The following is a 57,671-nucleotide window of genomic DNA, read 5'->3' on the forward strand; positions in this document are numbered from 1 at the left end:
CCGCGATGGCGCTGAGCACCCTCGCGGTCGGTCTCGACACGACCGTGCTCAGCGTCGCGCTGCCGACTCTTGCCCGTGACCTCGACGCCTCCACCGGTGACCTGCAGTGGTTCACCACCGCCTACCTGCTCGTACTGGCGGCCGCCCTGCTGCCGGCGGGTCTGCTCGGCGACCGGCTCGGCCGCAAACGCCTGCTGATCGGGGCCCTCGTGGTGTTCGGGGCGGCCTCGGTCGCGTGCGCCTATGCGCAGAGCTCGGGCCAGCTGATCGCCGCGCGAACGGTCCTCGGGCTCGGCGCCGCGGTCATCATGCCGCTGTCCGGGGCGGTGCTGACCACGCTCTTCGACGAGCGGGAACGGCCTCGCGCCATGTCGATCTGGGTGACCGCGAGCGCGCTCGGCCTCCCGCTCGGGCCGCTGCTGGGCGGCTGGCTGCTCGACAACTTCTGGTGGGGCTCGGTCTTCCTGATCAACGTGCCGGTCGTGGTCGCCGGGGTGGTCGCTCTGGCGCTCTGGCTGCCCTCGTCACGCGGCGAGTCCAGGCGGGTCGACGTGCCGGGCATCGCGCTGTCGACCGGCGGCCTGGTCGCCATGACGTACGGGATCATCGAGGCGGGGGAACGGGGCTGGTCCGACCCGCGGTCCCTGCTCACCATCGCCGCCGGCCTGGTCCTGCTGGTCGTCTTCGTGCTCTGGCAGCGCCGTGCCTCGTCGCCGCTGATCGACCTGGCGTTGTTCGGCAACCGGGCCTTCACCGGCGGCGCGGTGTTCGCCACGGTGGCCAGCTTCGCGATGCTCGGGCTGCTGTTCTCACTGCCCCAGCTGTTCGCGGCCGTCGGGGGCCACGACGCGTTCGGTTCCGGTCTGCGCCTGCTGCCGGTGATCGGCGGCCTCGTCGTGGGCGCGCGGGCGGGGGAGAGGCTGGCCGCCACCCTGGGCGTGCGGTGGGTGCTCGCCGGCGGGCTCGCGCTGATCGCCTTGTCTTCGCTGCTGGGAGCGCAGACCTCCGCGACCACCGGGTACGTGTGCATCGCCGTGTGGATCACCCTGACCGGGCTGGGCCTGGGGCTGACCATGCCACCGGCCCTGAACGCGGCCATCGGCACGCTGACCCCGGCACGCGCCGGAATCGGCAACGCGCTGCTGCAGGCGTTGCGACAGGTGGGCGGCGCCGTGGGGGTGGCCGTGCTGGGGACGGTGCTCAACTCGGCGTACCGCTCGCAGGTCGACGTCACGGGTCTGCCGGACGCGGCCGGGTCGGCGGTGCGCGAGAGCGTCACGTCGGGCGCGGCGGTCGCGGAGGCCACCGGTGATGTCGCGCTCGGCACGTCCGTCCGAGAGGCTTTCGCGTACGGGATGGACCGGTCCTTGCTCGTGGCCGGAGCGCTGGCGTTGATCGGTGCGGTGCTGGCGCTCGTGATGATGCCCGCGCGGCCCGCGCCGTCGCGGTCGGCGCCTTTGGCAGAATCGATGGCATGACCCGAGACGTTCCCGCCGCCGCTCGTCCGGCCGTCTCGGGTTTGCGGGAACGCAAGAAGGCCAAGACACGGGCGGCCATCCGGGACGCGGCGATGGGGCTGTTCGCCGCACAGGGCTACGCGGCGACGACCGTCGAGCAGATCGCCGAGGCGGCCGAGGTGTCGCCGAGCACCTTCTTCCGCTACTTCCCGACCAAGGAGGACGTGGTCGTGACCGACGACTACGACCCCCTGATCGTGGAGGCCATCCGGGCCCAGCCGCCCGAGGTGCCGGTGGCCGACGCCGTGCTGCTGGGCATGCGGCAGGTGTTCGAGCAGCTGACCGAGGCGGAGTGGGAGAGCGAGCGGCGCCGGCAGCAGCTCTTCCGCACCGTCCCCGAGCTGGTGGCCCGCCAGCTGCAGGCGACGGTGACCGCTGTCGACATGCTCGCCGACGTGATCGCCGAGCGTCAGGGCGTGGCGCGCGACGACCTCGGAGCGCGGGCGCTGGCGGGTGCTCTGGTGGGGATCTCGCTGACGTTTCTGCCTCCCGGGCGTTCCGGGCCGTACGACGCCGCCGATTTCGACCGGGTGCGAGCGGCCCTCGTCGAATTGCGGGCTCAGCTCGACCCGCTCACCCCCTGAGGCGGCCGTTCGCCTCACCTCGACCCGCTGGACCCTGCGGCCGCTCACCGTCTTGCTCGGTGGAGGCCCGTCAGGGTGGCGCGGGCCTCGCGCTCGGCGGTCAGGACGCGCTCGGGAGCTCGGGGCGCGGTCACCAGGCCGGCCGGCTCGCGCGGCTCGGCGGCGGCGCCCGCGTCATGGCCGTGCGGACCGCTCAGCTCGGTCCCGGCGTGGGCTTGGCCATGGGTTGAAAGCCACTGGCGCTGGGTAGTCCCGGGCGCATGACGTCCATAGCGGCCGAGGCCATCACCGAAGCGGGAACCGGTCAGCTGGTGCTGGCAGCCGTGCTGGGTATCGCGGTTGTGGTTGTGCTCATCGCCTGGGCCAAATGGCATCCGTTCCTGTCGCTGATCCTCGGTTCGGCGGTGCTCGGCCTCGTCGCCGGGGCGTCACCGGGGGACACGATCGACTCGTTCACGGCAGGGCTCGGCAGCACCGTCGGCAGCGTCGGGCTGCTGATCGCGCTGGGCTCGATGATCGGGGCGCTGCTGGCCGAGTCGGGCGGGGCCGACGGGATCGTGAACCGCATCGTCAACAGCGTCACCGGGTCGGCGCTGCCGTGGGCCATGGCGGGTGTCGCGGCGCTGATCGGGCTGCCGCTGTTCTTCGAGGTCGGCGTCGTGCTGCTGGTGCCGATCGTGCTGCTGGTGGCCCGGCGCACCGACATCGGGCTGCTGCGCATCGGCATCCCGGCGCTCGCCGGGCTCTCCGTCCTGCACGGGCTGGTTCCGCCGCACCCGGGGCCGCTGGTCGCCATCGCCAACCTGAACGCCGACCTCGGGCTGACCCTGATGTTCGGCCTGATCTGCGCGATCCCGACCGTGATCGTCGCGGGCCCGATCTTCGGAAACTGGATCGCCAAGCGGGTTCCGCTGCCGGTGCCGGCGCTGTCCCTGGGCGGCGGCGGCTCGGCTGACCGCCCCGAGGACGGCCCGGCGGGTGGGCAGAACTTCGTCGACCGTGACGACGTCGCGAACCCGTCCAGTGGCGGGCCGGACGTCCTCGTCGACGAGCAGCTTCCGCGCACGCGCCGCAACCCCGGCTTCTGGCCCGCCGTGCTGACCGTCATGGTGCCGATCGTGCTGATGCTGGCCCGGGCCATCGGCGAACTCGCCCTGCCCGAGGGCAACAGCCTCCGCGGCGCCCTCGAAATCATCGGTGAGCCGGTCGTCGCTCTGCTCGCCGGCGTGCTGCTGGCCATGTGGAGCCTCGGCAAACGGGCCGGCTTCGACCGTCAGCAGACCTCGGCCGTGATCGGCGGCTCGCTTCCGCCGATCGCCGGCATCCTGCTGATCGTGGCCGCGGGCGGCGGTTTCAAGCAGGTGCTGGTCGACGCGGGCGTAGGCAACGTGGTCGCCGACGCCGCCCGCGACGCCAACATCAACGCGCTGCTGCTCGGCTTCCTGGTCGCGGTCGGCATCCGACTCGCCACGGGTTCGGCCACCGTAGCCACCATCACCGCGGCGGGGATCGTCTCGCCGCTCGCAGCCACCCTCGACAAGCCGGACGTGGCCCTGCTGGCCTTGGCCATCGGCGCCGGTTCGCTGTTCTTCTCACACGTCAACGACGCCGGGTTCTGGCTGGTCAAGGAGTACTTCGGGATGACCGTGGGGCAGACCATCAAGACCTGGTCGGTCATGGAGACCATCATCTCGATCGTCGGCTTCGCCTGCGTCATGCTGCTGAGCCTGATCGTTTAGGGCGCGGTCCCATCCGCGCCACGGGAACACCGTTGCGCCGACAGCCCGCGTGTACGCCGCGTCGTCCCTCCGGGCTGGGCATGAAGAAGCTTGACGAGGCGGGACGCCGCACTTGCCCGGAGTGCCAGGCGGGGCCAGCGGGGTGGCGAAGATCGTTGCGACGACCGATGCCGGCCCGGCGCGACAAGCCAGAGCGCTTCCTCGGCCGACAAGTCGCCCGTGTGTGCAGGCTGCGGCGCGGACACGATCCACCTAGGTTCCTAGGATGCCTCGGCGGGCGGGCAGGGCGGGGTTCGGCAGGGCGGTGTTCACTCGCAGTGGGTGTCGAGCTCTTTGCCCACCGTTTGGAAGTCGCCGTTGATGTAGGTCGTGGGGGTGGAAGCGCCTGTTGCGAGACTGGTGCTGATGTCGCTCAAGGCTTCGCGCAAGCCGGGCTGGGTTATGTGCGACCGCTGGGCGTCCACCTCGGCTGCCATGCTGGTCAAGGTGCGCTTCATCGCGGCCTCGTTCCCCGCGTCGGTGGCCAGTTTCAGGGCGCCCTCGGTGAGGATCTTGTAGGTGGCGGAGCAGGCGTGTTTCGGCATGCCGGCGGAGCCGGACGGCGCCGGGGCGATGCTGATGGGCGGCGGGAGAGCCGATGGGGCGATGTCGATCTCGCAGCCGGCGAGGAGCACCGCGGGTAAAAGCAGGGCGGTGGGTAGCACGGCGGGCCGGAGCAGAGTGGTGGGGAGCACGCCGGGCCGGAGCAGGGCGGTGGGGAACACGCCGGGCCGGGGCAGGGCGGTAGGCGGCGCGGCTGGCCGGGGCGGGGCGGTGGTCAGCGCGGCTGGCCGGGGCAGGGCGGTAGGCAGCGCGGCCGGCCGGGGCGGGGCGGCGAGTCGGCGGTAACGCATCCCCGACATAGTAGTCACCGTCGATGCGTTCACCAGCGGAGGAAAGGGCGCAACCCCGCGCCGGGAGCGTAGTTAACGAGCTATGTGCCTGACTTCCGAAAAAGTGCGTTCCGCCGGAGCCTGACTGTCGCCGCGGCCGCGGTCATGATCACGGCCGGGGGTGTTGCGATCGCCGAGGTGGTCACGTCCGAGCCGGCGACGTCGCCCTCGTTCAACGGGCCGGTGTACGCGGTGGCCTACCGCGGGTCGACCGTCTACGTCGGCGGGAACTTCACCAGCGCGATCGTCGGCGGCCGGACCGTCGCGCGTAGCCGGCTGGCCGCGCTCGACGCCCGTACGGGAACACTGCTCGACTGGCAGCCCACCGCCGACGCGAACGTACGCGCCCTGGCCGTTGCCGGTGATGTCGTCTACGCGGCCGGCGACTTCGACACCGTGAACGGCGCGGCCCGCGACGCGGTGGCCGGGATCGGCGCCACCGACGGCCGGTTGACCCCGATGCGACACACCGTGCTCGGCCAGCCCAACGCGCTCGCGACCGGCAACGGGCGGCTCTACCTCGGCGGGCGGATCACCGGCGTCGACGGGTCGCCGCGCGCCAACCTGGCCGCGTTCAACCTGGCCACGGGCGCGCTCGACCCTTGGGCGCCGACCACCGACGACGTGGTCAACTCGGTCGCCGTCACGCCTCGACGGGTGTACGTCGGCGGGCGCTTCCACAAGACCAACGGCAAGAGCTCAACGCTGCGGCTGTCCGCTGTGGACCCGGTCACCGGCGCGCTCGACACGGCCTTCGTGCCCAAGCCGGTGTCACAGGTTTTCGCGGTCACGGCCGACGCGGCGGGTGTCTACGTCGCGCTCGGCGGGCAGGGCGGGCGCGCGGTGGCCTACACGCCGGGCGGGGCGACGCGCTGGACGCGGGTGTTCGACGGCGACGCGCAGGCCATCGCCGTGCTCGACGGGACGACGTACGTGGGCGGGCACTTCGACAAGGCCTGCACGACCACCAACAACGGCGCCAAGGGCGTGTGCACCGACGGCTCGGTGCCGCGCGGCAAGCTGGCCGCGATCGACGCCCAGGGCAACCTGCTCGACTGGGCGCCGCAGGCCAACGGCGTGGTCGGCACCCGGCAGATCGCGACCAGCCCGCAGCTCGGCTCGATCAGCGCGGTCGGCGACTTCACCATGGTCAGCGCGGTGCCGCGCAAGCGGTACGTGGCGTTCTCCGGCGTGACGCCGCGGGCGGAGAGCACGCCGGACACCGGGCCGGTGACGCCGGGAGAGGGCAGCGCCCCGGTGACGCCGGGGAAGGGCAGCGCGCCGGTGACGCCGGGGGTGGGCAGCGGGTCCGGCACCGGGCCGGTGGCGTCGTACAACTTCGACTCGACGATCGCCGACGGCACCTTCGACGACGGCTCCGGCCACGGTCACCTGCTGCGCGCGATCACCCGCGACGGCGGGAAGGTCGCGATGGAGCCGCACGGATCGGGGCAGGCACTGACCTTCCCGCCGCGCTGCACTCGCGAGACCTGCCCCAAGCTGGTGTTGCAGGCCGAGGCGACCAGCGATCTCAACCCACAGGACAGGCCCATCGCGTACGGGGTGAGACTGCGACTCGCCACGGCGCCGGCCGGAGCCACGGGTCCCGACGGGCAGAACGTGCTGCAGAAGGGCTACGCGGCCGAGGGCGGGCAGTACAAGCTGCAGGTGGACGGTGTCACGGGCAAACCCAGCTGCGCCATGACGGACAGGAGCGGCGGGACGACGTACGTGGTCCGCAGCCGTACCTCGATCGCCGATGACAAGTGGCATGCGGTCGAGTGCCGCCGGACCGGCCCGACCCTGGCGCTCGTGGTCGACGAGCAGGTGCAGGCCACCGCGGCCGTTCCCGAGACGCTCACGGTCGACAGCGGCCGGCCGTTCAGCCTCGGCGGCAAGGGCGTGGGCCGGGACAACGACCAGTTCCACGGCGCCCTCGACGACGTGTGGGTGACCATCGGGTAAGTCCTCATGGGAACGGGCCGTCGACGCTGGTCGGCGGCCCGTTTTGTATTGGCTGAGTGACGGATTGTGCATGATCACAGTGGAGAGTTGAATTCCCCACATGCGACAATCCGGCCCTAATGGAGTGATGACCTCGCCGTGCGGGTACTGGTAGCGTTGCCCGCCGTCGTCTACGCAGCGTGAGGAGTGACGAATGGCCAGCTGGATCTTGGTGCCCTGCCTGGTGAAGCTGCGCTCCGAGTTCAACACGATCGCGCCGAACCGCGACAGGTCCAGCGATGGTTCGGTGGGGGACACGGCACACCAGTCCAGCCAGTCGGACCACAATCCCGACGAGACCGGCAACGTGCCGATCCGCGACGCCGACAAGAAGAACGAAGTGCACGCGATCGACGTCGACGCCGACCTGCGGACCCCGGGCCTGACCATGGAGAAGGTGGTGCAGTTCCTGATCGCCCGCTCCAAGTCGGGCGCCGAGAAGCGGTTGCGCTACATCATCTACAACCGGCGGATCTGGTCGGCGAGCAACGGATGGCGCCAGCAGTCGTACACCGGTGCGAACCCGCACGACAAGCACGCGCACTTCTCGTCGTCGTACGAGACGAACCGCGAAGCCTCAGTGGCTTCCTGGCATTTGGAGGACATCCCCGTGGCACTCACGGCCGATGACAAGAAGTGGATCTCCGCGGAGATCGCCAAGCAGGTGAAGGCGCAGATCGACGACATCTGGTCCTTCAACGTCGGCAAAGCCACCAATACGCCGACGCAGCGGGCCGACGGCGCGATCGTGACCACGAACCTGCGTACGGGCGCGATCGCCAACGACCAGATGCCCAAGCTGTTCGACGCGATCGAGCAGCTCACGGCCGACGTTGCCGAGCTCAAGGCCCAGGTGACGGCGAAGTCCTAAGGGCCCGGCGTGGCGCCGGCCTCGGTCTCCGGGTCGCCACCCTCGGGCGGCGCCGACGTGGTGTCGTCGTCCGGCGGGTCCTCCCCGTCGGGTGGCGGCGGGGACACCGACGTCGAAGTGGACTCGCCGGGATCGGCCGTCTCCGTGGCGGAGGCTGACGGGCTGTCCGGCGGAGGCGCGGGACGCGTCGTCGAGGTCGGCCGTTGCGTCTGGCCGCGAGTGCGTGTGCCGGTCGGCTCGGGCGCGTCACCGGTCCCCACCGACTCCTGCGCCGACTGCGAGGGCGAAACCACCCCGGGGGTGCGGCCGTCGCCCCGGTTCGGCAGCCACACCGCCAGGGCCGCGATCGCCGCGACCAGCACCAGCGCCGCGGCGCCGGCGACGGCGAGCACCAGCGTGCGGCGTCGCGCGTCCTCACCCCGTACGGGCTCGGGAAGGGTCTGGGTTGTCGCGGCGTAACGCGGGGCCGCCAGGATTGCGGTTGTGTCACCGCCCGAGACCGCCCGGTCGGCCGCCGCCGCCATCGCCTCCCCGTCGGCGAAACGGTCCTCAGGGTTCTTGGCCATCGCCCGCATGACCAGGGCGCGCACCGCGGGCGGAACGTCCTCGGGCAGGTCGGGCGGCGGCTCACTCAGGTGCTGCATCGCGATGGCGATCGGGTTGTCGCCCAGGAACGGCGGCTGCCCGGCCAGGCAGTGAAAGGCGACCACACCCAGCGCGTACAGGTCGGCGGGCGGCCCGGTCGTCGCCTTCGACACCTGCTCGGGCGCGATGTACATCGCCGTGCCGACCACCTCGCGCGCGCCGGTCAGCGTCGACGAATCGGCCGAGCGTGCCACGCCGAAGTCGACCAGCACGACCGTGCCGTCCGCCTTGATGATCAGGTTGCTGGGCTTGACGTCGCGGTGCACGATGCCGGCCCGGTGCGCGGCCTCGAGGGCCCGTGCCGCCTGGGCCACCACCGACATGGTCTCGGCCGGGGTGAGCCGGCCCCGCTCGGCGATCCGCTCGCTCAGCGGCTCGCCGTCGATACGGGCCATGACGATGTACGCGTCCGTGCCGCCCTCGGTCTCGCCGAAGTCGTACACGTCGGCCACGCCCGGGTGGTGCAGCGCGGCCATCGACCGGGCCTCGTGCCGGAACCTTTCCTGGAAACCGGGGTCGCCGGCCCGGTCGGCGTGCAAGGTCTTCACGGCGACGTCGCGCCCCAGGACGGTGTCGGTGGCCCGCCAGACCTCACCCATGCCGCCGGCCGCGATCCGGTCGTCCAACCGGTACCGCCCACCGAGAATCTCACCTGGAGATGGCATGGAACTCCTCTACCCGAACACCGCTGTGACCATACGCTCCAACGACGACGGTCAACGTCCGGGAACGGGCGCGGAACCGAGATCGCCCGTGCGATGGATCGTCTGCCACTTCAGCCGCCGGCCGGTGACCGCGGCGATCGCCGAGTGCAGCAGCACAAGGTACATCACCTGGCGATAGACGACCTGTTGCAGGGGCAGCGTCCAGAGCGGGCGCAACGGCTCCCGGTCGAGCCGGAACGCGAGCACGGCGGTCAGCGCCTGCACGACGAGCATCGCGAGCCAGCCGATGATCGTGACCTCGCGGTCGAGAAACAGCAGCCCGTACACGGCCATCAGGTCGATCAGCGGCGCCAGCAACGGAAGCAGCACGCTGAACAGGACGATGAACGGCAGCCCGCGCCGCCCGAACCGGCCCGACGCGCCCCGGTCGGTCACGGCCTCGCGGTGCTTCCACATCGACTGCATCGTGCCGTAACTCCACCGGTACCGCTGCCGCCACAGCTGCTTTACCGTCGCCGGCGCCTCGGTGTACGCGCGTGCCTCCTCCTCATAGACGACCCGCCACCCCGCGCGGTGGATCGCGATCGTCAGGTCGGTGTCCTCGGCCAGCGTGCCGGTGCTGAGCCCGCCCACCTCGGTCAGCGCGGCCCGGCGGAACGCGCCCAGCGCCCCCGGGATCGTCGGGATGCAGCCGAACGTGTCGTACAGCCGCCGGTCCAGGTTGAACCCGATCACGTACTCGATGTGCTGCCACTTGCCGATCAGCCCGCGCCGGTTGCCGACCTTGACGTTGCCGGCCACCGCGCCCACCCGCGGATCGGCGAATGGCTGCACCAGCCGCCGGATCGCGCCGGGCTCGACCACGGTGTCGGCGTCCACCATCACGATCAGCTCGGTGCGCGAGAGCGCGACCCCGGCGTTGAGCGCGTTCGCCTTGCCGCCGTTGGGAATCCGCACCACCCGCACATTCCGCAGACCGAGTTCCCGTACGGCGTCACCGGTGCCGTCGGTCGAGCCGTCGTCGACGACCAGCACCTCGGCGCCCTCGTACGCGCTCGAGGCCAGCGATCGCACGGCGGGCCCGATGGTCGTCCTCTCGTTGTAGGCGGGCACCACGATCGTCACCGGCGCGGTCACCGGCAACCCCCACGACCAGTCCGGCCCTCGGCGGTGACGAGAGTGCCGCCACGCGAAGGCGAACAGGATGAAGGTCCGTACGACGATCAGCCCGCCCGCGGTGATCAGCAGCACCCACAGCACGTCCAGGACGGCGTCCGACACCCGTACGCTCCAGACGAGCGCCCGCCCTCGCCAGACCACCTCGGAACCGGCCGCCGGGTTGGCCTGCCCGCCGATCGCCGCGCTGACCGTGCTGAACCGGAAACCCCGCTGCTGCAACCGGGGGATCAGCCGATCGAGGGCCGCCACGGTCTGCGAACGGTCACCGCCGGCGTCGTGCAGCAGCACGATCTGCCCGGCGGTGCCCTTCGGCGTCAGGTTGCGCACGATCGCGTCCGCACCCGGGCGCTTCCAGTCCTCGCTGTCCATCGTGTCGAGCACGGTCAGATAACCCTGCGCGCCGACCGACCGCACGGTTTCCCAGTCCCGGTCGGTCAGCGCGTCCGCGAACGACGAGTAGGGCGGCCGCATCAACCGGGTCGAGCCGCCGGTCGCGTGGGCGATGGCCAGCTGGGTCTGCGAGTTCTCCATCTCGCGCCGCCACCCGGGCAGCCCGGCCAGGTCGGGGTGGGTGAACGTGTGCCCGCCCAGCTCGTGGCCCTCCCGCGCGATCCGTTCGGCGATCCCCGGATGCCGGGCCACCTGCGAGCCGACGACGAAGAATGTGGCCTGTGCCTGGTGCTTGGCCAGCACATCAAGGATCTTCGGCGTCCACTGCGGATCCGGCCCGTCGTCGAACGTGAGCGCGATCGTCTTCTCCGGAATCCCGTACGTGCTGATCTTCTCACCGGTCAGGTCGATCACCGGCCCGCCCTCGCGCACCTGCTGCGGAACCCTGGCGGCGCCCGTTGTGCTCGGCGCGGCGCCGTCCGGGCTGAACCCCGCGTCGGTGTAGACCTCGACCAGGATCACGGTTGCCAGCAGCAGCAACAGCGTCAGCGTCAGCGCCCCCGTCGCCACCCTGCGCCGCTGAATCCGGCGCCGCCGCTGCACCGGAGGCAACAGCGCGGTCGACTCCCCATCCGGCGGCGGCGGTGGCGTCGAACGATAAACCGTCACTTCCCGCAAACCTGCCCACTCGCACACGGCCCGGGCGGCGGCTTCGCGTCACCGACGAGCTGACTTACCCAGACCGCGATCAAGGCCACGATCAAGAGCATTCCCACCCCGTACGCCGTACGCCTGAGCCACCGCCGCCGCCCACCCGTCGGATCGACGAACACCGGTGGCGGGTCACCCGCACCCACGCGGAACATCTCGGTCTTGGCGTTACCGGGCAGCGGCGCCTTCCCGACCGCACGGCCGACCCGAGCACGCCCCTTGGACGGGTGCCCCACTCGCGCTCTCCCCTGCGTCGGGCGCCCCGGAGGCTGCCCTTCCTCCGGAGCCCGGCCGATGCTCGGTTCCTCAGGCACATCATCGACGCTAAGAGATGCCGGCCGGTTGCGCATTTCCACAGGCGTCTTGCCCGGGCATGCATCGGCTGCCCCGATCGCTCGCCGGCACTACGAGCGGGGACAGGCTTACCTGCCAGCGCTCTCGGACGATGCCTACGGCGGCAGCATGCGGGACCCGTTCGCCGAGGGCGTGTGAGGGGTCGCCGGGGTCGCCGGCCTGTCGTCCCGCTCAAGGACTTGCGACCGCCCGCGGGGGACGGGGCTGGTGACGGCCGTACGCCGGGCCTTGGTGGCGACCCGGCGTACGGGGAAGGGTTTCAGGCGTGGTTGCGGCGGGGGAGGCGGAGGGCCGCCAGCGCGCCCACGCCGACGACTGCGGCGCCGACGATGACGGCGGGGCGGGTGCCGTCCACGAAGGACTGAAGGGTTGTGTAGCCGCCGTATGAGCTGAAGATGGAGGCCAGGGCGGCCACGCCGGCGGCGACGCCCACCTCGCGGACGGTGTTGTTGACGCCGGAGGCCACGCCGCGGTCCTTGTCGGTGACGCTGGCCAGGGCGACCGTGCTGATGGGGGCGAAGGTCAGGCCCATGCCGATGCCGGCCAGGATGAAGGCCACGACCAGGCTGCCGTACGTGACGGTGGTGCTGACGCCCAGGCCGAGCCAGAGGATGCCCGCCGCCAGGAAGAGCTGGCCGGTGAAGATCAGGGCGCGCTGGCCGATGCGGTCGCCGAAGAGGCCGGCGAGGGGGGCGACGATCATCGGGGCGGCCGTCCAGGGCAGGGTTCGCAGGCCGGCGTCCAGAGGGCTCAGACCCTGCACCACCTGGAAGAACTGGGCCAGCAGGAACACCGAGCCGAAGGCGCCGGCCGAGAAGGTCAGGGTCACCGTGTTGACCAGGCTGAAGCCAGGGGAACGGAACAGGCGCAGCGGCAGCATCGGCGACGGGTTGCGGGACTGCCAGATCACGAACGCGGCGAGCAGGGCGGCGCCGGCGATCAGCATGGTGAGGATGCGTGGCGAGGTCCAGCCGCGTTCGGGGCCGTCGACGACACCCCAGATCACGAGCAGCATGCCGGAGGCGGAGAGCAGCAGGCCGAGCGGGTCGAGACGGCGGGCGCCGCCGCGGGACTCGCCGAGCACGGTCAGGGCCAGCACGACGGCCACGACACCGATGGGGACGTTCAGCCAGAAGATCCAGTGCCAGTCCAGGCCTTCGACGACCGCGCCGCCGACGACCGGGCCGACTGCCACGCCGAGGCCGCTGATGCCGCCCCAGATGCCCACTGCGGCCGTACGCAATCTGTCCGGCACCGCCTCGGCGAGCAGGGTGAGGGCCAGTGGCGCCACCGCCGCTCCGCCGAGGCCCTGAACTGCCCGCGCCGCGGTGAGCTGCCACGCCTCGCCGGCCAGGGCGGCGGCAGCCGAGGCGAGCGTGAAGACGACCAGTCCGGCGATGAACATGCGGCGGCGGCCGAGGCGGTCACCGAGGGCGGCGGCGGTGAGCAGGAAAGCCGCGAACGGCAGCGTGTACGCGTTCACGAACCACTGCAGGTCGGCCAGCGACGCGTTGAGGTCGGTGCGGATGACCGGCAGTGCCGTGCTCACGACCAGGTTGTCCAGCGTGACCATGAAGGTCGGGATGCCGACGGCGGCGAGCACGGCGGCCAGCGGGCGGCGGCGCTGCTGTCGCGGCGCGGGCGCCTCGAGTACGGCGGTCATGGTGTCCCCCAGAAAGTTGTTATCGACTGATAACTTCAAGAGGCACGTTAGTTATTGACTGATAACATGTCAACCGTGACCCGAACCCGCCTCACCGCCGAGGAACGCCAGGAGCAGCTGATCGCGGCCGCCGTCACGGCGTTCAGTCAGAACGGCTACGCCGGCACGACGACCGATCAGGTGGCCCGCCTGGCCGGCGTGTCCCAGCCGTACGTGATCCGCCTGTTCCGCACGAAGCAGGAGCTCTTCCTGGCCGCCGTGCTGCACGCGGGCGACCGCATCGAGGCCACCTGGCGCGCCGCGGCCGAGCGCGAGCCCACCCTCGAGAGTTTGGGTCACGCGTACAAGGACCTGCTCGAACATCCCGAACTGACCAGCATGCTGCTGCACGGGTTCGCGGCGGCGCACGACCCGGCCATCGGCGACCCCGTACGTGGGTGCTTCGGCCGGCTCTACGAGGTCGTCCGCGAGCTCACCGGGGCCACCGATGAGGAGGCGAGCGACTTCTTCGCCTTCGGCATGCTGCTGACCTGCATGGGCGCGATGCGGCTGGTCGGGCCGGACGCGGTGCCGCCGCAACCCTGGGCCGTGGGCCTGCTGTCCACCTTCGAGGAGCACTGACCTACATGTTGTGCCGGGTGTAGGCGGGTTCCCGCCAGCCCAGCATCGCCTCCGTCATGCGCACGGCATCGACCGTCGCCGGCACGTCGTGGACCCGCACGATCCGGGCGCCGCGCAGGATGCAGAAGACCACGGTCGCCAGCGTGCCGGCCAGCCGCTCGTCCTGCGCTGCGTCGAGGGTCTCACCGATGAAGTCCTTGTTGCTCACGGCGGCCAGCAGCGGATAGCCGATCGCCGCGATCTCGTCGAGCCGGCGGGTCAGCTCCAGGGTGTGGAGCGTGTTCTTGTTCAGGTCGTGACCGGGATCGATGATGATCTGGTCGGGCCGCACGCCCCGGTCGAGCGCCACCGCGACCCGGTCCTGCAGGAAAGCACGGATCTCGGCGGTGACGTCGGTGTACTGCGGGCTCGGCCACAGCGTGCGCGGCGCGGCCAGGCTGTGGCAGATCACCAGTTGCGCGTCGGTGCCGGCCACGGCGTCGGCCATCGCCGGGTCGCGCAGCCCCGAGGTGTCGTTGACCACCCCGGCCCCGGCCTTGATCACCTCGGTCGCGACCTCGGGCCGGAAGGTGTCGACCGAGACCACGCAGCGGGACTTGGCAGCCTCCACGACAGGCAGCACCCGGTCGAGCTCCTCGGCCGCCGAGACCTCGGGGCCGGGCGCGAACGGCACCCCGCCCACATCGATCCAGTCGGCGCCCGCCCCGGCCGCGGCGTCGACCGCGGCCAGCGCCTTTTCGAGCGCGTACGTGCTGCCCCGATCGTGAAAGGAATCCGGCGTGCGGTTGACGATGGCCATCACCGCGACCCGCCGGGAAAAGTCGAACGGGCGGCCGCCGATGACCCGTACTCCGGTCTTGTCACTCACGACGGTGCAGGGTAACAGGCCGGCCGGGCGTGATTTTCGAGCGGTGCACGAAATAGCGAAGGGCAATACGAATACCCGCATTCGGCCGGGTCATGCGAGGCCCTTTTCGCATTGTTCGGGTCATGGAATGAGGAATGACGGACTCCGGGTGCGGGTAGTTGATGCAGCGTAGGCACACGACGAATCCTTTCTGGAGGAATCCCCATGAGTGACGTGCCCTCGGGCGCTCGTCGACCGGACGACGCCTATACCGTCGACGTGCCGACCACGGCCGACCACCCCACCCAGGCATACGCCACCTCGCTGCCCGGCTCCGGCCCGACGGCCGGCTCCGGCACGGCCGGCGGCGCCAAGGAGAAGGCCAAGGAGGTCGCCTCCCAGACGGGACAGGCCGCCGGTCAGGCAGCGAGCGACGTCAAGGACACGGCCAAGGAGCAGGCGGCGCGCGTCGGTCAGGAGGCCAAGGCGCAGGCGTCCAACCTCGCCTCGGACGTGCGCAACCGCGTCAGCGACCAGGCCAAGACCCAGAACAACCGGCTGGTGAGCCAGATCCGCGACACCGCCGACCAGCTCGACGAGATGCGCGGCGACCGCGGCGACTCGCCCGCGGCGGCCGTCGTCTCGCGGGTGGCCGAGGGGGGCCGCCAGTTCGCGGACTACCTCGACCGCAACGGCCCCGACGGTGTGCTGCGCGAGGTGCAGGACTTCGCCCGCCGCCGTCCCGGCGCCTTCCTGGCCACCGCGCTCGCGGCCGGCTTCGTCGTGGGCCGGCTCGGCAAGGTCGTGGCCAAGGCCGACCCGGACGCCGGCGCCACCAAGCCTGGCAGCGACACCTTCGTGTCGGGCCAGGGCGACTACACCTCGCCGGTCACCACGCAGACCACGGTGACCACTCCGCCCACGGTGCCGGCCTACGCGCCCAGCACGGACGAGTACGCCACCGGCCCCGGTTACGCCAGCACGACGGAGTACACCTCGACCGGCACCGGCACCCCCACCGTCCGTGAGGAGTACGTGGTCGAGAGCCCGGAGCGGCTCCGATGACCGCGCCGAACCAGCACCGCGTCGCCGACGAAGAGGTCGCCGAGACCCCGGTCGGCGAGATGATCGGCAACATCAGCAACGACCTGTCGCAGCTGTTCCGGCAGGAGGTCGAGCTGGCCAAGGCCGAGCTCAAGCAGGAGGCCGCGAAGGCCGGCAAGGCCGGAGGCATGCTCGGCGGCGCCGCGTTCGCCGCCTACCTGGCCGTCGTCCTGCTCAGCTTCGCCCTGGTGTTCGCGCTCGACGCCGTGATGCCCGCGGGCTGGGCGGCGCTCATCGTCGCGGTCCTGTGGGGCGTCATCGGCGGCGTCCTCTACGTGAACGGCAAGAACAAGCTCAAGACCGTCGACCCCATGCCTCGCCGCACCGTCGACACGCTCAAGGAGGACGCCCAATGGCTGAAGAACCCGACCGGCTGAGGCAGCAGATCGAGAACACCCGGGCGTCGCTCACCCGCGACGTCGACCTGCTGGCCACCAAGACGAGCCCGTCCAAGGTCGCGCAGCGGCGCTGGACGGCGGTGAAGGAGAAAGTGATGGGCACCAGCTCTTCGGTGAGCTCCACGGTGGGCGGCAAGGCGTCGTCGGCCGGCCACTCGGTGAGCGACACGGCGTCGTCCGTGGGCGGCGCCGTCAGCGACAAGGCATCGCAGGTCAGCGACGTGGCGGGGGAGAAGGCGCACCAGGCGGCCGACGCCGTGCGCAGCGCCCCGCAGGCGGTCGCCTCGCAGACGCAGGGCAACCCGCTCGCGGCCGGCATCATCGCGTTCGGCGTGGGCATGCTCGCCTCGACGCTGCTGCCGGTCAGCGACGCCGAGAAGCGCGCCGGCCAGCAGCTCAAGGACCACAGCGGCGACCTCACCGAGAAGGTCAAGGATGTCGCCGAGGAGCTCAAGGACGACCTGTCCGGCTCGGCGCAGCAGGCGCTGGGCGAGGTCAAGTCGACCGCGCAGGAGGCGGTGCAGGCCACCAAGGAGACCGCGCGCTCCGACGCGCAGGACGTGAAGGATCAGGCCCGCTCGGCCACTTCCTGACCGTTGATGTCCGTTCGAGCCGGTTTCCCCGTACGGGGGCCGGCTCGAACGCGTTTGCCGGGCCTGTCGGGGGGAAGCTGGAGGAACATGAAACTCGGATACAAGCTGGCCGCGGAGGCCTTCGGACCCAAGGAGCTGATCCGCCAGGCCGTACGGGCCGAGCAGGCCGGCTTCGACTTCGTGGAGATCAGCGACCACTACCACCCGTGGCTCGACGTGCAGGGGCACTCGCCGTTCGCGTGGAACGTGCTGAGCGCGATCGCGACGAGAACCGACCGCCTGGGTTTGGCCACCGGGGTCACCTGCCCGACCGTGCGCTACCACCCGGCGATCGTCGCGCAGGCCGCCGCCACTTTGGCGATCATCTCGGACGACCGGTTCACGCTCGGCGTCGGCGCCGGGGAACGGCTCAACGAACACGTCGTCGGTCAGGGCTTCCCGAGCGTACGGGGAAGGCATGAACGCCTGGTGGAGGCGCTCGACATCATCAACCTGCTGTGGCAGGGCGGATACCAGTCGTACGAGGGTAGGCACCTGCAGTTGGAGGACGCGCGGGTGTTCGACCTGCCCGAGAAGCTGCCGGTGATCGCCGTGGCGGCGGGTGGCAAGCAGGCCGCCGAGCTGGCCGCGACCCACGGCACCGGGTTGTTCGCCACCGAGCCGCGCGCCGACCTGGTCGAGACGTTCACCGCGGCGGGCGGCACGGGACCGAAGTACGCCGAGGCCTCCGTCGCGTGGGCGCCGAGCGCGGAGGAGGCGGTCAAGGCCGCGCACGAGACCACCCGCTGGGCGGTGACCGGCTGGAAGGTGATGGCCGAGCTGCCCAACCCGGTCAACTTCGAGGCCGCCTCGGCCACCGTCCGCCCCGAGGACATCGCCGAGCAGTTCGCCGTCGGGCCGGACCCCGAGCCGTACGTGGAAATGGTCCGGGAATACACCGGCGCCGGGTTCGACCACGTCGTGCTGATGAACGCCGGCCCCGACCCGGACGGTTTTCTCGATTTCTTCGAAAAGGAGCTGAAGGGCCGCCTGTAATCCTTTCCGGTGGCTTGGGGGGCGCGCCGGCGGGGTATTGCGGATACCCGTGACCCTGACATCCTCCACCACGGTCGAGACCGATGACGTGACAGTCGTCGTCGCCACGCGGAATCGCCATGAACGGCTGCGTGAGACGTTTCCCCACCACCGGGCGCGCACGATTCTGGTCGACAACGGCTCCGACGAGGCGCCGCCCTGGTTCCCCGGAGTGCGGACAATTCCGCTCGGCGAGAACCGGGGAGCGGCGGCGCGCAACGTCGGGGTCTCGCTGGCCCGTACGCCGTTCGTGGCGTTCGCCGACGACGACTCGTACTGGACCCCGGGTTCGCTGGCCCGCGCGGCGGCGACGCTGCGGCAGCATCCGCGGGTGGCCCTGCTCGCCGCGCGGGTGCTGGTCGGCCCTTCGGGGCGCCTCGACCCGGTGTCGGCCGCCATGGCTGCCGCGCCGCTCGGGACCGCGCCCGGTGGGGCAGGGCCGTCGATCATGGGGTTCCTGGCCTGCTCGATCATGGTGCGGCGGGAGGCTTTCCTGGCCGTCGGCGGTTTCGAGCCACGCCTGTTCGTCTACGGCGAGGAGGGCCTGCTGGCGATGGACCTGGCGGCGGCGGGGCACGAGCTGGCGTATGACTCGTCGCTGGTGGTGCGGCACCTGCCCCAGCCTGCGGGGCGGGACAACGGGATGCGGGCGCGTGTCGAAGCCCGCAACCGGGTGCTGACCGCCATGCTGCGGCGGCCGTGGGGCGTTGTGGCGCGGGAGTTCGGTGCCGGGTGGCGGGCCGATCGCCGGGGAGCGGCGGACGCACTGCGCCAGGCCGGTTGGGCCTGGCGCCACCGACGCCCGCTGCCGCCGGGGGTCGAACGTGATTTGCGCCGCCTGTGGACAACCGACGCCGCCGAAATCACCCCTGTGGACAACGGCCGCCTTTGATCGCCAAAACCGCCTAATGTGGACGTAGGGTGGTGATCCCCCGGTCGGGTGGGTAGGGCTGGTTGTGACGATCATGGGGCTGCGGCGCCTCAGCGGCGAACGGCAGGCGTCGGGACGCGGTCAGCACATCGTGATCGTCACGTCGCGGGCGGCACGGTGTGATCGTCGGGGCCTGGGGATGCCAGGGCGTCCAGTGCTGCCGTCGCCTCCGAATCGAGTTCGATCGCGGCCACCGCCATGTTCTCGGTCAGGTGGTCCAGGCTGCGGGTGCCGGGGATCAGCAGGGTCGCCGGGCTGTGGCCGAGCAACCATGCCAACCCCACCTGGGCCGGGGTGATGCCGAGCCGACGCGCCTGGGCGACCACGACCGGGTGGTCGGTGACGGTGGGGATCTGGTCGAACGCCGAACCCAGCGGGAAGTACGGCACCCAAGCCACGCCCCGGGCGGCGCATTCCTGGAGCACGTCCTCGTGGTCGCGGGTGAGAACGTTGTAGAGGTTCTGCACGCAGACGATGCCCGCGGGGAGCGCTTGGCGCAGCTGGGGCAGGCTCACGTGGCTCAGGCCGATCGCGCCGATCTTGCCCTCTTCGCGCAGGGCGATGAGTTCGGCGAGCTGGCTGTCGAGGTCGACGACCTGGTCACCGCCGGCGATGATGCCGGGCTGCATGTCGGCGCGGCGCAGGTTGACGACCGGGATGCGGTCGATGCCGAGGGTCCGGAGGTTCTCCTCGACGCCCGCCCGCAGCTGGGCCGGTTTCTGCGCCAGGACCAGCCGTTCGACGGGGTGGCTGACGGCGCCCACCTTGCTGACGAGTCGCAGATCATTCCCGTACGGGTGGAGGGCCGTCCTGATCAGCTCGTTGACTCGCCCGTCCCCGTAGAACTGGGCCGTGTCGATGTGGTCGACGCCGAGCTCGACGGCCTGTCGCAGGATCTTGACGGCGTCTTCGCGATCGCCGTGTTCCAGCTGCATGGCGCCGAAGCCCACTCGCCGCACCCGGTGATCGCCCAGCTTGCCGTACTCGTCTGTCATTGCCGCCTCCGATACGATCGGCACAAGCGGAACCGATTCCGCTTGGATGGGGACCACCGTAACAGAAGTGGAGGCGATTCCGTTTTCTGGGAACGAGCGGCGTCCCGGCGCGCGCAGTGACGCCCGGCGCAACCGGCAACTGATCGTCGAGGCGGCCGCACGGGTGTTCGCGCACGGTTCGGAGCCGGTCAAGATGGAGGCGATCGCCCGGGAGGCGGGGGTCGGCATCGGCACGTTGTATCGCAACTTCCCGACGCGCGAGGCGCTGGTCGAGGAGGTCTACCGCAGCGAGCTCGACCGCCTGGCCGGGCTGGCCGAGCCGCTGCTGGCCGAGCATCCGCCCGCCGCCGCGATGCGCGAGTGGATGCGCCGCTATCGGGAGTTCGTCGCCACCAAGCACGGCATGGCGGAGGCCCTGCGCGCGGCGATCGCGAGCGGCGCGATCAGCTCGGCGCAGACCCGCGCCCAGCTCGAAGGGGCCATCACCACGCTGCTGGAGGCGGGCCGGGCGGACGGCAGCCTTCGCGCCGACGTCCTCCCGGCCGACATCATCGCGGGCATGGCGGGCATCATGCTGGCCGCCGCCGACATCGACCAGGCCGGCCGCATGCAGCAACTGCTGGTCGACGCCCTGCTCACCCACCGGGCCGAAGAAGCGCCGACACGCCCGGCCTAAGCCGCGACACGCCCGCAATGGGACGGGCGCCCGCCGCGAACGCTTACCAGCCCTGGGGTGGGGCTTCGATGTGGACGGCCTTCATCGCTGTCATCTCGTCGAGCAGTTCCGGCCCGTAGCCGAACCCCTGCCCGCTGCCCCGGCGCGGATGCGCAGCCCCGCCCGGCGCCCCGCCGAAGACGTTGTTGACCTTCACCGTGCCCGCGGGCAGCCGCCGCCAGGCGAGCTGTGCGTTGCTCATCGACGTGGTCAGAACCGAGGCCGCCAGCCCGTACGGGGAATCCGCCGCGAGTGAGAGGGCCGACGAGAACGAGTCAACGGTGACGACCGCCGCGACCGGCCCGAACGTCTCCTCGCGGACCACGGCCATGTCGTGGGTGCAGTCGGCCAGCACGGTCGGCGGATAGAACGCCCCGGGACCCGCCGGCGCCGTGCCGCCCCGCAGCACCCGGGCGCCCTCCTTGACCGCCTGCTGCACCTGCTCGTCGACGGCGTCGCGCATGCGCCGGTCCACCATCGGGCCGATCCGCGACTCCCACTGCTCGGCCTCGTTCTCCAGCGCCTCGAGGAACGCGCCGGCCACGTCGCGGTGCACGTACACCCGCTCGACCGCCACGCAGATCTGCCCGCTGTTGACGAACGCGCCCAGCGCCACCTGGGACGCCGCCCAGGCCGGATCGACTCCGGCGTCCACGATCACGGGATCGCTCCCGCCGTTCTCCAACAGAGCCTTCGCCCCCGTACGGGCACACGCCGCGGCAATGGAACGGCCGGTTGCCGTGGAGCCCACTTGAGCCACCACGTCCACGGCTGAGGCCGCCAGCGCCGCCCCGACCGGGCCGTCGCCGTTGAGCAGCGAGAACACGCCCGCCGGGAAGTGCTCGGCGAGCAGCTGGGCCAGGCGCCAGCCCGTCGCCGGCGTACGCTCGCTCGGCTTGTAGATCACCACGTTGCCCGTTGCCAACGCCGCGCCGAGCAGGCCGCACGACACCGCGACGGGGTCGTTCCACGGGGTGATCACGGCGACGACCCCGCGCGGCTCGTACGCCATGAGGTCGATCGCCGCGGAGTCGCCGGCCAGGGTGCGCCCGCGATGGGTCGGGCCGAGCTCGGCGTACTGCCGCAGCGTCCCCACCCCGGCCATGATTGATTCGCGGGCGCCGCCGACCGGTTTGCCCATCTCGGCGGTCATGATCTCGGCCAGCTCGTCGGCGGCCGCGGCGACGGCGTCGGCCGCCGCGTGCAGGGCCGCCGCCCGGGCCGCCGGCGCCGTGGCCGCCCATTCGAGTGACGCGGCGCGCGCCGTGGCCACGGCGGCCGCCACATCGTCCTCGCTGGAGATTGCCACCTCGGTGACGGGGGAGTCGTCGACGGGGCTGAGAACGGTCAGACGTCGCCCGGAGGCGCCCGGCTGCCACGAGCCGCTGACGTACTGCGAAACCTCATACATGTCGGCGCGCATGCCCGGGCGGGCGGTTCTCAAACACCTATCAGTGCAGGTGGGAACGCGGGCAAAGTTATATTTGCAAGAAGTCAATGATCTTTTGAGTACTCCGGAGAACCGCGGGTACCCGGCGCGCCATGCGAGTGCTGGGAATCAACGCGATCTTCCACGATCCGGCCGCGGCCCTGGTCGTCGACGGTCAGGTGGTGGCTGCGGCCGAAGAGGAGCGCTTCAGCCGCCGCAAGCACGGCAAGCGGCCGGTGCCGTTCGCCGCCTGGGAACTGCCCGAGATGGCCGCCGCCTGGTGCCTGGAGGAGGCCGGCCTGCGCCCGGGGGACCTGGACGCGGTCGCCTACTCGTTCGACCCCGGGCTGTCGCGGGACGCGGCGAGCCTGGGCCTCGACGACCCTTGGGACCACTTGCGCGTCGACTACGCGCGGCGGGCGCCGCAGTTCCTGGCGGCCGCGCTGCCCGGTCTCGACCCGGAACAGGTGCGGTTCGTGCCGCACCACGTCGCGCATGCGGCCTCGGCCGGGTTGTCGGTGCCCGAGGACAGCGCGACCCTGGTGCTCGACGGGCGGGGCGAGGTGGCCAGCCACCTGGCGGGCGCGTTCCGCGGCGGCGAGCTCGAGGTGTTCAAGAGCCAGGAGCTGCCGCACTCTCTCGGTCTGCTCTACGAGGACCTGACCCGCCACCTCGGGTTCCTGCACTCCAGCGACGAGTACAAGGTGATGGCCCTGGCCTCGTACGGGCGTCCGCGGTTCCTGAATCTGCTCCGCGAGCTGGTGCGGCCCACAGCGGACGGCGGCTTCACGGTCGACCGGATCGACTGGGGCGCCCTCGCGAAGGCCCGTACGGCCGACGGCGAGATGACCGCCGAGCACGCCGACCTGGCCTCCAGCGTGCAGGTGCGGCTCGAGGAGGTGCTGCTCGAGCTGGCCCGGTGGACGTACGAGGCCTCGGGTGGCCTCAAGACGCTGACGATGGCCGGTGGCACGGCGCTGAACTGCGTGGCCAACGGCCGGATCGCCGCCGAGGGCCCCTTCGAGCGGGTGTGGGTGCAGCCGGCCGCCGGGGACTCCGGCACGGCGCTGGGTGCGGCCCTGTCCGTACAGGGAAAGAATGTGCCTTTCGGCAGCGCGGCTCTCGGTCGTGGGTGGAGCGACGACGAGCTGGAAGCGGAGTTGCGCCGGGCCGGGCTGCCGTACACCCGGCCCGGGTCGATCGCCGCCGAGGCCGCCGAGGTGCTGGCCGCCAACGGGATCGTCGCCTGGTATCAGGGGCGCAGCGAGTACGGACCGCGGGCACTGGGCCACCGGTCGCTGCTGGCCCACCCCGGCGACCAGGACACCCAGACGCGCATGAACAACGTGAAGGGCCGCGAGCAGTTCCGGCCGATCGCGCCGATGGTGCGGGCCGAACGCTTCGACGACATCTTCGAAGGCGTAAACCCGAGCCCGTACATGCTCTTCGTGCACCAGGTGAAACCGGAGTGGAGGAGCCGCATCCCGGCCGTGACCCACGTCGACGGCACCGCGCGCGTGCAGACCGTCCACCGCGAGACCGAGCCGCTGGTGGCCGAGATGCTGGCCGAGTTCGAGCGGCTCACCGGCCTGCCCGTCGTCGTCAACACCTCACTCAACACGGCCGGCCGTCCGATGGTCGACACGCCGCGCGAGGCGATGGAGCTGTTCGGCTCGGCGCCGGTCGACCTGCTGGCCATGGGCCCGTTCGCGGTGCGCCGCGCGAAGGCGTTCGAGTGAGCGTCACCGTCGTCATACCCACGCTCGGCCGGCCCAGCCTGGCCGCGTTGCTCACCGCGCTCGCTCCCGGCGTGGCCGAGCACGACCTGGAGCTGCTGGTCATCGACGACCGGCCGGGCTCGCCGCCGCCGCTGGACGTCCCGGCGACCGTCCTGCCCGGACCGTCACGCGGGCCGGCCGCCGCCCGCAACGTGGGCTGGCAGGCCGCCAAGCACGACTGGGTCGCCTTCCTCGACGACGACGTGCTGCCCGACGCCGACTGGGCCGACCGGCTCGTCGACGACCTGGCCGAGGCCGGCGAGCGGGTCGGCGGCGTGCAGGGCCGGCTGCGGGTGCCGTTGCCGCCGGACCGCCGCCCGACCGACTGGGAGCGGGTGACGGCCGGGCTGGCCGAGGGCGCGTGGATCACCGCCGACATGGCTTACCGCCGGGTCGCCCTGGAGGCGTGCGGAGGGTTCGACGAGCGTCTGCCGCGGGCGTTCCGTGAGGACGCCGAGCTGGCTTTCCGCGTACGGGATCAGGGGTGGTCCTTGACGCGCGGGCGGCGCCGGGTCACGCATCCGGTGCGGCCGGAGAGTCCCTGGGTCAGCCTGCGCACGCAGCGCGGGAACGCCGACGACGCCCTGCTGCGCCGCCTGTACGGCCCCTGCTGGCGTGAGCTGCTGCAGATCCCGTCCGGCCGCCGCTCCCGCCACGTCGCGGTCACGCTCGCCGGCGCCGCCGCCCTGGCCCTGGCCGCCACCGGCCGCAGAGGACCGGCCACGCTCGCCGGTCTGGTCTGGGCGGCCGGGACAGCGGAGTTCGCCGCCGCCCGCATCGCGCCCGGCCCCCGCGACCCCCGCGAGGTCGCCACCATGCTCACGACCAGCGCGCTGATCCCGCCCGCGGCGACGTGGCACTGGCTGCGCGGCTGGTGGAGGTGGCGTGCGCTGTGAGCCACTTGTTCGATGCGGTCCTGCTCGACCGGGACGGCACGTTGATCGTGGACGTGCCCTACAACGGCGACCCCACCAAGGTCGAGCCGATGCCCGGGGCCCGCGAAGCGCTCGACCGGCTGCGCGCGGCGGGTCTGCGGCTCGGCGTCGTGACCAACCAGTCGGGCCTGGCCCGGGGCCGGTTCACCGCCGGGCAGCTGGCCGCGGTCAACCGGCGCGTGGAGGATCTGCTCGGGCCGTTCGACACGTGGCAGGTCTGCCCGCACGACAACACCGCCGGATGCCGCTGCCGCAAGCCCGCGCCCGGCCTGGTCACCGCGGCCGCGTCGGCGCTGGGCACCACCCCGGCACGCTGTGTGATGGTCGGCGACATCGGCCGTGACGTCGAGGCCGCGCAGGCCGCCGGGGCCGCCGCGATCCTGGTGCCGACCCCGGTCACCCTGCCCGGCGAAGTGGCTGCCGCGCCCGTCGTCGCCGCCACGATCACCGCCGCGGCCGACCTCATCCTGCAACGGGAAGCGCTGGTCACCCCCGCCTCCCGGCCGGGCCGCGCGGGAACCGTCCTGGTCGTCCGGTCCGATTCGGCGGGGGACGTGCTCGTCACCGGGCCAGGCATCCGGGCCGTCGCGGCCGGGGCCGAGCGGGTCGTGCTGCTCTGCGGTCCGCGCGGACGGGCCGCCGCCGAGCTGCTGCCGGGCGTGGACGAGATCGTCGAGTGGCGGCTGCCCTGGATCGACCCGCACCCCGGGCCGGTCGACCCGGCCGGCATCACGGCGCTGACCGAACGGCTCCGGGCGACCGGCGCCGAGGAGGCCGTCGTCTTCACCTCGTACCACCAGTCGGCGTTGCCGCTCGCGCTGTTGCTGCGGATGGCCGGGGTCGGCCGGATCACCGCGATCAGCGAGGACTATCCCGGGTCGCTGCTCGACGTGCGGCACCGCGTGCCGGAAGGCCTGCCGGAACCCGAGCGGGCGCGCAGCGTCGCCGCCGCAGCGGGTTTCCCCCTGCCGGACGGCGACGACGGCGGCCTGCGAGTGACCGGGGCCCCGCGTACGGAGTGTGGCGGCTACGTCGTCGTCCACCCCGGAGCGAGCTGTGCGGCGCGATCGTGCCCGCCGGACACCGTGCGGGACATCGTCGCCGCCCTCGCCGCCGCCGGTCACCGGGTGCTGGTGAGCGCCGGCCCGGACGAGCACCACCTGGCCGCGTACGTGGCCGGGAATGTCGCCGAGAGGACCGGGCGCACCTCGATGTCCGAGCTCGCCGCGATCCTGGCCGGCGCGACGGCGGTGGTGGTGGCCAACACCGGGCCCGCCCACCTCGCCGCCGCCGTCGGAACCCCCGTCGTGAGCCTGTACGCCCCGACCGTCCCGTACGGGCAATGGGGTCCCTACCGCGTCCCCAACGTCCGCCTCGGCCAGGCCGCCGCGCCCTGCCGCGGCACCCGCGCCGCCACCTGCCCGGTCGAGGGCCACCCCTGCCTGTCCACCATCCAGCCCGCGGAGGTGGTCGCCGCCGTCGCGCGGCTGGCCCCTGCCGCCCGGACCACCGAGGCCGCCGCGTGAACATTCTGCTCTGGCACGTGCACGGTTCCTGGACAACGTCGTTCGTCCAGGGCAAGCACCGCTACCTGATCCCCGTCAACGACGCCCGCGACGAGTGGGGCCGAGGCCGGGCCCGTACGTTCGACTGGCCGGCCACCGTCGAGGAACTGCCCCTCGGCGAGATCCGCGACGCCGACGTGGCGATCGTGCAGCGCCCCGAGGAGCTCGAACGCGTGCCCAAGGGCGTGCCCGTGATCTATGTGGAGCACAACACGCCCAAGGGCGACGTGCCCAGCACCCGGCACCCGATGGCCGGCCGCGACGACCTCGTGATCGCGCACGTCACCGACTTCAACGAGCTGATGTGGGACAACGGCGGCACCCGCACCACCGTGATCGAGCACGGCATCGTCGAGCCGAAAGCGCGCTGGACCGGCGAGATCGGCCACCTCGCGGTCGTGACCAACGAGCCCGTACGCCGGCGGCGAGTCACCGGAACCGACCTGTTCCCGCGGTTCGCGCAGGTGGCGCCGCTGGACGTCTTCGGCATGGGCGTCGAGGGCCTGACCGGGGCCAACGTCTTCGAGGACCTGCCGCAGCACCGCATGCACACCGAGGTCGCGCGCCGCCGCGCCTACCTGCACCTGTGCCGCTGGACGTCGCTCGGGCTGAGCCTGATCGAGGCCATGCAGATGGGCATGCCGGTCATCGGCCTGGCCACCACCGAGGCGGTCGTCGCCGTGCCACCCGACGCCGGGGTGCTCGACACCCGCGTCTCCACCCTGGTCGAGGCCGCGCACTGGCTGCTCACCGACGATGCCGCGGCACAAAGCCTCGGCGCGCGGGCCCGCCAGGTCGCCCTCGCCCGCTACGGGCTGGACCGGTTCCTCGCGGACTGGGACCGGCTGCTCGAGGAGGAAACATGCGCATCGCGATGATCTCGGAACACGCCAGCCCGCTCGCCGCCCTCGGTGGCGTCGACGCGGGCGGGCAGAACTCGCACGTCGCCGAGCTGGCCGGGGCGCTGGCCGCCGCCGGGCACCAGATCCGCGTCTACACCCGGCGGGACAGCGCCGACCGGCCCGCCGTGATACCGATGGCCGACGGGATCGACGTCGTGCACGTGCCCGCCGGACCGGCGACGGCCCTGCCCAAGGACGAGCTGCTGCCGTACATGGGCGCCTTCGCGGAATGGCTGGCCGAGAACTGGCGTACGGAGTGGAAGCCCGACGTCGCCCACGCGCACTTCTGGATGAGCGGGCTCGCCGCGGTCACCGCCGCACGCCAGTGCGACGTCCCGGTGGTGCAGACCTACCACGCGCTCGGCTCGGTCAAGCGCCGCCACCAGGGCTCGGCCGACACCAGCCCGCCGCGGCGCATCGCGTACGAGCGTGAGCTGGGCCGGGCCGTCGACCAGGTGATCGTGCAGTGCCAGGACGAGGTGCGCGAACTGCTGCGACTCGGTGTTCCCCGTACGCAGATGACGCTGGTGCCCTCGGGTGTCAACACCGAGCGGTTCCGTGCCGACGGCCCCGCCGTGGCCCGCGACCGGGGCCGCCTCCGCATCCTCACCGTGGCGCGGCTGGTCGAGCGCAAGGGCGTCGAGGACCAGATCCGGGCGCTGCCCGCCGTGCCGGGGGCCGAACTGGTCGTGGTCGGCGGCCCGCCCGACGGTGACCTCGGCAGCGACCCGTACGCCCGTAAGCTGCGCCTGCTCGCGGCGGAGTGCCGGGTCGCCGACCGGGTGGTGCTGGCCGGCGCGGTCCCGTCGCACGAGATGCCGCGGTGGTACCGGTCGGCCGACATCCTCGCCGCCACCCCCTGGTACGAGCCGTTCGGCCTCACCGTCCTCGAAGCCATGGCCTGCGGCGTCCCGGTCGTCGCGACCTCGGTCGGCGGGCTGTCCGACACCGTCGTCGACGGCGTCACCGGCGACCTCGTGCCCCCGCGCGACCCGGCCCGGCTCGGCCAGGCGCTGCGCAGACTCGCCGGCGACGACATGCGCCGGCTCTCCTACGGCGCGGCGGCCGTCGACCGCTCCCAGTACACGTATGCCTGGCCCCGGATCGCCGAGCGTCTCGCCGAGGCGTACGCCGGGGTCGCCGCGAACACCCCGGAGGTAGTGGCGTGACGGACTTTCTCGAGACGCACCTGTCCGCGCTGACCGCGGCGATCGGACCGTTCCGCGCCGAGGCCGGGCGGCTCGCCCGGTGGGGCGCCGACCTCGCCTGGCACCTCGGTCAGGGCGGGCGTCTGCTGGTGGCCGGCAACGGCGGCAGCGCGGCCGAGGCCCAGCACCTGGCGGCCGAACTGGTCGGGCGGCTGCGCGAGGAACGCCGGCCGCTGTCCGCGATCGCGCTCACCCCGGACTCGTCGGCCATCACCGCGCTCGGCAACGACTACGGCTTCGAGGAGATCTTCGCCCGGCAGGTCCGCGCCCACGGCCGCCCCGGCGACGTGCTGATCACGATGTCGACCAGCGGGCGCAGCCCCAACCTGCTGGCCGCCGTGCGGGCCGCCAAGGAATGCGGGCTGCGTACGTGGGCGATGACCGGGCTCGGCGGCCCGCTCGCCGACGCCTGCGACGAGGCGTTGCGCTGCCCCTCGCCGGACAGCCAGGTCGTGCAGGAACTGCACCTCGTGGCCGTGCACCTGATGTGCGAATACCTCGACCGGACGCTGCCGGCGGTCGCCCCTTTCGCGGATTTCCAGGTGGAGGTGACGGTATGAGGCTCGTCATCGTCGGCGACACCCTGCTCGACCGGGACGTGGACGGCAGCGTACGGCGGGTCGCCCCGGACGCGCCGGCGCCCGTGCTCGACGAGGAGCGGGTCTCCGAGCGTCCCGGCGGGGCCGGCCTGGCGGCGCTGCTCGCGGCGCAGTCGGGTCAGGAGGTCGCGCTGGTCACGGCCCTGGCCGATGACGCCGGGGGCGCCCGCCTGAGCGAGCTGCTGGCCGAGGCCGGGGTGAGGGTCTACGCGCTGCCGCTGCTGGGCGCCACGCCCGAGAAGGTGCGGCTGCGCTCGGACGGGCACGTGCTGCTGCGCCTGGACCGCGGTGGGGAGGCCCAGCCGCCGGGCGACGCTCCCGAGGCGGTGCTCGACCTGCTTCGCGGGGCGAAAGCCATCCTGGTCAGCGACTACGGACGTGGGGTGGCCCGGCATCCGGAGCTGCGGCGGGCGCTGGGCGAGACCAAGGCGGCGATCGTCTGGGACCCGCACCCCAACGGCCCGCCGCCGGTGCCGAACACGCGGCTGGTCACGCCGAACCTGGCCGAGGTGCGCAAACTGTCGGGCGACGGGGGCGGCGGCTCCACCTTGGCCGCGGCTCAGCGAGGCGCCCAGGCGTTGCGGCAACAATGGCGGGCCGGCGCGGTCGTCGTCACGTGCGGGGCTGACGGGGCGGTGCTGTGTCACTCGGGGCCGACCCCGCTGGTCGTGCCGGCGCCGGAAGCCGGGGACGGCGACACCTGCGGGGCGGGGGACAGGTTCGCGGCCAGCGCGGCGCTCGCCCTGGCCGAGGGGGCGCTCGTCTCCGAAGCCGTGCAGCGGGCGGTGGCTGATGCTTCTGCGTACGTGGCCGGCGGTGGCGCGGCCGCTCCCGCTCGCGAGCCCGTCGCCGTCCGCGAACGGATCGGGGCCTCCGACGCAGGGCGGCTCGTGGCCGAGGTACGCGAGCGCGGCGGGACCGTCGTGGCCACGGGCGGCTGTTTCGACCTGCTGCACGTCGGGCATCTGGCGACCCTGCGCGCCGCCCGCCGGCTCGGTGACTGCCTGATCGTCTGCCTCAACAGCGATGACTCCGTACGGGGTCTCAAAGGTCCCGAGCGGCCGTTGAACCCGCAGCAGGACCGGGCACGCATGCTCGCCGCCCTCGACTGTGTGGACGCCGTGGTGATCTTCGGCGAGTCCACCCCGGAGGCGGTGCTCACCTGGCTGCGGCCCGACGTGTGGGTCAAGGGCGGGGACTACGACTCGCTGCCGGAGACCGAGCTGGTCGAGCGGTGGGGCGGCCAGACGGTGATCGTGCCCTACCTCGACGGCCGGTCCACCACCAAGACCATCAACGCGGCGCAGGCCGCTTCCTCGCGGAGGTAAACATGGACGCAGTTATCGTCACCGGTGGTTCGAGCGGGCTCGGTGCGGCCGTGGTCGACGCCGTCATCAAGGCCGGCGGACGCCCGTACGTGATCGACCGCCAGGCCCCGGCCGACGGTGTCGCCTGGATCGAGTGCGACCTGGCCGACACCCGCGCCGCCGAGGCCGCCACCCGCCGCGCGATCGAGGAGGCCGGCGGCGCCGTCGACGGCGTCGTGACGGCAGCGGGAATGGACGTGCCCGGTGCGCTGGCCGACATCCCCGGCGAGACCTGGGACCGCATCGTCACCATCGATCTGCTGGCCACCGCGGCCGTCATCCGGGCCGCGATCCCGGCGCTCAAGGAGTCGCACGGAGGCATCGTCACCGTCGCCTCCACGCTCGGCGTCAAGGCGGTCAGCGACGCCACCGCGTACTGCGCGGCCAAGTTCGGCGTGGTCGGCTTCACCCGGGCGCTCTCGGCCGAACTGGCCGGGCAGGTCAACGTGACCCTGGTGATCCCCGGCGGGATGCGGACCAAGTTCTTCGACGAGCGCGACGACCAGTACAAGCCCGGCCCCGACGCCATCCTCAACGACCCGGCCAACGTCGCCTCGGCCATCATGTTCGCCCTCGGCCAGCCCCGCGGCTGCGCCGTCCGCGAACTGGTGATCGCGGCCGAGACCGAGACGTCCTACCCGTGATCCTCGCCCTGCGCGCGCTCGGGGTGGGGGATCTGCTCACCGCGGTCCCCGCCCTGCGCGCCCTCCGCGGCGCCTTTCCCGAGCAGACGCTCGCCCTGGCCGCCCCGACCTGGCTGACGCCGCTGATCACCCTGATCGGCGGCGTCGACCGCATCATCCCGTTGTCCGGCTTGGAGGCCGGGTCGTTGCCGCCCGGTTCTCTGGCCGTGCCATCTGCCTCGCCGCCCGGTTCGCCGGCGGTGCCACCTGCTTCGCTGCCCGGTTCGCGGGCGGTGCCATCTGCCTCGCTGCCCGGTTCGCCGGCGGTGCCGTCCGCCTCGCCCCCCGGCTCCTCGGCGCTGGGGTCGTCGCCGCCTTCCTCCCTTTCCGTGCCGCCGATCTCCCTGGCCGTCAACCTGCACGGGTCGGGGCCGGAGTCGCATGGGCTGCTCCAATCCGCAGCGCCCGACCGGCTGTGGGCGTTTGCCTGTCCCGCGGCGGGGCATCACGACGGTCCGGCTTGGGAAGAGGAGGAGCACGAGGTGCAACGCTGGTGCCGCCTGCTCGCCCACTACGGCGTGAGTGCTGACCCTTCTGACATTTCGCTTTTGTCGCCCGCCGGCTTCGAGCCCGCCGGCTTCGAGCACGTCGGCTTCGAGCCCGCCGGCTTCGAGCCCGCCGGCTTCGAGCACGTCGGCTTCGAGCACGTCGGCTTCGAGCCCGCCGGCTTCGAGCCCGCCGGCTTCGAGCACGTCGGCTTCGAGCACGTCGGCTCCGAGCACGTCGGCTCCGAGCACGCAGACTCCGAGCACGCAGACTCCGAGCCTGCCGGCCAACCCGACATTTCTCTTTTGTCGGGTAGCTCGAAGCCGCGATCAGCGACTGACGGCGGCTCGGCCCCACTCGTCGGCGCTCACCTTTCTGGCCCTCCATCTCCATACGACAATTCCGACTTGTCGCCCAAGAGGACCGGTCGGAGGACGGTTGAGAGCGGCTCCGGCGTCGGTTCGGGCGTGCCGGGTGTCGCGGCGGACGTGTCCGGCGTCGAGGTGGGCGTGCCGGGTGTCGCGGCGGACGTGTCCGGCGTCGAGGTGGGGGTGCCGGGCGTCGCGGCGGGGGTGTCGATCGTTCATCCGGGGGCCAAGTCGCCGTCGCGGCGGTGGCCGGTGGAGCGCTACGCGACTGTGGCCAGGGAACTGATTGCGGAGGGTCACCGTGTGGTGATCACCGGCTCTGAGGCCGAGCGAGACCTCGCCCTACGGGTCGCTGAACGTGCCGGCCTCGGTGAGTCGGCTGTGCCGCGTACGGGGCTGGGGGAGCTTGCTGCCCTTGTCGCGCACGCGCGGGTGGTGATCAGTGGGGACACCGGCATCGCGCATCTGGCGTCGGCATACCGTACGCCGTCGGTGGTCCTGTTCGGACCGATGTCGCCGGAGCGCTGGGGGCCGCCCGGCCGGCCGCAGCACCGGGCGATCTGGCACGGGACCCGCAGCGAGCCCGGCGACAACCCCGGCCCCGGCGTGCATCCGGCGCTCCTGGCCATCGAGCCCGGCGAGGTGCTCGCCGCCGCCCGCGAGGTGACCGGTGCGGCTGCGACGCTCTGAACTGAGCAAACCCGGGTACGCGCGACAGCGTACGGGGAAAGGTTTCACCTACCGTGACGCCGATGGTTCGCGGCTCACCGACAGTGCAGCCGTCGAGCGGATCAAGGCGCTCGTCATCCCGCCGGCGTGGACCGATGTGTGGATCTCGACCGACCCGCGCGGGCACATTCAGGCGACCGGGATCGACGCCGCGGGCCGTAAGCAGTACCGCTACCACGACGAGTGGCGGACCGCACGCGACGAGGAGAAGTTCGATCACGCGCTGGAGGTGGCGGCGCGGCTGCCGAAGATCCGCGACCGGCTCCGTGCCGACCTCACCGAGAGGCGCGGCCTGACCCGGGAACGCGTGCTGGCGGCGATCGTCCGGCTGCTCGACATGGGCATGTTCCGGATCGGCAGCGACCAGTACGCCGTACGGGAGGACGACCCGTCGTTCGGGCTCTCGACCCTGCAGCCCTCGCATGTGCGCACCAAAGGCGGGTGTGTGCTGCTGGAATTCCAGGGCAAGTCGGGCGTGTCGCACTCGGGCACTGTCGACGACGGCGAGGTCTGCCGGGTTCTGCGCGACCTCAAGGCCCGTCGCCGCGGTGAGGACCGGCTGTTCGCGTACTACGACCGGTCCGCGCGCCGCTGGCGGGAGATCCACGCCGACGACATCAACGACTACCTGCGCGAGGCCAGCGGCGAACAGATGACGGCGAAGGATTTCCGTACGTGGCACGGAACCGTCGAAGCGGCCCGGTCGCTCGCCTCGCAGGGGCCGCAGCCGACGGAATCGAAGCGCAAGAAGGCCGTGTCGCGGGCGATGAAGGACGTGTCCGGACTGCTGGGCAACACGCCGGCGGTGGCGCGGGCGTCGTATGTCGATCCGCGGGTGCTGGAGGCCTACGAGGACGGCGACGTCGTGAAGTCCGGCAGCGAGAAAGCGGTCGCCAAGCTGATCAAAGAGACGAGGGACTAGCGCCAATGCCGGGTAGTTAAGGGTCCGGGCTGGGTGTCAAGGTGGTCCGGCGAGGATGGTGAGGCTGATGGTGGCCTGGTAGGTGCGCCGGTCGATGTTTGGGCCGCGGGCGTTGTATTTGGAGATGGCTCGTTTGACGGTGCGGGCGTTGACGCGTAGCCGTCGGGCGGGCAGGAGGTCGTCGAGGACGAGGCGGCCGATCTTGCCGATCAGGTCGATGACGGTGTCGGCGATGACACCCGCGGCTTGGATGACCTGGTCACGGGCGGCGTGCAGGGCGATGGTGAAGCTGGCCCGGTCCGGGTCTGTGCTGGTGTCGCTGTTGGTGGCGTCGGTCATCGCGGTGCGCAGGATCTGGTAGGTGACCAGCAGCGCGTGGATTTCCTGGTCGACGCCGGTCGGGGTGCGTGCTCGTAGTACCCGGCCGTCGAGGATGCTCGATTTGATCTCCAGGTAGGCGGTCTCGATTTCCCACCGCTCGTGATAGAGCCGCAAGATCGTCGTGGCGGGGTAGGCGTCCGGGTCGAGCAGGGTGGTGATCAGCCGGTAGACACCGGTGACCGTGCCGGCCTTTGTCTTGATGCTGATCTCGGCGTCGATGACCCGGACGCTCTGGCCGCCGAACATCGACCGGTAGGAGCCGTCGACCAAACGGTGCAGTACGGGAAGCTTCGGACCACCACGGCCGGTCTTGGCCCGGACGAGCAGATGTGATCCGCAGCCGGTCACGAGGTTGAGCAGCTGACCGGCGGCGAAGTTGCGGTCGGCCAGCAACAGCACCCCGGCGGGTAGCCGGGCGAGAAGATCCTTGGCATACGTGGTCTCGCCGCTGGTGATCGGCCCGAACACGGCGTCCATCACCGATCGGGTGCCGCAGGCCATGATCGTGACCAGCCGCAGCATCGGATAGCTCGACCCGCCGGTGCGTCCGCCGCGTTGTTTGGAGTATCGGGCCAGGTTCGCCGTGGTGTCGGCCGTGAACAAGGTGGTGCCGTCGATCGCGCAGACCAGCAGACCGCGCCAGCGCACCGGCCCGGCCATGCTGGCTGCCGGGCCGCGCAGCAGGTCGAACAACGCCCGTAACGGTTGCGGGCCGACCCGGGCACGGGCCTTGGTCAACGCGGCCGCGCTCGGGTCCGTGACCGGCAGCCCGTCCAGGCCACTGATCAGGCGTTGCCACACCTGCCGATAGCCGATCTCGGCGAACAAACACCCCGCGAGCAACAGATACACCACGACCCGCGAGGGCAGGTCCCGAACCCGCTGCTGAGTACAGCGGGTCTGAGCCAGGACCGTATCGATCATCTCGAACGGCACCTGTTGGGTCAGCTCACCCAGATGACCCGGCGCGAACGGGCCTGCCGCGACCCGGACCACACGCGTAATGACAGACTGAACCAACAGCGGGGCTCCCGGCGGTAAGGCATGTCTTTGGCGGACGTACCTCTCCTACCGGAGTCCCGCTGCCAGTCTCAGCACCAACACACCCTCTTGACCAACCACCGCCGCGCTTAACTACCCGGCATTGGGACTAGCGCTGCGGACCCGGGACGGCGGTGGCAGGATCGTTGGTATGACCGTCATCGCTACGCTCACCGTCGAGCGGCCCTCCGGGCACTGGTTCGACCGGGCCCGGGCGTACGAGATCGTCGTCGACGGCGCCGTGAAGGGCTCGATCCGCTGCGGCCGTGAGTTGTCGCTGGCTCTGCCGCCGGGCACTCACACCGTGCGGGCCAAGCTCGACTGGACCGGCAGTGAGGCCCTGCCGGTCCACCTCGGACCGGGCGCCACCGTCCGCCTGCGTGTCGAGCCCCGCGGCGCCCGCTACGCGGCCGGTCCCTGTCTGTCAGGGTGAGTTGAGGCCAGCGGTTCATAGCAAGTCCGCCGGACAGGGCGAGTTCAGGATTGAGAGCGTTGACTACTGCTGTTGACATGGTCGTGGCCCAGGATGGGGTCATGAGTCGCAAGAAGGGACCGCGTGCGGGCGGGCCGCGGGCCCGCCGGAACTTCACGCCGGGACAGAAGCTGGACCTGCTGACCCGCTACGAGCAGGCCGTGGAGGCCGGTGAGGGCGGGGCGTTCCTGCGGCGGGAGGGCTTGTACTCGTCGTTGATGTCGGAGTGGCGCCGGGCTCGTGACGCCGGGCTGTTGCAGGGTAAACCCGCTGGTGAGACCGTCGGGCGGCCGTCGGCGGAGCAGGCCGAGATCGCCCGGCTGCGGCGGGAGCTGGAGTTGGCGCAGGCGAAGCTGGCGCGGACGGAGACGGCGTTGACGATCATGGGAAAAGCGCGCGAGCTCTTGGAGGACATCTCCAGGAGCGAGCCGGACGGTCCGGACGTGTTCGGGCTCGGCAAGCGCTGATGGACACCTACCACCAGCTGACCAGTGTGAAGATCACGACGCGGGAGGCGGAACGGCTGACCGGGATCGCCCGGTCCAGCGCGGACCGCGACCGGCGCCGCCCGACACCGGTCGGGCCGGCCCGGCAGGCACCGGCGAACGCGCTCACTACGGCCGAGCGCGAGCGGGTGCTGCGGTTGTTGAACAGTCCGGAGTTCGTCGATGCCGCCCCGGCGCAGATCTACGCGGCACTGCTGGACCAGGGTGTCTACGTGGGCTCGATCGCCACCATGTACCGGATCATGCGTGAGCACGAGCAGGTCCGGGAGCGGCGCCGGCAGGCCCGGCACCCGGCCCGGACACGTCCCGAGCTGGTCGCCGACGCACCCCGGCAGGTCTACAGCTGGGACATCACGAAACTCGCCGGACCGGTCAAGGGCGTCTACTTCGACGCGTACGTGATGATCGACATCTACTCCCGGTACATCGTCGGCGCACGGGTGCACGCCCGCGAATCGGGTCCGCTGGCCGAGAGCATGATGCGTGAGGTATTCGGCGCCCACGGCGTCCCGCACGTGGTCCACGCCGACCGGGGCACCTCGATGACCTCGAAATCGGTGGCTGACCTGCTCGAAGACCTTCAAGTGACCCGCTCACACTCACGGCCGAAGACCTCGAACGACAACCCGTACAGCGAGGCCTGGTTCAAGACGCTCAAATACGCGCCGGTCTTCCCGCACCGCTTCGCGACCCTCGCGGACGCCCGGACCTTCATGGCCCAGTTCGTGACCTGGTACAACCACGCCCACCGGCATTCCGGGATCGGCCTGCACACCCCCGCCGACGTCCACCACAGCCGCCACCACCAGATCCGCGCCGGCCGCGAGGACACCCTCGCCGCGGCCCGCACCGCCCACCCGGAACGGTTCGGCACCGACCGGCCACTGCCCAAGATCCTCGACCTGCCCGACCAGGTCTGGATCAACCGGCCCGACCTGCAAACCCAGCCCGAACGCCAAGCCGCTTAACTCCCGTTGGCCTCATTCCCTTGACACGTTCCGGGTCGGCGTTACCTGCGCCTGACCCGCGTCACCTGATCCGGCCGTCGTTGCCTGCGCCTGACGTCAGCTCAACCGGCGTCCCCTCCGCCCGACCCGGGTCACCTGAACGGGAAGCGCGCCGGTGGTGCTTGAGGTGGGGCCGGTGGGGTATGAAGGCGGCATGACCGACCGGGTGATGGTTTTTGCCCCCGCGCCGATTTTGACCGTCACGATCGAGCAGCACCACGATGCGCCGGATCTGCACGTCCACCCGGGCGGGCAGGGTGTCTGGCAGGCCCGCATGATCTCCGCGCTCGGAGTGCCGGTGACCTTGTGCGTCGCGCTCGGCGGGGAACCGGGGCTTCTTGTCGGGGCGCTGCTCGGGGAGGAGGGTTACGACGTGCGTGCGGTGTCCCGGCGCGCCGCGACCGGGTGGTACGTGCACGACCGCCGGGACGGGGAGCGGGACACGGTGGCCGAGCATCCGGGGGAGCCCCTGGAACGCCACGACCTCGACGAGCTGCACAACGTGGCGCTGACCGAGGGGCTGCGCTCGTCGGTGGCCGTGCTGAGCGGGCCGCACGGACCCTCGGTGGTCGACCCCGCCCTGTACGAGCGGCTCGCGGCTGATCTGACGGCGAACGGCGTACGGGTCGTGGCCGACCTGTCCGGGGACTACCTTTCCGCCGTACTGGAAGGTGGGGTGGCCTTCGTCAAGGTCAGTCACGAGGAGCTGATCGATGACGGCCTGGCCGGGGACGACAGCGTCGACTCGCTGCTGGCCGCGGGGCGCAAACTGCTCGAACGCGGTGTCGAGGCGGTGCTGATCAGCCGGGCCGGGGATGCCGCGCTGGCGCTCTACGACGGGCACGAGTGCGAGGTGCATCCGCCGCCGCTGCGGGTCAACGAGCATCGAGGAGCGGGGGACTCGATGACCGCGGGAGTGGCTTCGGTGCTGGCCCGGGGTGGTTCGATGGAGGAGGCCCTGCGTACGGGGTCGGCCGCGGGCGCCCTCAACGTGACCCGGCACGGCCTGGGGACAGGGCGGGGCGAGGCGGTGCGGGAGTTGATGAGCCGCGTCCGGATCGAGCCGCGATGAGGGTGCTCGTCACCAACGACGACGGGATCGCGGCGCCCGGTCTGGCCGCTCTGGCGTCGGCCGTTCCTTCCTCGTACGAGGTTGTCGTGGCCGCCCCTCGGGAAGAGGCCAGCGGCCTGAGCTCGGCGCTGACGGCGGTGGTCTCCGACGGCCAGATCATGATCACGCCGGCTGACATCTCGGACCTGTCCGCGTACGGGGTGGCGGCCTCACCCGCGTACATCGTGGTGCTGGCGTCCTTGGGGGTCTTCGGCCCACCGCCGGACCTCGTGCTGTCCGGGATCAACCGGGGCGCCAACGCCGGACGGGCCGTGCTGCACTCGGCGACCGTCGGCGCGGCGCTGACCGCGGCCAATTACGGCATGCGGGCGATGGCGGTGTCGCTGGACGTGCTCCACCCGTCGGCCAAGGTGTCGGCCGCGTCCGGAGGCAACGCGATCGTGCTGCCCTCGGACGATGCGCTCCACTGGGGTGCCGCCGCCACAACCGCGGCCTCGTTGCTGGGTGTGCTCGAGGAAGCGCCCAAGGGCACGGTGTTCAACGTGAACGTGCCCGACCGTCCGGCGCCGCCCGACTTGCGCGAGGCCACGCTGGCGTCGTTCGGCCAGGCGGGCATCGCGGTCGCCGAGGCCGGGGAGGGTTTCGTCCGTACGACCATCGAGCGCGTCGACGAGCCGCTGGTGCCCGGCACCGACCTGGCACTGCTGGCCGACGGGTACGCGACAGTGACCGCCCTGCGCCCGCCCGCCGAGGTCCCCGGCATCCGCATCCCCGCTCAGCGCCGGGTCTCCTCGTAGAGCAGCGCCTTTTCGCGCGGCCGACTGCGGGTTCCGTCGTGCACCGGGATCAGCGCCGCCACGAGGATCGCCAGCAGCAGCCGTGACTCGCTCAGCGGTTCCAGGGCCGTCACCGGCAGCACCATCAGGGCCAGCACGGTCACCGGCCAGCCGAGCCGTACCCATGCCGGCCCGGCAACCGGCAACAACGCGGCCGCCACGAGCCAGACCTGGTGATGGGTCCACGACACCGGTGACAACACCACGCTGGCCGCCCCCACCACCACGGCGGCTCCGAGCCAGTGGTTCTCCCGAGCCAGCCGTACGCCCCGGACCAGCCCCGCTGCGGCGATGCCCCCGCCGATCGCGAGCACCAGCACCGACCGCGCGTGATCCGGCACATCGAGCCGCATGAGGGCGCCGTTGAGCGACTGGTTGCCCACGCCGGTGATGTAGCCGAGCCGGCTCACATGGAAGATCTCGCCCGCCCAGAACCGCCACGAGTCACCCGGCAGCGCGAGCGCCCCGGCCAGCCCGCACCCGGCGAACGTCACCGCCGCCGTGACCGCCGCCCGCTTCCGCCCGGAGAACCACAGCAGCGGCACAAAGATCAGCGGCGTGAGCTTGACGGCGGCCGCGATTCCGATGAGAACGCCGTTCCATCCCGTACGCCGCAGGACCAGCAGATCGGCTACGACAAGCGCGACGAGGAACAGGCTGACCTGCCCGTACTTCAGATTCGACGAAACCGGCGCCGAGACCACCAGAACCAGAGCCGCCACCCCAACCGCGCCCGCGATCCCTGTCGGGCGGTGACTCATCTCCGGCGCCGCGCTCCCCGTTGTTCGGTGGCTCATCTCCAGCGCTGCGCTCTCCGTCGTTTGGCGGCTTGTCTCCAGCGCTGCGCTTCCCGTCGTTCGGTGGCGCGTGACCAGCGCGGCCAGGGCGGGGATCCCCGTTCTTCGGTCGTGCATGACCAGTGTGGCCAGGGCGGCGACCGTGCCGAGGGTGGCCACTGTCCACGCGACCTGGACGACGAGGGTCGGCGCCCAGGTCAACGGCGCGAAGACCACGGCGGCGAACGGCGGATACGTGAAGGGCGCGGCCCCTCGCGTGAAGTCGTACAGGCTGCTGCCCTGGGCGAGCCCGTCGACCGCGCCCAGATAGACGGACAGATCGGTGAGCCGGAACTGCGCCGGCCGCCCCAGCGCCACACCGGCCGAGACGAGACCTGCCACGACGGCCGCCACCCAGATCCACCGCTTAGCCATGGTCGGAACTCTACATAGGGTGTGGCGAGCGCGAAAGGCCTGCGGCCGGCGAGGGGCTGGTCGGTGACGACGTTCCCGGAGTGCGTACGCCTGTGCGCCCAGTGCTGACGACAGAGGCACTGGGCTGCCCGGGACTACTCGAACGGGTCGGCCGGTCCGTGCGGCTCCTGCACCAGCAATTCCCTGACCGTCACGAGCTTCCGTGGATGGTCCCGCAACGGGTTCAACACGGGCCGGCAGTCAACGTAGCGTGCCCGTACCCGCAAGCTCACGATCCCAGGTTCAGGTGTCCGGAATCGGGGGCAAGGGTTCGGTGGCGTGCACGGCGAGCACCGCGAGGATCAGGGCTGTCAGGCCGAGGCCCCAGGGGTGTTCGACGAAGCCGAAGCCGAACGCTGTGGTGTTGTCGAGCATGCGGGGGAGTGCGGCCTCGGGGCTGGTGGGCGCAGCGGACAACATGGGCGCCACCACCGATCCGGCCACCGCTGCGGTGACGCCCACCGCGATGCGGCCCGTGTTGCCGATCCGCCTCGGCGACCGGACCGCCGCCGTCCGGAGAACCGCCGCCCTCCGGAAAACTGACGCCACTGTGAAGGCCGTGCACAGCAGCAGCGGCCCGGCCATCACGGCGGTGTTGGCGAGCAGGATGTCGGAGGCGTGGAACGCCGTGCCGGAGGACTGGGCGCTGCCGAACGCCGCGGCCCCGTCGGCGAAACGGGGGCCGAAGGCGACGACATCGCCGGGCAGCAGGGACAGGGGGAACCAGGCCGGGGCGCTCCAGGCCGGCGCACCGAGAACCGACGCGGCGTGCGCGGCGCCCGCGACGGTGGCCAGTTCGAGCGTGAGGAGGCTTCCGCCGGCGGCGACGGCGAGAGCCCGGCGGCGGTTGCCGTTGCCCACCAGGCGCCGCGACCACCAGGTCACGGTGGCCAGGCCCGCGGCCCAGACCACGACGGCCGGGGCGATGTCGATCGCGCCCATGAACGGCATGACCGGCGCGGCGTTGCCCACGAACAGGAACGCGAAGACGGCCACACCCATGAGGGCCGTCGACGCGCGGACCCGGGATCCGGCCACGGCCAGCCCGGCAGCCGCCACGACCAGCAGCACCGGCGCGAAGAACCCGGTGGAACGGGCGACGTTGGCCGCGAGGGCAGCGCACAGCGTCACGCCGGCCGCGACCGCTGACGCACGGCCGAGTTCCGACGCCCGATCGCGCCACCCCGGCTCGCCGACAGCGGGTGACACGGCGAGCGAGGCGGCGAAGGCCAGCTTGCGCCGCCATCCACCGGCGAAGGCGAGCTCGGCCAGCCACTCGTCGCGCATGACATCGGCCAGATCCTCGGGCCACCGCCGCGCGGCCACGACCACGAGCGCTCGCGCCACCCGGTCGGCGAAGTTCCCCGGCCCCCGCGCCGGCTGATCACTCGGCCCTCCCGGTTTCCCGGCCCGGGAACGGCGGCCCATCACGCCTCCTGGGGGCGGCCCGCCGGCCCGGTCGCGCGGGACATCTGCTGCTGCATGAGGGCGACCTCACGCCGGGCGGCAACTGTGCCGTCGGGGGTCAGCTGGTAGTAGCGGCGGCTCGGGCGGCCCTCGGCGACCGGGTCGATCTGTTCCCAGTGCGACTCGACCCAGCCCGCGCGTTCGAGCCGGGCCAGGATCGGATAGAGCGTGCCGCTGGGCAGCCCGGACTGCTGCATCAGCTCGAGGCCGTATCGCTGCGCGCCCGGGTCGGCGAGCAGCCCCGCCAGAACCTTCAGCACCGACGCCGTGATCCGGGGCTCACCCATGTACGCACCCTACATAGGTCCGGCTCGGCTTCGAGCCGACGCCTACCTGGGCGCCGGGGTCGCGTGCCTCCCGTACGAGAGCGATTTCGCCCTGATCAGGGAGCCGGCCCGGCTTGGCCGGGCTGCCCCGCACGCGGTCGACGAGGCGCTGGCCACCATGCGGGTGTTTCCCCAGCTGTACGGGCCTGGTCGTGTTGCGCCGCCCGACGTTTTCCACGCCGCCGGACATCCACCTGTTCACGCCGCAACTGCGGTTCCCGCGCGGAGTGTCAACCGCCCAGCGCTGAGCTCGAGCACCCGGTCGACCCGGTCCAGCCCCTCGGTACGGTGCGTCAGCAACAACACCGTACGCCCGCCGGACGCGTCGAGCAGGTCGGCCATCACCGCCCCGGCGACGTCCTCGTCCAGCCCCTCCGTCGGCTCGTCGAGGATCAGCACCTCGGGCTCGGCCAGCAGGGCCCGCGCGGTGGCGAACCGGCGCGCCTGCCCGCCCGACATCGTGGCGCCGCCGCTGCCCAGCCAGGTGCCGAGGCCGTGCGGCAGGGCGCCGAGCCAGCTTTCGAGCCGTACGCGGGTGAGGGCGGCCCGCAGCTCGTCGTCGCTCGCGGCCGGCCGGGCCAGGCGCAGGTTCTCGCGGACCGTGGAGGCGAAGACGTGATCGGTGTCGTCACCGACCAGCACGATGCGGCCGCGGATGTCGTGTTCGGGGTGGTCCCGATGGGACATCGTGCCGGAGCGCGGGTCGAGGAGGCGGGCCACCACCGAGGCCAGGGTGGACTTGCCCTCGCCGGAACGGCCGACGACGGCCACCCGCTCGCCGGGGGCCAGGTCGAGATCGAGGTTGCGGAGAGCCGGTTCCCGCGCCGGGTCCCAGCCGGCCGTGACGGCGCGGAGGCTGATCGGCCCGATCGCGCCGGTTGCCTTCACCACCGCCCGCCCGTCGTTGGCCGATGGGGTTGTGCCGACCTCCTGGGTCGTCATGGCTACGGGTCGGTGTCCGGCTTTCGACTTGGCGGAAGGGAGGGGCCCTACCGTCGGGAAGGTGGCGCTGGGAGGGTCGGTTGTCAGGGCGGTCAGCCGGCGCTCTGCCGCGGCGGCCCGCAGGCGGGCCACGGCGGCGTCGGGCAGCGTGAGGACGGTCTCGCCCAGCACGACGGTCGCCAGCAGCAGCACGGCGGCCCATTCCGGGGTGAGCCCGCCCAGCGTGAACGCGGTGCCGACCACGGCGACACCCCACCCGAGATGCGCGACCGCGGCGGCCGTCCCCGAGGCGTGGGCGGCTTTCGCCTCGAGGCGGGCCAGGTCGCGGCTGCGCCGATGCGGTACGTCGTCGGCCGCGCCCCCGAGGTCCTCGATGCCGTCGACGGTCTCGACCATCGCGTCCTTCATCCGGGCGCGGGCCTCGCCGGTGGCGTGCTCGTCCCGGCGCGCCTGGCGCACGGCCAGCAGCGGCGCCAGGACCCCGGCGACGAGAAGCCCCCCGGCCAGCGGCACCACGGCGCTCGGCGCGGCCAGGGTGACCGTCGTTCCCGCCGTGACAACCGTGGCACCCGCGATCAGGGCGGGCAACCGGCCCCGGAGCAGTCCGTCAACCCGGGCGTCGACGTCACCGACCACCTTGGAGAGCAGGTCACCGCGCCGCCGCAGCCGCGGGCCGGGAACCCGCGGGATCAGGTCCGCGAAGACCCGGGCCCGCCAGGCGCCCAGACGCGCGAAGGCCACATCGTGCGCCACGAGCCGTTCCAGATAGCGCAGCAGGGGCCGGGCGACCGCGCTGCCCCGCACCAGAACGACGGCGGTCGAGAGGCTCAGGACCGGGGGCATGCTCGACGCCCGTACGAGAAGCCAGGCCGCCGCACCGGTCAGCACCAGGCCCGCCAGGGACGACCCGCTGCCCAACGCGACGGCTACCGCGGACCCCGCCCTGGGGCGTCTCGAGACGCGCTGACACCGGTCAGCCCAGCGCGAACTCCTCCCGGGCCGCCGCCACCAGGCCGTCATCCGCCTGCTGGTCGACGCGCCATCCGTTCTGCGTGCCGTGTTCGGGCCGGCGTTCATCGGGTGGCGGCCCGTTGTGCCGGTGTTTGCCGGGGCGTGGCCTGTCATGCGGTGGCTGAGTGGGTCGCCGGCGGGTTTGTGGCCGGGAGAGTCGTCTCCAGTTGTGCGGTGGCGTGGTGAGTCGTTGCCGTTTGCGTCGGCGCTTGCTGACGGTCCGCCGCCCGGCTGGATACCGAGGAGGGAACCGGCTGACGACGGCACGGCGGACTCGGTCGGGCCGGCGGAATTCGCCCCGGATGAGGTTGACGGCGCAGGCGTTGCGAGGGAGACCACACGGTCGGCGGCGGCGAGCAGAGCGGGTCTGTGGGCGACCACCAAAACCGCTGCTCCGGCCCTCGCCGCCGCGCGCAGGCGGCCGATCACTATCGACTCGGTGGCGGCGTCCAGGTGAGCGGTCGGCTCGTCCAGAAGCAACGTGACCGGTCGGGCGGCCCACTCGCCGCGTGCGCCGATCTGCTCGCGGTGGGTGGTGTTGCCCTGCTCGCGGTGGGTGATGCTCGCATGGTCGCGGTGGGTGGCGTTCGCCTGCTCGCGGTGGGTGGCACTGGCCCGCTTGCGGTGTGTGCCGTCGACCTGATCGGTGTTTGGCCCGTCGACCGGGTCGTGCGGGGCGGTGGCTCGGTGCAGCAGCGCGGCGAGGGCCAGACGCTGGCGTTGACCGGCGGAAACACCGGCGCCGCGTTCGCCCAGCGGGGTGTCGGGGGTGACGTCGCCGGTGAGGCCGACCGTGTGCAGGGCCTCGGCGATGTCGGCGGTCGGCGGGAAGAGGTCGGCGACCACGCGGGCGTGGGGCAGCGTGGGGCGTTGGGGCAGATAGAGCGGGTTCGCGGCGTACGCGACTCCGGCGGCCGCATCGTGCAAGCCCGCGAGGACACGCAGCGCCGTGGTCTTGCCCGCGCCGGAGGGGCCGCTCAACGCAACGATCTCACCCGGACTGACCACCAGTTCGTCGAGCACAGCGGCGTCGCGGATGGCTCCGGGATAACGAGCGCGAAGTCCCAGCGCCACAACGCCACCGCCCCCGACCGATGCGGTAACGGCATGGCCGCCAGGACACGATGAATCAGCGGCATGACCGGCGATGGTGGTGCCGCTGGTCGCAACGGGCCCGTCCCATGCGGCTCCGGCATGACTCAGGCGTGGCGATGAAACAACGGCATGGCCAAAGGGCGTGGGGGCTGGTTTGCCGTTGGTAGGGGCGGCTGCCTCGGATGCGGCTGAAGCGTGGTTGGCGCGTGGTGATGAGGGATCGGCATGGCCGGCGGCCGCGGGTGTCGTGTCGCTGTTGATCGCGCTGGCCACCTCATATGCGGTTAGGGCATGGCGGGGGCCAGGCGATGACGGGGCCGCATGGATAACCGTGGCCGGCGCGGAGCAAGCGGTGCCGCGGGGGATTGCGGCGGCGATGTGGGATGGCGTGTCCGCATGGGACGGCGTGTCCACGTGGGATGCATTGAGTGCTTGGGATGCGGTGGTGGCATGGGTTGTGGGATGTGATGCGGCAGGCGCATGGGTGGAGTCGTGGGATTGCCTCTCCGCTTGTGATGCCGTGGCGGCATGGGTCGTGGGGTTCGATGCGGCGAGGGCATGGAAGCCGTTGTCCGATGGTGGGTTGGTGGGGGTCAGGATCTCGTCCACGTCGGAGATGACTGCTGTGGCGTCGGTGGAGGCGTGGTAGCGGGCGGCCATCTCGCGGAGCGGGCGGTAGGCCTCCGGGGCCAGCAGGATCACGAGCAGGGCCGGGCCCAGGGACAGGTTCCCGGCGGCCACGCGCAGGCCGGCCTCCACGGCGATCAAGCCGACGGAGAGGGTGCCGACCAGGTCGAGGGCGGTGGAGGAGAGGAACGCCACGCGCAGGACCCGCAGGGTCGCGGAACGGTGCTGATCGGTGAGGTCTTCGACGACGGCGGTCTGACGCTCGGCGCGGCCGAAGATTCGGAGCGTGGGCAGGCCGCGCACGACGTCGAGGAAGTGGCCGGCCAGGCGGGCATCGGTCTGCCAGCGGCGGCGGGCCTGGGTTTGCGTGGCCCAGCCGATCAAGGCGCCCAGCACGGGGATCAGCGGCAGGGTGACCAGGGCGATCACGGCCGAGGCGGGGTCGACCACGGCCATGGCGACGACGACGAGTGGGGGCAGGGCGACGCCGAGGACGAGGGCGGGGAGGTATCCGCCGAACCAGGGCTTGAGGGAGTCGAGGCCGGTGGTGAGCACGGCGGTCAGACGTCCGGCGCCGAAGGAAGCGACCCATGCGGGGCCGCGCCGGGGGAGGGCGTCGAGCATGGCCCGGCGGAGTTCGTCGGTGACGCGGGCGGCGGTTCGGCGGGCGACGACCTGTTCGGCCCAGGCGAGGACGGCCCTGGCGGCGAACGCGGCGGCCAGCAGGACGGCGGCCCGGCTCCGGGTGGTGGGGTCGGCGACCAGCATCGCCAGGGCGGCCGCCACGGCCAGGGTTGCGCCGGCCTGGCCTGCTCCGAGGAGGGCCAGGCCGGCGATGCCCGTCCGGCTGGTGCGGGCGTGACGCACCAGCCGGGGGTCCAGCGGCCCGCGTGGCGGGCGCGACCGCTGGATCTCCGCGGCCCGGAGAGAGGCCGGCGGAGTGGAACTGGGAGGAGCGGGTGGAGCGGAACCAGGAAGAGCGGGTGGAGCGGAGCCGGGAGGAGCCGGCGGAGCGGAGCCGGGACGTGCCGGCGGAGCGGAGGGGGGAGAAGTCGGCGGAGCGGAGGTGAGCGGGCCGGCCCCAGCAACGGCGGCGGCAGCGGAGACAGCGGCTTGGACCGACGGTGGAACGGCTGCGGGGGAATCGGCGGGGGACGCCGTGGCGAGGCGGCGGGGAGCTGGGGTTGCGCCCGTCATGAGGGGACCCGATCGCTGGCTACCCGGCGGCGGAAGACCCAGTAGGAGAAGGCCTGGTAGGCCAGAACGCCGGGGAGGATGAGGACGCCGGCCCAGGTGATGAGTTCCAGGGCCTGGGGTGTGGCGGCGGCCGCCTCCCGGGTCAGGGACCAGGCGGGGTTCAAGGTGCTGGGCAGGACGACCGCGCCGTGGGTGGTGAAGACGGCGGTCACAGCGCCGGCCACGGTCAGCGCTGTGGTGGTGAAGGCCAGGGCCTCGCGGCCGGTTCGGGCCAGCACGGCGGCGGCGAAGCTCAGCACGGCGGCGGCCAGCACAAGCGACGAGCCGGTGGCGGAGCCGGTGACGACCAGGGCGACGGCCCCGACCGTACCCAGCCGGCGGGCGAGTGTCCGGGCGCGGTGGCGCAGGGGTCCGCTCGTACGGAGGGAAAGGAAGGTCGCACCCAGCATCAGCGCCGCGTGAAGGGCCGCCAGGGCGCCGAACAGGGCGGGCAGGGTGAGGATCGGGTCGAGGCTGCGGGCCAAGCCGGCGCCGGTCACCTGGCCGTCGGCGCCGAGGGCGAGCCCGCGAGCGAAGACGGCCAGCAGCGCGCCCCACAGCAGCACGATGCCGAGCGAGCTGACGGCCAGGGCGAGGTCGGCTCGGCGGCGGTACCGTTCGCCGTCGCCCTTGCCGCGGAACTCCAGGGCCACGCCGCGCACCGCCAGCAGGAGCAGCAGCACGACCATGGGCAGGTAGAGACCCGAGAGCAGGGCGCCGTACCAGGCGGGGAACGCCGCGAACGTGACCCCGATGGCGGCCACGAGCCAGACCTCGTTGCCGTCCCAGAACGGGCCGATCGTGCGTACGGCGGCTCCCCGCTCGTGATCGTCACGACCGAGCACCGGGCCCAGGACGCCCACCCCGAAGTCGAACCCCTCGAGCACGAAGAACAGCACCCAGGCGAGCACGACGACCGAGAACCAGAACGTGATCACGGTAAAGCTCCTCAGTAGACGGGTGCGAGGTCCGGCTCGTCAGCGGACGGGGACGCAGCGGCCGGGGTGAGTGGCCGGCGGGCGAGGTGGCGTACCAGCCGGAGCCAGACCACGGCGAGCACCCCGTAGACGACCGTGAAGCCGGCCAGCGACACGACAACCTCGGAGCTGGTCAGGCCGGGTGAGATGCCGTCGGCGACCTTCGAGATGCCGAACGCGATCCACGGCTGCCGCGCGGTCTCGGTGAAGATCCAGCCGAACGTGTTGGCGGCGGCGGGCAGCAACGGGATGAGCGGCAGCCACCGGGTCAGCCAGGTCGGCGCGGTGCGGCCCCGGCGGGTGCGCCACAGGTAGAAACCCGCGACCAGCATGGCCAGCATCCCCGCGCCGATCATCAGGCGGAAGGTCCAGAAGGCGACGGGGATCATGGGCACGTACGAGCCGGGGCCGAACTCCGCCGCGTACTGAGCTTGCAGGTCGTCGATGCCCTGGACGGTGGCGTTCGGGTTCCCCTTGGCCAGGATCGACAGCAGCCACGGGATCTCGAGCGCGAACTCGGGCAGCGGCTTGCCGGTCGCGAACACGGCGAACGGCGCGCCCGACGTCGTCTCGTACAGGGCCTCGGCGGCGGCCATCTTCATCGGCTGGACCTCGGTGATGACCTTGCCGAGGTGGTCGCCGGTGAGGGCCGTGAACCCGCCCCCGGCGAGCGTGAGCCAGGCGCCGAGGCGGGCGAGGACCCCGTACGCGGGATCGGCAATGAGACGCCACACGCCGAGCGCCAGCAGCAGCGCCCCGCCCACCATCAGCGCCCCGGCCATGGTGTGCGGAAAGGCGGCCAAGTTGACCTTGTTGAGCATCAGCTCGGTGAACGAGGTGAGCCGGGCCCGCCCGGTGACGGGGTCGAGCGCGTACGCCACGGGGTTCTGCATGAAGCTGTTGGCGGCCAGGATGATGAACGCGCTGAGCAGCGTGCCGACCGCGACGATCACGATGCAGGCGGTGTGGACGAGCCGGGGCAGGCGGTCCCATCCGAAGTACCAGAGCGCGAGGAACGTCGCCTCGAGGAAAAACGCGAGCATGCCCTCGATCGCCAGGGTGGGCCCGAAGACGTCGCCGTAGAAGTTGGCGAACGCGCTCCACCCGAGCCCGAACTGGAACTCCTGGACCAGTCCGGTGACCACGCCGACGGCGAACGTGACGATCAGCAGCTTGCCGACGAACTTGGTCAGGTGCAGGTACTGGTCGCGACGAGTGCGCAGCCAGGCGATCTGCAGGCCGGCGGCGGTCGCGGCCAGGCTGATCGACAGTGGCACGAAGAAGTAGTGGTAGATCGTCACGACCGCGAACTGCAGCCGGGTCAGATCCAGCACGTCCATGGGTGTCCCCCTCTACGACGTCTCGTAGTAGATACTACGACACGTAGTACGACGCGATGCAGTAGACTGCGTGACATGGCTCTCGGGGATCTGGAACGCGAGGTCATGACGCAGTTGTGGGACGCCGGTGAGCCGCTCACCGTGCGGCAGGTGCACGAGCGCCTGAGCCGTCAGCGCGACTTGGCCTACACGACGGTGATGACCGTGCTCGACCGGCTGGCGAAAAAGGGCGTGGTCCTGCAGCAAAAGGCGGACAGGGCTTACAGGTACGCGGCGGCGCAGTCCCGCGAAGAGATGACGGCTTCATTGATGCTCGACGCGCTGTCCTCCTCGGACGACCAGGACGCGGCCCTGGCGTACTTCGTGGGGCAGCTCCCGCCGGAAGCGCTGGTGGCAGTGATCGAAGCGGCGCAGAAGAAGCGGTGACCGCGCTGCTGCTGGGTGCGCTCGGGCTGGCGTTGTCGCTCGTGGTGCCCGGCGTGCTGGCCACCGCCCGCTGGACCGATCGGGCGCCGGTTGCTGCCGTGGTGCTCTGGCAGTCGATCACGCTTACGGCGGTGCTGGCGGCGCTCGGGGTGGTGCTGGCCGCGCCCGAAGAGGTTGTCCGGGCGGCCGGGTCGGGGCGGCGGGTGGCCGAGGTGGCGCTCATCGGGGCGTTGGCCGTGGCCGCGGTCATCATTGTGCGGCTGCTGCTCTCGTTGATCGGGGTGAGCCGGCGGTCGCGGGCGAGGCGGGCCCGGCACCGCCTGCTTGTCGACCTGCTCGACCGGGCCGAGCAGCACCGGGAACTGGGGCCGGACAACCTGCGTGTGCTCGACGGCGCGTTGCCGCTGGCCTACTGCGTGCCGGGTCGCGAGCCCCGGGTGGTGCTCAGTCACGGTGTGTTGCAGGTGCTCGACCGTACGCAGATCGACGCCGTTCTCGCCCATGAGCAGACCCACCTGCGGCACCGGCACGAGGTGGTGATGGAGTCGTTCACCGCGTTCTATCGTGCGGTGCCGCGCCCGCTGCGCAGCCGGCAGCCGCTCGACGCCGTGCATCTGCTGCTCGAGATGATCGCGGACGACGCCGCGCGCCGCCGGGTGGGTGACGGGCCGTTGCGTGCCGCGCTCGAGCGGCTGTCCGACGCTGTCCCTCTCGCGGAGGACGTCAAGGCCGACCCTAAGGGTGACGCACGTCGCAGACGGCTCGACCGGCTGACGGCGTCGCACACCCCGTCCGTTGCCCTGAACATGGCCGCGGGGGCCGCCGCGATCGGTCTGCTGGTGTTACCGACGGTGATTCTCGTGGTCCCATGGCTTGATCGAGCGCTCGAAGCCTGGCCGCTGTAGTCACCGAGCGTGCAACCTCTGGAGCGCAAAGTTGCCCGCCGGTGCCGCTTTATATAAGGACGTGATCTCCAGTACGGTGTTTCCCGGTCCGGCAGCCCCCCATCGACCACCCGGCCGATCTGACGGATCACCGCTTGAACGCCGCTCGTGACGTACCGGAAGAAGCCGCGAGCCGGTCGGCGGATGAGGGAAGAAAGGACACCACACCCACGTGCGTCGCGCCGCAGTAGTGCGCAGCCTGGTCTGCGCCGTCGCCGCGGTCGGGATCGTCCTGTCCGGACCCGCCGCCGCGCATGCCACACCCTCGCCGGGCTCGGTCGAGGCGCAGATCGACAAGCAGTGGAACCAGCTGGAGCCGGTCATCGAGCAGTACAACGACGTGCACGGCAAGCTGCTGAAGAACCGGGCCCAGCAGAAGAAGCTGGCCGCCCAGCTCGCCCCGCTCCAGGCCAAGGTCGACGCGGCCATGAAGCAGGTCCGCGGGCTCGCCGTCGACGCCTACAAGCAGGGCTCGCCGGGCGCGCTCAACGCCATGCTGATCACCGGCTCGCCGACCGGGCTGACCGACAAGCTGATGTATCTCGACCAGCTCGGCCGGCACCAGCAGGAGCAGATCGCCGACGTCGCCGCCCTGCGCGACAAGCTCGCGGCGACCAAGGCAGACCTCGACGTCGTGACCAAGGCGATCGCCGTACGCGACGTCGACCTGGCCGAGCGCAAAAAGACGATCGAAGCCAAGATCACCTCGCTGCAGAAGCTCCGCACCCAGGCGTACGGGTCGGCCGACGTCGACGACGGCCCGTTCCGGACGGGTCCGTGCCCGGTGGACTACACCAACGACAAGGGAGGACGGGCCGCCCAGCGCGCCTGTGACCTGATCGGCCTGCCCTACGTCTTCGGGTCGGCCGGGCCCAACTCGTACGACTGCTCGGGTCTGACCCAGGAGGCGTGGTCGGCCGTCGGGGTGCACCTGGAGCACTACACCAAGGACCAGTGGAGGCAGGGGCGGCCGGTCTCGCGGGACGAGCTCCAACCCGGTGACCTGGTGTTCTACTATCCCGGCAGCCTGCATCACGTGGCCATCTACATCGGCGGCGGCAAGGTCGTGCACGCCCCGCACACCGGCGACCACGTACGGATGGCGACCATCGACAGGGGCCCGATCGCGGGTTACCGCCGGCCGGGCTAGGCAGTCGTCGGAACATGCGTCGAAGGCCGTCGGGGCAGGGTCCCGGCGGCCTTCGGTCGTCACAGGCGGCGCGGGCATAATTCGGTGTCATGAGCGACTCGCCCTTGATCGACAGCCTCGCCGCGGCCGTCGAGGCCCGGCCCGACGACCTGACGCTGCGCCTGCACCTCGCCGAGCTGCTGGTGGGCGCCGGGCGGGGCGCCGAGGCGATCGGGCACGCCGCCCAGGTTCTGGCCCGCGAGCCCGGCAACGCGACGGCGCAGCAGCTCATGACCTCCGCGCTGAGCGGCCCGGCCCACACGCCCGCGCCGGCAGCGCCCACACCGCCGCCGGCAGCGCCCACGCCGCCGCCCGCCCGGGACCAGGGTGTCGACTGGGCCGCCCTCGAGGAAGACCTGGGCGACATCGTGCCGCCCCGCTTCTCGCACGAGCCCGAGCCCGTCCGCGGCCACGACGACCGCACGTTCGACGTCGAGAAGTCCACGATCACGCTGGCCGACGTCGGCGGCATGCAGGAGGTGAAGAAGCGGCTCGACATCTCGTTCCTCGGCCCGCTCAAGAACCCCAAGCTGCGCTCGCTGTTCGGCAAGAGCCTGCGCGGCGGGCTGCTGCTCTACGGCCCGCCCGGCTGCGGCAAGACATTCCTGGCCCGCGCGGTGGCCGGCGAGATGGGCGCCGCGTTCATCTCCCTGTCGATCACCGACGTGCTGAACATGTGGGTCGGCAGCTCCGAGCGCAACCTGCACGATTTGTTCCAGTCGGCGCGCGGGCACGCCCCGTGCGTGCTGTTCCTCGACGAGATCGACGCGCTGGGCCACAAGCGCAGCCAGCTCAACTCGTCGTCGATGCGTACGGTGGTCAATCAGCTGCTGACCGAGCTCGACGGCGTCGACGGCAACAACGACGGCGTGTTCGTGCTGGCCGCCACCAACGCGCCGTGGGACATCGACTCCGCGCTGCGGCGGCCCGGCCGGCTCGACCGCACCCTGCTCGTGCTGCCGCCCGACAAGCCGGCCCGCGCCGCGATCCTGCAGTACCACCTGCGCGACCGCCCGGTGGCCGGCGTCGACCTGGACAGGGTGGCCGACGCGACCGAGAACTGTTCGGGCGCCGACCTGGCCCACGTGTGCGAGACCGCGGCCGAGTTCGCCATGCGCGACTCGATCGCCACCGGTGAGATCCGCATGATCAACCAGCAGGACATGCTGGCCGCCGTACGGGAGGTCCGCCCCTCCACCGACGGCTGGTTCGCCACCGCCCGCAACGTCGCCATGTTCGCCAACGAGTCCGGGGAGTACGACGACCTCGCGGCCTACCTGAAGAAGCGCAAGAAACGGTGACGGCGCCGCCCGGGGCGTACTGGCGGGCGCAGCGGCTGGCCGAGGTCGGGCACTACGAGCAGGCCGAACGGATCGCCCGCGAGGGACTGGCCGAGGCGCCCGCCGACGGCTGGCTGCTCACGCTGCTCGCCTCTGTGCTGCGGCTGCGCACGGAGTACGCGGCCGCCCTGCGTACGGCCGACGCCGCCGTCGCCGCCGCGCCCCAGCTGGCCGAGGCGCACCTGGAACGGGCCGAGACCCTGATCCTGTTGCTGCGCGCGAAGGAGGCGATCGGCGCCGCGGCCGAGGGGGTGCGGCTGGATCCGGCGGCCGCATCCGGGCATTTCGTGCTGGCCCGCGCGCTGGCCGCCGCCCGCGACTACGACCGGGCCCGGGCCGCCGCCGCGCACGGCCGTACGCTCGCGCCGCGCTCGGTCGAGGGCCTGCTCACGGTCGCCGACGTGGAACGGGACGCGGGCAACCGGGATCCCGCCCTGGCGGCCGCCCGCGCGGCGCTGGCGATCGACCCCGGCAACGCGTACGGGCGCTGGTTGATCGCCATGCTGGATGCCGAGCGGCTGCGGGTGCGCCGATCGATGCGCGCGCTGCGTGACGTGGCGCGGGACAACCCGGGCCGCGCCGACGTGGTGTCGATGACGTGGCCGATCCGTGGCGTGCTCAGCGGCCTGCGGCGGGGGCTGGCCGCGAGCGCCGCCCTGGTTTGTGTGCTGCTGCTGGTCGCGCACTGGTGGTGGGAGCCGGCCGAGTTGTTCGCGCGGGTCGTGTCGGCCGTCCTGGCCGCCGTGATGGCCGGGTTCGCGGCCCGGGTGCTGGTCCCGGCGGGCCGGTTGCCGTGGCGCTGCCTGGGGCTGCTGCCGCCGCTCATGCGCCGGGCCGACGTGGCCGGGCTGGCCGTGACCGCCACCGGGGTCGCTCTGCTGGGACTGTACGCCGGGCTGGCGTGGTGGCCGCTGCCGGTGATCGCGCTGGCCCTCACGCCGGTGCTGTGGCTGCTGGGCCTGACCGAAGTGCTGGGCGCGGGCCTCGACGACCCGGGCGGACGGCAGGCACTGAGCGACTGGGTCGACGACCTGCGCGAATGGTGGCGCACCACGAAGCAGTCCCTGCGCGAGGCGGGCAACGACCAGCCCGGAAGCGATCAGAAGCAGAACGAGCGGCCCGCCGGCGACCAGCCGGGAAGCGATCAGCCCGGAAGCGATCAGTAACGGAACGAGCGGCCCGCCGGCGACCAGCCGGGGAGCGATCAGCCCGGAAGCGATCAGTAACGGAACGAGCGGCCCGCCGGCGACCAGCCGGGGAGCGATCAGCCCGGAAGCGATCAGTAACGGAACGACCGGCCCGCTGACAATCAGCCCGGAAACGACCAGGGGTGGAACGGCCGGCCCGGACCGCGGAACGGCCCGGCCGACCGGTAGGGGCCCGGACGACGAGGCCGACCGCGGAACAGCCCGGCCTGCTGACTACTTTTCCGGGGCGGAGGCGGCAGGACCGGCAGGACCGGCGGGGGCGGCGGGGACGGCAGGACCGGCGGAGGCGGCAGGACCGGGGGCGGCGGAGGCGGCAGGACCGGCGGAGGCGGCGGGGGCGGCCTCGGCCGGGCGACGGGCCGAGCGCGCGTAGGCCAGCATGGCGACGATCAGCGCCAGCACCCCCGCGACCAGTCCCGCGATCCCGAAAGCGTCCGGCCCGCCCGACTCCTCGGCCGGAGCGGCCTCGGCAGCCGCCGAGGCGGCCGGGGCAGCGGCGGCGGAGTCGCTGCCCTCGGCGCCGGCCGCGGTCAGCTTCAGCACCGGCGCGGGCGACTCCGGCTCACTGCCGTCGGCGGCCGGCTCGTCGATCCAGCGCACGATGTTGCCGTCCGAGTACGTCTGCAGCGTCTTGAAGATCATGTCGCCGGACTCGGGGAGCGGGCCCAGCACGACGTCGAACTCCTGGAACTGACCGGGCTTGACCTCCGACCCGGCCTTGGCCGTCCACGTGATCTTCGAGACGGCCTCGGTGATCTGCGCGCCGTGCGCCTCGAGCGGCTTGGCGAGCTTGCCGACCGTGGTGGCGACGTCCCAGCCGTCGATCGGCTTGACCGACACCGAGGCGACGGGCTTGTCGGCGGGCAGATTGACCTCGACCTTGGTCGTCGAGCCCTCGTCGCTCTCGTTGGGCACCCGGAAGGTGACCTTGGAGTATCCGCCGGCCGTCGCGGTGCCGGGGTTCACCGTGACGTGCGCGGCGGCGGGGGCGGCCAGCGCGAGGGTGAAGCCGATGACGGTGGCGCCGACCAGAACCGAGCGCTTGATGAGGGACATCCTTGTCGAACCTTCCGTGGGGGACAGACCTGGCTGGACGTTGGTCGCTCCCGGCCGCGAAACAGTTCCCGGCGAATTTGCTCAGCGCAGAGCCGGCAGCCGCACGTCGACCCGCAGCCCCGGAGACGCATCACTCAACGTCACGATACCGCCGTGCCGCCGCACCAGTTCCCGCACGATCGCCAGCCCCAGCCCGGACCCGCCGGCGTCCCGTGCGCGGGCGTCGTCGAGCCTGGTGAAGCGGTCGAAGACGCGTTCGCGGTCGGCCTCGGGGATGCCCGGCCCGTCGTCGGTCACGGTGATCACCCGGAACGTCCCGTCGGCGCGCACCGTGGCCCGCACGCTCGACCGGGCGTGACGTACGGCATTGTCGAGCAGGTTGGCCACCACGCGGCCCAGCGCGTCGGGCTCGCCGGTCACCTCCATCGGTTCCGGCGGGGGATCGTAGGTCACCGTCGGATAGCGGTCGGCCACGTCGCCGACCAGCGCGCGCAGGTCGACCGAGCGGAACGGCGCCGAGATCACCCGGCCGCCGCCGTCGTCCGAGCGGGCCAGCAGCAGCAGGTCGTCGACCAGGCGGCTGAGCCGTTCGACGTCGGTGAGCAGGTCGGCCGAGAGCGCCGTCCAGTCGGTGTCGGGCAGCCGCTGCGCCACCTCGAGCTCGGTGCGCATGTTGGTCAGCGGGCTGCGCAGCTCGTGGGCCGCGTCGGCGACGAACGCGCGCTGGCGCACCCGGGCCGACTCGAGCCGGTGCAGCATCCCGTTCAGCGTCACCGCCAGCCGATGGATCTCGTCGCGCGATTCCGGCACCGGCAGGCGGCCCTCCCGGGTGCCGCCGGTGATCTCCTCGGCCCCGGACCGCAGCGCGTCGACCGGGTGCAGGGCGGCGCCCAGGGCCCGCCACAGCACGATCGCCAGCAGCGTGATGATCAGCGGGAACGTGATCAGCAGGGCCAGCTGCAGGATGCGTACGCCCTGCTGCAGGTCGTTGGTCGAGCGGGCGACCAGCACCCGCACCGGGTCGGTGGGCGGCCCGGCGCTCAGCATCACCACGCGCGCGTCACCGGGCAGGCCCACCCGGCTGCCCGGGATGTCGCGCACCTCGCCGTCGCCGAGCCCGCGCAGCTCGTCCTCGTGCAGCATCGGCACCAGCCGGTCGGCGCCCGCCGAGATCGCCAGCACCCGCCCCTGCGCGTCGATGACCTGCACCTGCAGGGCCGGGTTGGCCTCGATCCGCTGGCTCAGCGAGTTCTGGTCGATGAGCTTGACGACGCCGCGCGCGGTCTCCAGCGTCTCGGTGCTGATCGCCCGCAGCAGCGCGAAGTTGAGGGCCCCGACCAGCAGCGCGCCCCCGGCGGCCAGCCCGACGGTCAGCGCCAGCACCGAGACCAGCACGAGCCGGGCCCGGAGGCTGATCTCGCGGGGGCGTCTCATCCCACCGCTGCCAGGCGGTAACCCGCCCCCCGTACGGTCTCGAGCCTGTCCCGGCCGATTTTGCGGCGCAGGTAGCCCACGTAGACCTCGACGGCGTTGGGCGCGGTCTCGACGGCGGCGTCCCACACGTGGTCGAGCAGCTCGATCTTGCTGACCACCTCGCCGGGCCGGCGCATGAGGTACTCGAGCAGCGCGAACTCGCGGGCCGTGAGCGTCACCTCGGCCCCGGCCACCATCACCCGGCGCTCGGCCGGGTCGAGCTCGACGTCCCCGTGGCGCAGCACCACCGGCCGCTCGTGCACCCCGCGCCGCAGCAGCGCCCGCAACCGGGCCAGCAGCACCACGTACGAGAAAGGCTTGGTCAGGTAGTCGTCGGCGCCGCAGTCGAGACCGTCGGCCTGGTCGTACTCGCCGTCCTTGGCCGACAGCATCAGCACCGGCACCCAGTTCTGCTCGGCGCGCAGCTGCCGCACCACCCGATAACCGCTGAGCCTGGGCAGCATCACGTCCAGGATCATGGCGTCGTAGCCGCCGTGCCGGGCCATCTCGAGCCCGTCCTGACCGTCGCCCGACACATCGACCGCGAAGCCCTCGGCCTGCAATCCACGCTGCAGCGCGGCCGCGAGCCGCGCCTCGTCCTCCACCACCAGCAACCGCACCTCATTACCTTTGCACGGAAGGGGCAACCCTTAGGGGCCGCTCTCAGCCCGGTCACAGCGGTGATGGCGCACTCTTGTGACAGATCAACGGGAGGTGGACATCGTGTCCGTGTTCAGGTCAAGGTCGGCACTTCGGTGGCTCGTGCCGTCGGCCGCAGCCGTCGTCGTCATCGGCGGTGGCGCGGCGGCGGGGACGATCATCGCCAGCGCCGACCCTTCGCTGCCCGAGCGCAGCGCCGCGCAGCTCCTCGTCGACCTGCAGAACGCCAAGGTCGACGGGCTCAGCGGCACCATCGTGCAGAGCGCCGATCTGGGGCTGCCCAAGA

The 57,671-nt window shown here is 72.0% G+C and carries 49 protein-coding genes and 2 pseudogenes (2 of these 51 cut by a window edge); 34 read left to right on the forward strand and 17 right to left on the reverse strand.

Translation table 11 applies throughout. From position 1 onward, the window contains the following. The 4 genes in view from C8E87_RS30915 to C8E87_RS30925 are tightly spaced (at most 59 nt apart) and all read left to right on the forward strand, a layout consistent with a single transcriptional unit that may run on beyond the window. Positions 1 to 1,478: the 3' portion of an MFS transporter gene (locus C8E87_RS30915; protein WP_133876343.1), read on the forward strand. It extends 34 nt beyond the left edge of the window; 1,478 of the gene's 1,512 nt are visible here — the last part of the coding sequence; its start codon lies beyond the left edge, outside the window; it ends in the stop codon at positions 1,476 to 1,478. Beyond that, positions 1,475 to 2,101 carry a TetR family transcriptional regulator gene (locus C8E87_RS30920; RefSeq protein WP_133876344.1) on the forward strand — a complete coding sequence of 209 codons (627 nt, stop codon included), beginning with the start codon at positions 1,475 to 1,477 and terminating at the stop codon, positions 2,099 to 2,101. Before C8E87_RS30915 ends, C8E87_RS30920 begins: the two co-directional genes overlap by 4 nt. Before the next feature lie 59 nt (positions 2,102 to 2,160). Continuing rightward, positions 2,161 to 2,331, forward strand: coding sequence for a hypothetical protein (locus C8E87_RS43915; RefSeq protein WP_166661296.1), 171 nt, complete (start codon positions 2,161 to 2,163; stop codon positions 2,329 to 2,331). Between the two features lie 30 nt (positions 2,332 to 2,361). Continuing rightward, positions 2,362 to 3,840, forward strand: coding sequence for a GntP family permease (locus C8E87_RS30925; RefSeq protein ID WP_133876345.1), 1,479 nt, complete (start codon positions 2,362 to 2,364; stop codon positions 3,838 to 3,840). A 308-nt stretch (positions 3,841 to 4,148) separates the two neighbouring features. Here C8E87_RS30925 and C8E87_RS43920 read toward each other — a convergent pair whose 3' ends face one another. After that, the gene (locus C8E87_RS43920; protein ID WP_166660999.1) at positions 4,149 to 4,733 is read right to left on the reverse strand and encodes a hypothetical protein; all 585 of its coding nucleotides are present in this window, start codon (positions 4,731 to 4,733) and stop codon (positions 4,149 to 4,151) included. Positions 4,734 to 4,817: 84 nt separating this feature from the next. On the opposite strand from C8E87_RS43920, the gene C8E87_RS30935 reads away from it, so the two are divergent. Together C8E87_RS30935 and C8E87_RS30940 are read left to right on the forward strand one after the other, a co-directional pair. After that, positions 4,818 to 6,737 (forward strand): LamG domain-containing protein, encoded by a 1,920-nt coding sequence (locus C8E87_RS30935; protein ID WP_239080319.1) that lies wholly within the window; start codon positions 4,818 to 4,820, stop codon positions 6,735 to 6,737. A 193-nt stretch (positions 6,738 to 6,930) separates the two neighbouring features. Beyond that, positions 6,931 to 7,647: a hypothetical protein gene (locus C8E87_RS30940; protein ID WP_133876347.1), complete on the forward strand. Its 717-nt coding sequence runs from the start codon at positions 6,931 to 6,933 to the stop codon at positions 7,645 to 7,647. On the opposite strand, the gene C8E87_RS30945 is transcribed toward C8E87_RS30940, so the two are convergent. The 3 genes from C8E87_RS30945 to C8E87_RS30955 form a co-directional block, all read right to left on the reverse strand. Beyond that, entirely contained in the window at positions 7,644 to 8,957 is a 1,314-nt protein-coding gene (locus C8E87_RS30945) for a serine/threonine-protein kinase (protein ID WP_133876348.1), read from the reverse strand. The two genes, C8E87_RS30940 and C8E87_RS30945, sit on opposite strands and share 4 nt — an antisense overlap. Positions 8,958 to 9,008: 51 nt before the next feature. Then, entirely contained in the window at positions 9,009 to 11,195 is a 2,187-nt protein-coding gene (locus C8E87_RS30950) for a bifunctional polysaccharide deacetylase/glycosyltransferase family 2 protein (protein WP_239080320.1), read from the reverse strand. A 655-nt stretch (positions 11,196 to 11,850) separates the two neighbouring features. Further along, a complete protein-coding gene (locus C8E87_RS30955; RefSeq protein ID WP_133876350.1) occupies positions 11,851 to 13,254 on the reverse strand; it encodes an MFS transporter in 1,404 nt (467 codons plus the stop codon). A 75-nt stretch (positions 13,255 to 13,329) separates the two neighbouring features. Here C8E87_RS30955 and C8E87_RS30960 point away from each other — a divergent pair, with 75 nt between their 5' ends. Further along, positions 13,330 to 13,875 (forward strand): TetR/AcrR family transcriptional regulator, encoded by a 546-nt coding sequence (locus C8E87_RS30960; protein ID WP_133876351.1) that lies wholly within the window; start codon positions 13,330 to 13,332, stop codon positions 13,873 to 13,875. A gap of 1 nt (position 13,876) precedes the next feature. On the opposite strand, the gene folP is transcribed toward C8E87_RS30960, so the two are convergent. Then, the gene (gene folP, locus C8E87_RS30965) at positions 13,877 to 14,743 is read right to left on the reverse strand and encodes a dihydropteroate synthase (protein WP_239080321.1); all 867 of its coding nucleotides are present in this window, start codon (positions 14,741 to 14,743) and stop codon (positions 13,877 to 13,879) included. Between the two features lie 204 nt (positions 14,744 to 14,947). On the opposite strand from folP, the gene C8E87_RS30970 reads away from it, so the two are divergent. The 5 genes from C8E87_RS30970 (at position 14,948) to C8E87_RS30990 (ending at position 18,783) form a co-directional block, all read left to right on the forward strand. Beyond that, positions 14,948 to 15,787: a hypothetical protein gene (locus C8E87_RS30970; RefSeq protein ID WP_239080322.1), complete on the forward strand. Its 840-nt coding sequence runs from the start codon at positions 14,948 to 14,950 to the stop codon at positions 15,785 to 15,787. Next, the gene (locus tag C8E87_RS30975; RefSeq protein ID WP_133876353.1) at positions 15,784 to 16,203 is read left to right on the forward strand and encodes a phage holin family protein; all 420 of its coding nucleotides are present in this window, start codon (positions 15,784 to 15,786) and stop codon (positions 16,201 to 16,203) included. The genes C8E87_RS30970 and C8E87_RS30975 overlap by 4 nt, the downstream gene beginning before the upstream one ends. Continuing rightward, positions 16,179 to 16,817 carry a DUF3618 domain-containing protein gene (locus tag C8E87_RS30980; RefSeq protein WP_133876354.1) on the forward strand — a complete coding sequence of 213 codons (639 nt, stop codon included), beginning with the start codon at positions 16,179 to 16,181 and terminating at the stop codon, positions 16,815 to 16,817. Before C8E87_RS30975 ends, C8E87_RS30980 begins: the two co-directional genes overlap by 25 nt. 87 nt (positions 16,818 to 16,904) lie before the next feature. Then, entirely contained in the window at positions 16,905 to 17,852 is a 948-nt protein-coding gene (locus tag C8E87_RS30985) for a TIGR03557 family F420-dependent LLM class oxidoreductase (RefSeq protein WP_133876355.1), read from the forward strand. Between the two features lie 49 nt (positions 17,853 to 17,901). Then, positions 17,902 to 18,783, forward strand: coding sequence for a glycosyltransferase family 2 protein (locus C8E87_RS30990; protein WP_133876356.1), 882 nt, complete (start codon positions 17,902 to 17,904; stop codon positions 18,781 to 18,783). Positions 18,784 to 18,920: 137 nt separating this feature from the next. Here C8E87_RS30990 and C8E87_RS30995 read toward each other — a convergent pair whose 3' ends face one another. Further along, complete coding sequence (locus C8E87_RS30995) at positions 18,921 to 19,817, reverse strand: aldo/keto reductase (RefSeq protein ID WP_133876357.1); 897 nt, start codon at positions 19,815 to 19,817, stop codon at positions 18,921 to 18,923. Between the two features lie 67 nt (positions 19,818 to 19,884). On the opposite strand from C8E87_RS30995, the gene C8E87_RS31000 reads away from it, so the two are divergent. Continuing rightward, on the forward strand, positions 19,885 to 20,493 hold the full coding sequence (locus C8E87_RS31000; protein ID WP_239080323.1) for a TetR/AcrR family transcriptional regulator: 609 nt from the start codon (positions 19,885 to 19,887) through the stop codon (positions 20,491 to 20,493). A gap of 43 nt (positions 20,494 to 20,536) precedes the next feature. Here C8E87_RS31000 and C8E87_RS31005 read toward each other — a convergent pair whose 3' ends face one another. After that, complete coding sequence (locus tag C8E87_RS31005; RefSeq protein ID WP_133876359.1) at positions 20,537 to 21,943, reverse strand: aldehyde dehydrogenase family protein; 1,407 nt, start codon at positions 21,941 to 21,943, stop codon at positions 20,537 to 20,539. Positions 21,944 to 22,074: 131 nt separating this feature from the next. Here C8E87_RS31005 and C8E87_RS44690 point away from each other — a divergent pair, with 131 nt between their 5' ends. The 11 genes and pseudogenes from C8E87_RS44690 to C8E87_RS31060 all read left to right on the forward strand — a co-directional run bounded on the left by C8E87_RS44690 (position 22,075) and on the right by C8E87_RS31060 (position 33,503). Continuing rightward, on the forward strand, positions 22,075 to 23,700 hold the full coding sequence (locus C8E87_RS44690) for a carbamoyltransferase family protein (RefSeq protein WP_203720710.1): 1,626 nt from the start codon (positions 22,075 to 22,077) through the stop codon (positions 23,698 to 23,700). Beyond that, entirely contained in the window at positions 23,697 to 24,635 is a 939-nt protein-coding gene (locus tag C8E87_RS44695) for a glycosyltransferase family 2 protein (RefSeq protein WP_203720711.1), read from the forward strand. Before C8E87_RS44690 ends, C8E87_RS44695 begins: the two co-directional genes overlap by 4 nt. Further along, the gene (locus C8E87_RS31015) at positions 24,632 to 26,200 is read left to right on the forward strand and encodes an HAD-IIIA family hydrolase (RefSeq protein ID WP_133876360.1); all 1,569 of its coding nucleotides are present in this window, start codon (positions 24,632 to 24,634) and stop codon (positions 26,198 to 26,200) included. Before C8E87_RS44695 ends, C8E87_RS31015 begins: the two co-directional genes overlap by 4 nt. After that, positions 26,197 to 27,117 (forward strand): glycosyltransferase, encoded by a 921-nt coding sequence (locus C8E87_RS31020; protein ID WP_133876361.1) that lies wholly within the window; start codon positions 26,197 to 26,199, stop codon positions 27,115 to 27,117. Before C8E87_RS31015 ends, C8E87_RS31020 begins: the two co-directional genes overlap by 4 nt. Further along, positions 27,102 to 28,310, forward strand: coding sequence for a glycosyltransferase (locus C8E87_RS31025; protein WP_133876362.1), 1,209 nt, complete (start codon positions 27,102 to 27,104; stop codon positions 28,308 to 28,310). The genes C8E87_RS31020 and C8E87_RS31025 overlap by 16 nt, the downstream gene beginning before the upstream one ends. After that, the gene (locus C8E87_RS31030) at positions 28,307 to 28,909 is read left to right on the forward strand and encodes a D-sedoheptulose-7-phosphate isomerase (RefSeq protein ID WP_133876363.1); all 603 of its coding nucleotides are present in this window, start codon (positions 28,307 to 28,309) and stop codon (positions 28,907 to 28,909) included. The genes C8E87_RS31025 and C8E87_RS31030 overlap by 4 nt, the downstream gene beginning before the upstream one ends. Further along, positions 28,906 to 30,276 carry a PfkB family carbohydrate kinase gene (locus tag C8E87_RS31035; protein ID WP_133876364.1) on the forward strand — a complete coding sequence of 457 codons (1,371 nt, stop codon included), beginning with the start codon at positions 28,906 to 28,908 and terminating at the stop codon, positions 30,274 to 30,276. Before C8E87_RS31030 ends, C8E87_RS31035 begins: the two co-directional genes overlap by 4 nt. A 2-nt stretch (positions 30,277 to 30,278) precedes the next feature. Next, on the forward strand, positions 30,279 to 30,959 hold the full coding sequence (locus C8E87_RS31040) for an SDR family oxidoreductase (protein WP_133876365.1): 681 nt from the start codon (positions 30,279 to 30,281) through the stop codon (positions 30,957 to 30,959). A gap of 371 nt (positions 30,960 to 31,330) precedes the next feature. Continuing rightward, positions 31,331 to 31,558 (forward strand): annotated as a pseudogene (locus tag C8E87_RS45845) (glycosyltransferase family 9 protein); the annotation flags it as partial. 498 nt (positions 31,559 to 32,056) lie between these two features. Next, a complete protein-coding gene (locus C8E87_RS45850; protein WP_279536901.1) occupies positions 32,057 to 32,542 on the forward strand; it encodes a glycosyltransferase family 9 protein in 486 nt (161 codons plus the stop codon). Further along, on the forward strand, positions 32,523 to 33,503 hold the full coding sequence (locus C8E87_RS31060; protein WP_133876366.1) for a DNA topoisomerase IB: 981 nt from the start codon (positions 32,523 to 32,525) through the stop codon (positions 33,501 to 33,503). The genes C8E87_RS45850 and C8E87_RS31060 overlap by 20 nt, the downstream gene beginning before the upstream one ends. 36 nt (positions 33,504 to 33,539) lie before the next feature. On the opposite strand, the gene C8E87_RS31065 is transcribed toward C8E87_RS31060, so the two are convergent. Beyond that, positions 33,540 to 34,880, reverse strand: a complete 1,341-nt coding sequence (locus C8E87_RS31065) for an IS4 family transposase (RefSeq protein ID WP_239080768.1) — start codon at positions 34,878 to 34,880, stop codon at positions 33,540 to 33,542. A 196-nt stretch (positions 34,881 to 35,076) separates the two neighbouring features. On the opposite strand from C8E87_RS31065, the gene C8E87_RS31070 reads away from it, so the two are divergent. The 4 genes from C8E87_RS31070 (at position 35,077) to surE (ending at position 38,779) form a co-directional block, all read left to right on the forward strand. Beyond that, complete coding sequence (locus tag C8E87_RS31070) at positions 35,077 to 35,358, forward strand: hypothetical protein (protein WP_133876367.1); 282 nt, start codon at positions 35,077 to 35,079, stop codon at positions 35,356 to 35,358. A gap of 77 nt (positions 35,359 to 35,435) precedes the next feature. After that, a protein-coding gene (locus C8E87_RS31075; protein WP_438866173.1) for an IS3 family transposase occupies positions 35,436 to 36,871 on the forward strand; the annotation gives its coding sequence in 2 pieces (ribosomal slippage) (positions 35,436 to 35,793 and positions 35,793 to 36,871; 1,437 coding nt in all). 193 nt (positions 36,872 to 37,064) lie between these two features. Next, positions 37,065 to 37,982, forward strand: a complete 918-nt coding sequence (locus C8E87_RS31080) for a 1-phosphofructokinase family hexose kinase (protein ID WP_239080539.1) — start codon at positions 37,065 to 37,067, stop codon at positions 37,980 to 37,982. Beyond that, a complete protein-coding gene (surE, locus tag C8E87_RS31085) occupies positions 37,979 to 38,779 on the forward strand; it encodes a 5'/3'-nucleotidase SurE (RefSeq protein ID WP_133876368.1) in 801 nt (266 codons plus the stop codon). The genes C8E87_RS31080 and surE overlap by 4 nt, the downstream gene beginning before the upstream one ends. On the opposite strand, the gene C8E87_RS31090 is transcribed toward surE, so the two are convergent. The 6 genes from C8E87_RS31090 to C8E87_RS31115 all read right to left on the reverse strand — a co-directional run bounded on the left by C8E87_RS31090 (position 38,758) and on the right by C8E87_RS31115 (position 49,089). Beyond that, positions 38,758 to 40,029, reverse strand: a complete 1,272-nt coding sequence (locus C8E87_RS31090; RefSeq protein WP_133876369.1) for a glycosyltransferase 87 family protein — start codon at positions 40,027 to 40,029, stop codon at positions 38,758 to 38,760. The two genes, surE and C8E87_RS31090, sit on opposite strands and share 22 nt — an antisense overlap. Positions 40,030 to 40,311: 282 nt before the next feature. Then, positions 40,312 to 41,496, reverse strand: a complete 1,185-nt coding sequence (locus C8E87_RS31095) for a hypothetical protein (protein WP_133876370.1) — start codon at positions 41,494 to 41,496, stop codon at positions 40,312 to 40,314. Next, positions 41,496 to 41,822, reverse strand: a complete 327-nt coding sequence (locus tag C8E87_RS31100) for a PadR family transcriptional regulator (protein WP_133876371.1) — start codon at positions 41,820 to 41,822, stop codon at positions 41,496 to 41,498. Before C8E87_RS31100 ends, C8E87_RS31095 begins: the two co-directional genes overlap by 1 nt. 237 nt (positions 41,823 to 42,059) lie before the next feature. Next, complete coding sequence (gene cydC / locus C8E87_RS31105) at positions 42,060 to 46,403, reverse strand: thiol reductant ABC exporter subunit CydC (RefSeq protein ID WP_239080538.1); 4,344 nt, start codon at positions 46,401 to 46,403, stop codon at positions 42,060 to 42,062. 326 nt (positions 46,404 to 46,729) lie between these two features. Beyond that, positions 46,730 to 47,710, reverse strand: a complete 981-nt coding sequence (gene cydB, locus C8E87_RS31110) for a cytochrome d ubiquinol oxidase subunit II (protein ID WP_133876372.1) — start codon at positions 47,708 to 47,710, stop codon at positions 46,730 to 46,732. An 11-nt stretch (positions 47,711 to 47,721) separates the two neighbouring features. After that, on the reverse strand, positions 47,722 to 49,089 hold the full coding sequence (locus C8E87_RS31115) for a cytochrome ubiquinol oxidase subunit I (RefSeq protein ID WP_133876373.1): 1,368 nt from the start codon (positions 49,087 to 49,089) through the stop codon (positions 47,722 to 47,724). A gap of 75 nt (positions 49,090 to 49,164) precedes the next feature. Here C8E87_RS31115 and C8E87_RS31120 point away from each other — a divergent pair, with 75 nt between their 5' ends. From C8E87_RS31120 to C8E87_RS31140, 5 genes are all read left to right on the forward strand, one after another. After that, the gene (locus tag C8E87_RS31120; protein WP_133876374.1) at positions 49,165 to 49,515 is read left to right on the forward strand and encodes a BlaI/MecI/CopY family transcriptional regulator; all 351 of its coding nucleotides are present in this window, start codon (positions 49,165 to 49,167) and stop codon (positions 49,513 to 49,515) included. Further along, positions 49,512 to 50,420, forward strand: a complete 909-nt coding sequence (locus tag C8E87_RS31125) for a M56 family metallopeptidase (protein WP_133876375.1) — start codon at positions 49,512 to 49,514, stop codon at positions 50,418 to 50,420. Before C8E87_RS31120 ends, C8E87_RS31125 begins: the two co-directional genes overlap by 4 nt. A gap of 211 nt (positions 50,421 to 50,631) precedes the next feature. Further along, positions 50,632 to 51,609 (forward strand): C40 family peptidase, encoded by a 978-nt coding sequence (locus tag C8E87_RS31130; RefSeq protein WP_133876376.1) that lies wholly within the window; start codon positions 50,632 to 50,634, stop codon positions 51,607 to 51,609. Between the two features lie 89 nt (positions 51,610 to 51,698). Continuing rightward, positions 51,699 to 52,949: an ATP-binding protein gene (locus C8E87_RS31135; RefSeq protein ID WP_133876377.1), complete on the forward strand. Its 1,251-nt coding sequence runs from the start codon at positions 51,699 to 51,701 to the stop codon at positions 52,947 to 52,949. Then, entirely contained in the window at positions 52,946 to 54,154 is a 1,209-nt protein-coding gene (locus tag C8E87_RS31140) for a hypothetical protein (RefSeq protein ID WP_133876378.1), read from the forward strand. Before C8E87_RS31135 ends, C8E87_RS31140 begins: the two co-directional genes overlap by 4 nt. A 378-nt stretch (positions 54,155 to 54,532) precedes the next feature. On the opposite strand, the pseudogene C8E87_RS31145 reads toward C8E87_RS31140, so the two are convergent. From C8E87_RS31145 to C8E87_RS31155, 3 genes and pseudogenes are all read right to left on the reverse strand, one after another. Then, positions 54,533 to 55,252 (reverse strand): annotated as a pseudogene (locus C8E87_RS31145) (YcnI family protein); the annotation flags it as partial. Positions 55,253 to 55,333: 81 nt separating this feature from the next. Then, positions 55,334 to 56,686, reverse strand: coding sequence for a sensor histidine kinase (locus C8E87_RS31150; protein WP_133876379.1), 1,353 nt, complete (start codon positions 56,684 to 56,686; stop codon positions 55,334 to 55,336). Further along, positions 56,683 to 57,345 (reverse strand): response regulator transcription factor, encoded by a 663-nt coding sequence (locus C8E87_RS31155; protein ID WP_133876380.1) that lies wholly within the window; start codon positions 57,343 to 57,345, stop codon positions 56,683 to 56,685. Before C8E87_RS31155 ends, C8E87_RS31150 begins: the two co-directional genes overlap by 4 nt. A 103-nt stretch (positions 57,346 to 57,448) precedes the next feature. Between C8E87_RS31155 and C8E87_RS31160 the strand changes: the two genes are divergently transcribed. Beyond that, a protein-coding gene (locus C8E87_RS31160; RefSeq protein WP_133876381.1) for a LolA family protein crosses the window boundary here: on the forward strand, positions 57,449 to 57,671 show its beginning. The gene runs 908 nt beyond the window's last position; only the first 223 of its 1,131 coding nucleotides appear in the window; it begins with the start codon at positions 57,449 to 57,451; its stop codon lies beyond the right edge, outside the window.

Source organism: Paractinoplanes brasiliensis (genome assembly GCF_004362215.1).
GTDB lineage: Bacteria > Actinomycetota > Actinomycetes > Mycobacteriales > Micromonosporaceae > Actinoplanes > Actinoplanes brasiliensis.

Excerpts from the sequence above, each read along its gene's own strand:
- C8E87_RS31040 (WP_133876365.1), top strand. The coding sequence starts at position 30,279 with ATGGACGCAGTTATCGTCACCGGTGGTTCGAGCGGGCTCGGTGCGGCC.
- C8E87_RS31090 (WP_133876369.1), bottom strand. The coding sequence starts at position 40,029 with ATGGCTAAGCGGTGGATCTGGGTGGCGGCCGTCGTGGCAGGTCTCGTC.
- C8E87_RS31035 (WP_133876364.1), top strand. The coding sequence starts at position 28,906 with ATGAGGCTCGTCATCGTCGGCGACACCCTGCTCGACCGGGACGTGGAC.
- C8E87_RS30980 (WP_133876354.1), top strand. The coding sequence starts at position 16,179 with ATGGCTGAAGAACCCGACCGGCTGAGGCAGCAGATCGAGAACACCCGG.
- C8E87_RS31115 (WP_133876373.1), bottom strand. The coding sequence starts at position 49,089 with ATGGACGTGCTGGATCTGACCCGGCTGCAGTTCGCGGTCGTGACGATC.
- C8E87_RS31120 (WP_133876374.1), top strand. The coding sequence starts at position 49,165 with ATGGCTCTCGGGGATCTGGAACGCGAGGTCATGACGCAGTTGTGGGAC.
- C8E87_RS30940 (WP_133876347.1), top strand. The coding sequence starts at position 6,931 with ATGGCCAGCTGGATCTTGGTGCCCTGCCTGGTGAAGCTGCGCTCCGAG.
- C8E87_RS31005 (WP_133876359.1), bottom strand. The coding sequence starts at position 21,943 with ATGTATGAGGTTTCGCAGTACGTCAGCGGCTCGTGGCAGCCGGGCGCC.
- C8E87_RS31150 (WP_133876379.1), bottom strand. The coding sequence starts at position 56,686 with ATGAGACGCCCCCGCGAGATCAGCCTCCGGGCCCGGCTCGTGCTGGTC.
- C8E87_RS30945 (WP_133876348.1), bottom strand. The coding sequence starts at position 8,957 with ATGCCATCTCCAGGTGAGATTCTCGGTGGGCGGTACCGGTTGGACGAC.
- C8E87_RS30925 (WP_133876345.1), top strand. The coding sequence starts at position 2,362 with ATGACGTCCATAGCGGCCGAGGCCATCACCGAAGCGGGAACCGGTCAG.
- C8E87_RS30970 (WP_239080322.1), top strand. The coding sequence starts at position 14,948 with ATGAGTGACGTGCCCTCGGGCGCTCGTCGACCGGACGACGCCTATACC.
- C8E87_RS44690 (WP_203720710.1), top strand. The coding sequence starts at position 22,075 with ATGCGAGTGCTGGGAATCAACGCGATCTTCCACGATCCGGCCGCGGCC.
- C8E87_RS30985 (WP_133876355.1), top strand. The coding sequence starts at position 16,905 with ATGAAACTCGGATACAAGCTGGCCGCGGAGGCCTTCGGACCCAAGGAG.
- surE (WP_133876368.1), top strand. The coding sequence starts at position 37,979 with ATGAGGGTGCTCGTCACCAACGACGACGGGATCGCGGCGCCCGGTCTG.
- C8E87_RS31025 (WP_133876362.1), top strand. The coding sequence starts at position 27,102 with ATGCGCATCGCGATGATCTCGGAACACGCCAGCCCGCTCGCCGCCCTC.
- C8E87_RS30975 (WP_133876353.1), top strand. The coding sequence starts at position 15,784 with ATGACCGCGCCGAACCAGCACCGCGTCGCCGACGAAGAGGTCGCCGAG.
- C8E87_RS31070 (WP_133876367.1), top strand. The coding sequence starts at position 35,077 with ATGACCGTCATCGCTACGCTCACCGTCGAGCGGCCCTCCGGGCACTGG.
- C8E87_RS30920 (WP_133876344.1), top strand. The coding sequence starts at position 1,475 with ATGACCCGAGACGTTCCCGCCGCCGCTCGTCCGGCCGTCTCGGGTTTG.
- C8E87_RS31100 (WP_133876371.1), bottom strand. The coding sequence starts at position 41,822 with ATGGGTGAGCCCCGGATCACGGCGTCGGTGCTGAAGGTTCTGGCGGGG.
- C8E87_RS30995 (WP_133876357.1), bottom strand. The coding sequence starts at position 19,817 with ATGACAGACGAGTACGGCAAGCTGGGCGATCACCGGGTGCGGCGAGTG.
- C8E87_RS31080 (WP_239080539.1), top strand. The coding sequence starts at position 37,065 with ATGACCGACCGGGTGATGGTTTTTGCCCCCGCGCCGATTTTGACCGTC.
- C8E87_RS31095 (WP_133876370.1), bottom strand. The coding sequence starts at position 41,496 with ATGGGCCGCCGTTCCCGGGCCGGGAAACCGGGAGGGCCGAGTGATCAG.
- C8E87_RS43920 (WP_166660999.1), bottom strand. The coding sequence starts at position 4,733 with ATGCGTTACCGCCGACTCGCCGCCCCGCCCCGGCCGGCCGCGCTGCCT.
- C8E87_RS30955 (WP_133876350.1), bottom strand. The coding sequence starts at position 13,254 with ATGACCGCCGTACTCGAGGCGCCCGCGCCGCGACAGCAGCGCCGCCGC.
- C8E87_RS31135 (WP_133876377.1), top strand. The coding sequence starts at position 51,699 with ATGAGCGACTCGCCCTTGATCGACAGCCTCGCCGCGGCCGTCGAGGCC.